Genomic DNA, 57,671 nt, shown 5'->3' on the forward strand with positions numbered 1-57,671 from the left:
GATTCTTACATCCCAGAGCCAGAGCGTGACATCGATAAGCCATTCATCATGCCTATCGAAGACGTTTTCTCAATCCAAGGCCGTGGTACTGTTGTAACTGGTCGTGTTGAAGCTGGTATCATCAACGTAAATGACGAAGTTGAAATCGTTGGTATCAGAGAGACTACTAAGTCTACTTGTACTGGTGTTGAAATGTTCCGTAAGCTTCTTGACGAAGGTCGTGCTGGTGAGAACATTGGTGCACTTCTACGTGGTACTAAGCGTGAAGACGTTGAACGTGGTCAAGTACTAGCTAAGCCTGGTTCAATCAACCCACATACTACATTCACTTCAGAAGTATACGTACTTTCTAAAGATGAAGGTGGTCGTCATACTCCATTCTTCAAAGGTTACCGTCCACAGTTCTACTTCCGTACAACTGACGTAACTGGTGACGTACAGTTACCAGATGGCGTAGAAATGGTAATGCCTGGTGATAACATCAAGATGACAGTAACTCTAATCGCACCAATCGCGATGGATGAAGGTCTTCGTTTTGCTATCCGTGAAGGTGGTCGTACTGTAGGTGCTGGTGTTGTAGCAACTATCGTAGAGTAATAGTTAACTTTTAAGTTAATTATTAGAAAAAGGTCACTCAGGTGGCCTTTTTTAATGTCTGAAGAAAAGGTGGTGCTCTTACCTTAGGCGTAGGTACTTTGTAGCAACAGTCAAAGAGTAATAATTAACTTTTAAGTTAATTGTTAGAAAAAGGTCACTCAGGTGGCCTTTTTGAATGCCTGAAGAAAAGTGATTTGCTCCTAGGTATAGAATTATTGCCGTAGCTTGGGTTGAGTTTTACGAAACCCGAGGGGGAAATAGTACCGAAGTTATCTATGCTGTTAAATATAAAAAAGCACGGCTAGGCCGCGCTTATATTGAGTTGGCTCTAGGTCTTTTAGCCAATTACTAATATATGATAAAAGCTTTAGTGTTTCTTCGCATACTCTTGCGCTTGTTTTAAAACTCTTAATAAATTGCCACTTAAAATCTTTTTAATATCTTTGTCGCTATAATCTCTATCCATTAAACCTTGGACAAGATTTGGGTAGCTAGATACATCTTTTAAGCCGATAGGTAATGAATCGCCAACTCCATCATAATCAGAGCCAATACCTACATAATCAATACCAATTAGCTCAACTACGTGATCAATATGGTCAAGTACTTGCTCAAGACTTGCAAATGGATACGGATTTTTAGCACGGTACGCAGCATCAAAATCTTTACTTAACTTAGTGCCTTCTTTTTTAGCTGACTCTTTTGTACTTTTTAATTGCTTGCCCCAACTACCTGCTTTAGCGGTAACAAAGCTTGATCCAAAGTTGATTTGAATAACGCCGCCATTTTCTTTAAGTGCTAATAACATATCGTCATTCATATTACGCTCAAAGCCAGGCGTGTATTTACGAAGTGATGAATGAGAGGCAATTACTGGTGTTTTAGAAAGCTCCATAACCTGATAAAACGCATCATCAGAAATATGCGATACGTCAATTAGCATGCCTATATTATTCATTTCAGTGACAAGCTTTTTACCAAATGGGCTTAAGCCTTTCCATTTACGGCGTATATCGTAAGACGAATCCGAAATATGGTTGCTTTGAGAGTGCGCTAGCGTGATGTAACGAATGCCACGGTCGTAGAAGTGCTGAAGGTTTTTCAGATCCCCTTCGATTGGAGAGCCATTTTCCATACCCATGGCTATAGACAGCTTACCTTGTTTAAATTGCTCTTCAATATCAGAGCTTGAGCTCGCAATAGCAAACTTATCGGGTGCGCGCTGGACTATGGCTTCCATACTATCAATCATTTGATTGGCTAGCTGGTAGCTTTTTCCTTTACCTTCAAACTCTAAATGCGCAGGAATATAAATCGACATAAACGGTGCGTTTAAACCGCCTTTTACAGCGCGAGGATAGTCAAAATCGCCATCACTAGTTGCTTTGGTTACATCAACCCAGCTTTCGTGAATTCGATAAGGTACGTCAATATGGGTATCAATTAAAATGGTATCTTTAGCGAGTTTAATTGCCTTATCAGATGCTGTTATTGTTTGTTCTGCTTGGGCTTGGCTAGTTAAAGCTAGTGATATGGCTACCACTAGAGTGCTGAGTTTTATCATGTTTTGGCTCTTTGGGTAAAAAGCCATTGTGTACGTTCAATTCAAAAGTTACAAGTACTACACCTTAATCAAACGCCTCTGCTTGATGCTCTTCACTTTGCAGCGCTTTAAATTCGCCCTTAGAAATAATAGTAACTGACTCATGCAATTCAGAGAAAAACACCATCGCTTCGCCATTTTTAAGCTGCAGCTTTACTTGGCTTACTTTAGATTCGATGCTTGCTTCTACTTCACCATAATCGGTACCTTCGCGTAATACGTAGCTTTCGATTAAGTTATAAAGAGTGTCTTGATCGAGTTGTTCAAAAGGGATAATCATTACTACTTGTTACTCGCTTTATTTGATACGTGCTGGCTAAAATAATGAGGGACGGCTTTTTCTAACCAAAATATAGGTTTAAACGGATTTTTACCGCTAATAAAACCAACATGCCCGCCCTTGTCAGAGATGCGCAGCGTAACATGCTCACTTACGTCTTGCCTACTCGGTACGGCTTTAATTGAGAGCATAGGGTCGTCTTTGGAATGAATAATAAGTGTGGGCACAGCGATATCTTTCAAGTACGGCATAGCACTGGCTTTACGGTAGTAATCGTGTGCGTTTTCAAAACCATGTAGAGGGGCTGTTAACTGATTATCAAACTCTAATAAATCGTCAATTTTCATTAACTGTTTTGGCGTTAATGAAATTTGCTGCTTAATTTGTGGCAGCTTTCGCTGCATTGATTTTTTCATCCGATCGAGCAGATATTTTTGGTAAATTTTACCTAAGCTTTTACGAATAACATCGCTCGATGACGACAAATCATAAGGAGCAGATACCACCGCTGCTGCACTTAATGGGCATTTTTCGCGTTCTTCACCTAAGTATTTGGCAAGTACGTTACCGCCCAATGAAAAACCAACAGCTACCATAGTGCGCTTAGGAAATTGTAGCTTTAAGTGATTTATAAAAAAAGCTAAATCGGCGGTGTCACCGCTGTGATAAGCACGTGGTAGGCGATTTACTTCAGTTGAGCAATTTCTAAAGTGCATAAGCACAACTGCATAACCTTGTTTTTTTAATGCCTTCATCATGCCTTTGGCGTAAAAGCTATTTATATTGCCTTCGAGTCCGTGCAAAACAACAGCAAGTGGTGCGGTTTCATTATGTGGAAGTGACCATGCAAGCTCAATAAAGTCACCATCAGGTGTATCAAGTTGCTCAAGTTCGTAGGACGTATTGTGAAATGGGCGGAAAAAACGCGGCATTATGGTCTGAACGTGACGATTGGTCATCCACCATGCTGGTTTGAACTGAGAGATCATGTTTGTACTACGCACTTTGTATTAAACGAAAAGCTAGTGTATCAAATTTTTCGCTTCAGAAAATAAAAAGCGCCTAACTAGTAAACTAATAAGGCGCTTTAGTGCGTCGTGCTTAATTTTGTTCGGGAATTTCTGCGTCATGTATTTTTTTCAAAAAGAAAAAAGCAAAAAAGATACACAAAGAAACAACGATGGTTAAAAACCCAAAAGACATAAATAAAACTGGATCTGTAAAAAAGTCTCTAAAGAATACGTTCATGAGTTGCTCCCCTCGTTGTTGATGGGTTAATCATAGGCTGTGTTTGCAGGTCGCAACGTGATCGAGATCAAGTAATTTTTCTAAGCAGGTGTAGGAGTGAAGCTAAGTTGATTTAGATCATGTTTTAAGGGTTGGTAAGTTATTACCACTGAGAGCTAAGAGAGTTTTTCACTTTACCTAAAAGCGTAGCGCTTTAAACTTTTTTGAGTAAACCACTTAAAGATTTTTTGCACAAAGAGAAAAGAATGAGAAGTAAATGAGGGTAGAGCTATAAACTACTTGAGCCAAATAACTGCTCAATATTTATATTCTTTACCTGGATAATCTAGTTTGTTTTCCTCTAAAAGCGAAGCGCCTCTTAACCTCTTTGTGAGTAAATTACTTGAAGGTTTTTTGCACAAAGAAAATAAGAAGTGGAGGAGGGTATAAAAACTAATACCCTAAGTGGCTTTCACATATAGCTCAATGTTGTTTGGCTCTGAAAGTTTGACTAATTCAAGCTCATTTACTGTTTCAATCAACATATGTTGCTGTTGTTTTTCAAGCTTCAGCTCAGCGCTTAGCAACTCTGCACGTATTGTGGCGTAATCACTTATCGCATTCTGGTTAGCTTTTAAATAGCTACGAGCGGCGCGCAGAGGTTGTAATGCGTGAGTATCAAAGTCACTAACTACTTGCGTTAACTCATTTAGCTGTTGGGTATTAATACTTAAATTTAATGAATCTAAATAAAGCAGTAATAAGCATAAATTAACGTTTTTTCCTTGTTGGTTTTGTAGTGCTAGCAAGGTTGTTTGTTGCTCAGGCTTTGCGTACAAAGTGCACGCAAATTGCCAAAAATGGTCGCTATTGAGCAAGTTCATCGGCGAATGCCTGCTCTTTTTCTTCCATTTCTTCAAGTGCCATAAGTAACTCTTCTTCAACGTCGTTAAGTTTAGGCGTAAGGGTTGCTTGCTTGGCTAATAACTCTTTAAGCTTGGCTTTGTTGTCGTCGTTGTAGAGTTCGTTATCACCTAAGGTCACTTCCACTTCACTTAATTCCGCGGTGAATTTATCGAGTTGCTTTTCAAGCTTTTCAATTTGCTTTTTAAGTGGCTGAGTGGCCTTTCTAAACTCAGCCTCTAAGCGTTTTTGCTCTTTGCGGTTAACACCCGGGTTTGCTTTAGGCTCGTCGCTTTGCTGCGCTTTAACCGCTTCTTTATTGGCATTGAGTAACCATTGGTAATACGCATCTAAGTCGTAACCAAACTGGGTTACTTTGCCGTCATCGACTAGGTAAAACTCATCGGCGGTATTTTTAAGCATATGGCGATCATGCGATACGGTAACCATAGCGCCTTCAAAGCCTTGTAGTGCCATCACAAGTGCATGGCGCATTTCTAAATCAAGGTGGTTAGTTGGCTCATCGAGAAGCAGTAGGTTTGGCTTTTGGTATACCAACATGGCAAGTACTAAACGTGCTTTTTCGCCGCCCGAAAACGGGGCTACAGGCTCAAGTGCTTTATCGCCAATAAAGGCAAAGCCACCTAAAAAGTCACGTAGTGATTGCTCAGTGGCTTTTGGGTCGAGGCGTTGTAAGTGCATTATTGCACTGGCTTTTAAATCAAGAGATTCAAGCTGATGCTGCGCAAAGTAACCAATATTTAATCCGTGATGCTGAATAACTTCGCCAGTTTGCGGCTCTAAATCACCAGAAAGTAGTTTAATTAACGTTGATTTGCCCGCGCCATTTCGACCAAGTAAAGCAATTCGGCTACCTGGTACAAGGTTTAGCTCTATATTATTTAAAATGGTGACGTCACCATAACCCGCTTTGGCTTTATCTATCGTCATTAGTGGGTTTGGCAATGCTTTTGGCTCTGCAAACTCAAAGTTAAACGGCGAGTCGGCATGTGCCGGCGCCAGTTTTTCCATGCGTTCAAGCGCTTTCACACGGCTTTGTGCTTGTTTAGCTTTACTGGCTTTTGCTTTAAAGCGCGTTATAAACTGCTCAAGGTGAGCAATTTGATCTTGTTGCTTATCAAACATTGCTTGTTGTTGTAGTAAGCGCTCAGCTTTTTGGCGCTCAAACTGCGAGTAGTTACCTTTGTACACGTTAATAAGTTGCTTATCTACATGCCAAATTTGATCAACCACCGCATCTAAAAACTCACGGTCATGCGATATAAGTACAAGGGTGCCGGTATAAGCACGCAAAAAGCGTTCAAGCCAATAAACGGCATCTAAATCAAGGTGGTTTGTTGGCTCATCGAGTAATAGTAAATCGGCGTCGCGTATTAATGCTTGGGCAAGGTTTAAACGCATACGCCAACCACCAGAGAATGAGCTGACTGGATTTTCTATAAGGTTATTGGCAAAACCTAAGCCGTGTAATAGCTCACCTGCGGTTGATTCAATGCTATAGCCTTTAATGTTTTCAAGCTGAATATGTACTTTAGCTTGTGTGTCGCCATCGTTGTTTTTCTCGGCCTCACGCAGTGCTATACGCATTGCGTAGTATTCTGGGTGGCCTTGAAGTACATAATCAATCGCGCTTATTTCAAGTGCAGGTGTCTCTTGCTTAACAGAGGCGATAGACCAATCTTTTGGAATGCTGCAGTTACCGGCATCTAGTTGTAGTTCTGATTTTAGTAAACCAAATAACGTTGATTTTCCACAGCCATTAGCGCCAACAAGGCCTACTTTGTGTTCTGGAAATAACGTAGCTGATGCGTTTTTTAATAAGGCTTTACCGCCACGAAGTAGTTCTATTTCTGAGATTTGGATCATGAATGCGTTACTTTGCTATGCCCTTGTTAAGTTGGCGCTATCATAACATAGAACTTAATGCTCTTATCAAGCGTATCAACAAGTGAAGTTATACGATAAAATGACAGCAGTTCAAACCACAGGAAAAATGTTGTGAGACAAAAGAAGCGATTTATTGCTGGTGCATCGTGCCCTGACTGCAAAGCCATGGATACTATGATGCTATACAGAGAACATGATGTTGAAAAAGTAGAGTGTGTTGAGTGTGGTCATAAAATGGCGCAACCCGATAACGCTGTTCAGGCGTCTACTCGCCAATTTGAACAAGTAATTGGTGTGTTTAAACCGGGCGACTAACCCGGTTTTTTATTGCCTAATTTTTACCGGTTTTAGTAATGCGGTGGAGGTGGCTCAGGTACTTCAGACATCATAGACGATGATGACTGCGACTCTTTAATTTTTTCTGCTAGCAGCTCGGTTTGGCGTTTCATTTTTGCTAACAGCTGTTGGTGCACTTTTATTTCATCATTTAAGACTTCAATCGTTTCGTCTTGAAAAGCCACTTTGGCTTCAAGTTCCATTAAGCGATGTTCAATTGTGTTCATTATTCTCTCGTATAATAAATCGCTCTGCGATCCCGCTGGAGCTTTCGGTTAACAACGACTTACCGTTATCTGTAAATGTCACATCTAGCACCACCGCCGATTTAGGCTTACTGCCTTCGCGCGGGGTAACCTGCCAAGTTTGAATTTTTTCACCGCTTGGTATTTGCCACAAATCTACGCGCTTATTTGGCGAGCCGGTTGCAAGCAAAGTGCCTTGTTCGTTAAAACGCACAGCAGTAAAAATTTTCTGACGCGCAATATACTTCAGTTTACTCACAAGATCACCTGTAGTCAGCTTCCATACATTTGCTTGTGCCATACTATCGGCCGTAAACGCATAGCGACCTTGTGGATCGAGCGTTACTTGGGTAACACGCGTTGGGTGATTAAAACGATGAATTACTTGGCCTGTACGTGTATCCCAAAAGTAAGCAACATAATCGTTAGAGCCACTTAAGGCAAAGCGTCCGTTAGGTGAAAGGTCAACGGTGTTAACTTTATCTTGATGACCTAAAAACTCAATACGACGTCCGGTTTCTAGGTTTACAAATACGACAACGCCGTCGCTACGGCCGTATAAAACACTACGACCTTGATTGCTAATGGCAATATCGCGAATACTGGCTTTTTGTATTTTGTAATAACCTTTATTTTTGCCTGTGGTTATATCCCACACAGCAAATGTGGTTTTTTCGGCGGTAACTGCCACGCTGTTATCAAAAGCAATGGCAACAGCGTACACTAGGCTGTCTTGTGACTGCTGCTGAAACCATTGGTATTTTAGCACCTGCTGTTGATTATCCCACAGAGCGACCCCATGGTTGATAGAGGAGATCAAACTGTATTTACCATCGTTTGAAACTGTTGATGAAAACGCACCTTGTGCAGCATGTTCGTAACTTGCTACAGCGTGTTGTTTTTTATCGGTACAGGCGATGGCTAAAAAACAGCTAAATACGATTAAAAAAGTACGAAATATCGACATATTACAGGTATTTCCCCTTAACTCTTAGTGACTGAGAGGTTAGACTAGGACGCGTTAAATGCCTAGGTTGTTTGTCTAATCACTGGATATGTTTTTAGTTTAGCTAACAATATGGAATTTAGTCATTAAACAAGCAGCCTATCATGTGGGCCGTTAATCTTTCACTAGTAATAATACATTAAAATGACAACTGCAAAGTGTGTCGGAGATTTAAAATGAAAAAGACGATTAGATTGTCATTGATTGCAGCGTCAGTTTTAGCGCTTACAGCTTGTAATCAAGAAGCAAAAAAAGAACAAGCTGAAGTTAAATTAGACACTGTAGAACAGCAACAAGCATACGGTATTGGTGCATCTGTAGGTAACTTTTTAAATAAAGACCTAGCAGACAAAACAGAAATTGGTATTGAACTAGACCAAGCACTTTTAATTCGTGGTTTTGAAGATGCGCTTGCTGGCAATGCAAAAATTGACGAAGAAAAAATTCGCGAAGTATTAACTGCACTAGATACATCAGTACGTACTAAGCAAGAAGAAAAAGCTAAAGTAGAGTCTGAAAAAAGTAAAGAAGCAGGCGCTAAATACCTAGCTGACAACGCTAAAAAAGAAGGCGTTACAGTAACTGAGTCTGGTCTACAGTACGAAGTACTTAGCGAAGGCGATGGCGAAAAGCCAGTGGCAACTGATGTAGTTAAAGTACACTACAAAGGGACTTTATTAGACGGTACTGAGTTTGATAGCTCATATGCACGTAACGAACCGACAACTTTCCCTCTTAACCGCGTAATTGCGGGTTGGACTGAAGGTTTACAACTTATGTCAGTGGGTTCTAAGTACAAGTTCACTATACCTTCAGAACTTGCTTACGGCGACCGTGACTTAGGTAAGATTCCAGCTAATTCAACACTTGTATTTGAAGTTGAATTACTTGAAATTCAAAATGAAGAAGCACCAGCACAATAATAAGCTTATTGTGTAAATGCAAAAAGGGACCTTAGGTCCCTTTTTTAATATGCGTAAGTAGCGTATTAATTTGCATGATTAGAAAACAAGTTATCAATAAGCTCATCTTCAAGTGCAAAACGAGCTTCTAATGCCTCACCAATAACAGATAAGTCATTATCAAAGTCTTTCAATAAGTCTTCTTTGTCTACTTCAGCGTACTTATCATTAAAATCTAACGCCACATCGGTTGTGCTAGAAATACGCGGGTAAATAGAGTTTGCAAGCTCTTGGCTTTGTAAGCCCTTTTTTTCGCATGCTTTTGCTATATCGTCATATACTTCAAAATGGCCTGCAGATAGGTAATCCATTAAAAGCTGGCAAAATGATTCAATTAGTTTTGGCTCTGGCAATGCTTGATCTTGCTTTTCGTACGGCGTAAAGCCTGCAATTTTGCAGTAAAGTACAATAAGTTCTTGGCGTTCGTTTAGCCATTTATCAATTACTGTGTGGCTACCACCCCATTTCTGTTGAGCTTTTTCTACACGCGTCAGCATAACTGTTCTCCTAGCTGGGTTGGTTTTTAATTTAAATATAATAAGTTTATGTACATCAAGATATATTTAATTTGCGCGTATATCAACAAGTAAAGTTGAGCTACTTTGAGGGTTGTACCTTTTTATATAAACCGAGGTGAGGGATTTTATTTTAGGCAAGAAAAAACCACCAGTTACGGTGGTCTAATTTCTTTCAGTGACTTGTTATAACAAGCTTTCTTATTTTTATGAGATGATTTTTATTGTTATTATTTTAAAACATTTATTTTTATTGTTTTAAGATTTTTATTATTGTTTTTGTTAACGCGGGACAAACAATAACAAGGATTTTGTAATGTTGCAAACATATTAATAAAAAGTTTTAAATGTTATTCCTTTTTGTTTGTTTTATAGTCAAAAGGGATTAAAAAACTCTATTCTATTGATCTACCTCTAGGTAAAGCTGTTTTCGTCCCTAAGCAATAGAGGGTCGGAGAATATGGTGGTACAATCTTGCACAATTTATACAAGTCTTAGGATCATTTACGCCATGAGCGAATTAAAAAACGACCGTTATTTACGTGCACTTGCAAAACAACCTGTTGATGTAACTCCGGTATGGATGATGCGCCAAGCAGGACGCTATTTACCAGAGTATCGCGCTACACGTGCACAAGCGGGCGATTTTATGAGCCTGTGCCGTAATGCTGAGCTTGCATGTGAAGTAACACTGCAGCCACTACGTCGCTACCCGTTAGATGCCGCTATATTATTTAGTGATATTTTAACGATTCCAGATGCGATGGGTTTAGGTCTTTACTTTGAAACTGGCGAAGGCCCTAAGTTTGAACGTCCTATTTCATCTCTTGCTGATGTTAAAAAAATTCCAAAGTTAGACCCTACAGACGAGCTTGGCTACGTAATGAACGCAGTAAGCACTATTCGTCGTGAGCTTAAAGGCGAAGTACCACTCATTGGTTTTTCTGGTTCACCTTGGACGCTAGCAACGTATATGGTTGAAGGCGGTAGCAGCAAAGTATTTGGTAAAATCAAAAAAATGGCGTTTGCAGAGCCGCAAACACTTCATTTATTACTCGATAAGTTAGCTGATTCAGTTATTGATTACTTAAATGCTCAAATTAAAGCTGGCGCGCAATCGCTAATGGTATTTGACTCATGGGGCGGTGTATTAAGCCCGCGCGATTACAACGAATTTTCACTACAATACATGCATAAAATTGTAGATGGCTTAATTCGTGAGTACGACGGTCGTAAAGTACCGGTTACTTTGTTCACTAAAAATGGTGGTCAATGGATTGAAGCTATTGCAGCAACAGGCTGTGATGCAATCGGTCTTGATTGGACTATTAATATCAGCGACGCTAAGCGCCGCGTGGGTGATAAAGTAGCTCTACAAGGTAATATGGACCCATCTATGTTACACGGTACACCAGAGCGTATTCGCCAAGAAGTAGGCACTATTTTAGAAGACTTTGGTACAGGCAATGGCCACGTGTTTAACTTAGGCCACGGTATTACACCAGATGTAGACCCTGAAAATGCTGGTGTATTCATTAATGCAGTACATGAGCTAAGTGCTAAGTACCATAAGTAATAGTCACTTAAACAAGCTTTAAAACTGTTTAAAAGTAAAAAACCCGCTAAGTTGCGGGTTTTTTGTTACCTATTTATAAAGGCTTTTAAAACTACTTATTTAAGCGGTTATTTAAATAAGCGATTTAAGCCATTTAATGCCGCAACACGGTAGGCTTCAGCCATGGTTGGGTAGTTAAATGTGGTATTTACAAAGTAGTCGATATTATTGCCACCATTTTTTTGTTCCATAATAGCTTGGCCAATGTGAACAATTTCAGAGGCACGTTCGCCAAAACAATGTACGCCAAGTACTTCTTTGGTTTCGGTGTGGAATAATATTTTTAAACTACCTACTTCAGTACCAGCAATTTGCGCGCGAGCCAAATGCTTAAATTGAGCACGGCCAACTTCATACGGTACTTTAGCAGCTGTAAGCTCTTGCTCGGTTTTACCTACTGAGCTCATTTCTGGGATGGTATAAATACCGGCCGGAATATCAACAATCAGCCTGTCATCGCAGTTACCACATGCAATTGCATCAGCAGCTATACGACCTTGGTCAAACGCAGCACTTGCAAGGCTTGGATAGCCTATTACATCACCTACAGCGTAAACGTTATCAATTTCTGTTTGGTATGTTTCGTTAACTTTTAATTGGCCACGGCTATCGGCTTTTAAGCCAATGGCTTCAAGATTTAGTGTATCAGTGTTACCAGTACGACCATTAGCAAATAAAATACAGTCAGCTTTTACGCGTTTACCTGATTTTAGATGCATTATAACGCAGTCGTCACGCGTCTCAATTCGGTCAAACTCTTCGTTGTGACGTATAACAATACCGCTGTTCCAAAAGTGGTAGCTAAGTGCGTCAGATATTTCTGCATCCATAAAAGCAAGTAGTCGGTCGCGTGTATTAACTAAATCAACTTTAGCGCCTAAACCTTTAAATATTGACGCGTACTCACAACCAATTACACCTGCACCATAAATCAGTACACGATGAGGGTCATGCTCAAGGCCAAGTATTGTGTCACTTTCGTAAATACGAGAATGCGTAAAATCTACCTCTGGTGGGCGATAAGGGCGTGAACCCGTTGCTATAACAATCGTTTTAGCAGTCAGTCGCTCAGTTGAACCATCATTTCGTTTTACTTCAATTGTGTGCTTATCTACAAAGCTCGCATCACCTTGAAACATATGAATGCGGTTACGATCGTAAAAGCTACTACGTAAATTAGATTGCTTAGAAATAACAGAACTTGCGTGACGTAAAATATCAGGAAATGTTAAGCGGCTAGGGCGCTCACCAACATTGAATAACGGATTTGCTTTGTATTCAATATAGCGGCTAACAGAGTGGCGAAGCGCTTTTGAAGGAATTGTTCCCCAATGTACACAACCGCCACCAACTGATTCTTGGCGTTCAATAACCGCTACTTTTTTGTCATTTTTTGAAAGGTTCATGGCGGTACCTTCACCGCCAGGACCCGTGCCAATAATTATTGCATCATATTGGTATGTCACGGGTACTTTTTTTTGTTCTGGTTGTTTGGCCACAGCCACTCCTAAATTAATTAAAAGAGGCTTTTAATAACCTCGCATTAAGTGCTAGCCATGCCTGTTTTTGATTTTCCCAGGCGGCTTCCAACTCATGGTATTGTGCCATTAATGCTGAGCGTTCACACTGCTTTGCCATGTTATTTTTTTTAACTTCTAACACTTGTTTTTGTAGTGAACAATAATTTTGCAGTTTTTTCAGCAGTAAATCGTACTCTTGTTGTAATAATGTAATCTTATCTTGTGCTAAAGGCAATTTTGCAAGGCGCGTTTGCGTTTTGCTCATGAGCGTTTCGGCCTTTGCTTTTTCGATACGTTCAACAGGAGTTCGCTTTAACTTATTGGCTAAACCAACAGCTGCTAAAGAGCGGATCATCCATTTTGTTGGGTCGTAATGAAACCATTTAATACCGTTACGGTAGTCGCTTGCAAAAATATGGTGGAAGTTGTGATACCCCTCACCGTATGTAAATAACGCTAGAAAGCCGTTATCACGTGCCGTATTTTTTTCGGTGTATGGGCGAGAGCCCCAAATATGTGCAACTGAGTTTATAAAAAAGGTAAAGTGTTGACTCAGTACTAAGCGTAGTAAACCTGCAAGAATTAACATCCCCCAAACATCACCAACCAATAAACCAAGTGCTAGAGGCAAGCCTACGTTCATAGCAATCACAAGCTTTAAGTAATGTTTGTGTTGCCACATAACAATTTTATTGCGCTGTAAGTCACGACAATTACTATAATCACCGTAGCTATCGCCTTGGTAGTCACGTAACATCCATCCGATATGGCTATACCAAAAACCATTGGTCGCCGCGTAAGGGTCTTTTATTGGGTCGTCAACTTGACCGTGGTGTATACGGTGATCGCTACTCCAATGCAATGCACTGTTTTGCAGTGCAAAAGCACCGCCAAGCGCAAAAATAAATTCAACTGCAGGGTGTGCGTTATAGGTTTTATGTGCCCATAATCGATGGTAGCCGGCAGTAATTGATAAGCCCGCATAAAACATGCAGCCTACAAAAGCAATCCAATGCGCGCTGGTAAATCCGTAGCTAATGGCGTACCAAGGTACAAGTGTGGCAGCCGCCAAAAAGGTTAGGCTAAAAAATAGGACGTTTGTCCAAATAATCGGTGGTTTATTCATAATTCTCAATCTCAGCGTACAACTGTAAGCTAAAATAGTATTTCAAACTCTTGTCGTCAAGTATTAGACTGGACAATTGAGCTAATATCACTAAATATTCATATAAAATAATTCAGGGAGCTGTTGATGTCGGGTGTTAGAGCGCAACAGAAACAAAAAACACGACAGGCGTTAATTCAAGCGGCATTTAATCAGCTGAGTGCTGATCATAGTTTTTCGAATTTAAGTTTACGCGAAGTAGCACGAGAAGCCGGTATTGCCCCAACGTCTTTTTATCGTCATTTTAAAGACATGGATGAGCTAGGTTTAACCATGGTAGACGAAGCCGGTTTAACCCTTCGCCAACTAATGCGTCAAGCTCGCAGACGAATAGCAAACGATGGCGGCAGTGTTATAAATACCTCAGTGGTTACTTTTATGGAGTTTATTGATAACTCAAGTAACCAATTTAGGTTGTTGCTGCGAGAACGATCTGGGACTTCTAAAGCATTTAGAGCCGCAGTAGCGCGCGAGGTAAAGCATTTTATTTTAGAGTTGGCTCACTATCTAGAAAGCGAAACTAAGTGCAACGCTATGCATGCCTATATTCAGGCGGAATCTATGGTAACGCTCGTATTTAATGCGGGTGCAGAAGCGCTCGATATAGAAGGATTGCAACGCGACGAATTGATTGAGCGCGTTATTTGGCAGCTGCGTTATATTACTCGTGGAGCCGGACATTACGTAAGAGAAACGAGTAAAGAAGCATAGCTTAAAAAAATTGTAAAAAGTTAATATAAGCACGGTATATTGCAGTGCTTATTAATTTAAGCGTCACTAGTCATGTATTTGTTATTTTAATTCTTAATAGGTGTCTTGGTTGAATTAAAAAACCCAATTGAATCGTTTTTAAATCTGTTTTGTGGAATTTTTATGCTTGCTTCCGTCGCTTTGTAATGTTAAAAATAGGCTTCACTGAACACACACACAAGAAAACAAGATGCATATTATTCGTTTAATTACACTAAAACTTAACCTCTTACTGCTATGGTCAGTGAGCGGGGATTAGTGTGTTTGCATCGAGTTGAACACTAAAAACCCCGCAATTGCGGGGTTTTTTTTATCTCGCGGCTGGGATTAATTGAAATTTGGGTAACATAGGAATGAGGGGCAGTTATGCAAGAGCAAGATAAAGTATGGATTTTTGATACCACCTTACGTGATGGCGAACAGGCGCTTAAAGCAAGCCTTACTGAAGATGATAAAATTCAATTAGCACATACAATTAGCCGCTTGAATGTGGATGTGATGGAAGTGGGTTTTCCGGTTTCGAGCCCTGCTGATTTTCGCTCGGTGCAACGTATTGCAACCGAAGTAAAAGGCCCGATTATTTGTGGTTTAGCACGCTCAGTTGCTAAAGACATTGAAGCCTGTGGCGAAGCACTTCGCACAGCACAACAAAGCCGTATTCATACTTTTATTGCTACAAGCCCTTTGCACCTTGAACATAAATTGCGTATGAGCTTAGACGATGCAACAGCAATGGCTGTTAAATCAATTAAATTGGCACGTAACTATACTGATGATGTTGAGTTTTCGTGTGAAGATGCCGGTCGTACGCCGCATTGGGATTTATGTAAAATTGTTGAGCAGGCAATTAATGCCGGAGCTTCAACTATTAACTTGCCAGATACCGTTGGTTTTGTAACGCCAGACGAATACGCCGCGATGATCCGCCATTTAATGAATAACGTGCCAAATATTGATAAAGCGCGTTTAAGTGTGCATTGCCACAACGATTTAGGTTTAGCCGTAGCAAACTCGGTGGCTGCAGTGCAAGCCGGCGCACGCCAAATTGAGTGTACTATTAATGGTATTGGTGAGCGTGCTGGTAACTGCTCGCTTGAAGAAGTGGCGATGATCATGAAAATGCGCCACGACCACTTAAAAGTATACACAGATATTAAAAGTGAAGAAATTTATCGCGCCTCTCGTCAAGTGGCTAAAATTTGTAATATGCCAGTACAACCAAATAAAGCGATTGTTGGCGAAAACGCCTTTGCCCACAGCTCAGGCATTCACCAAGACGGTGTGTTAAAAGCGCAAAATACTTATGAGATTATGTCGCCAGAAAGCGTGGGTGTGCCAAGCAACCAATTAAATATGACTTCGCGTTCGGGCCGTCATGTTATTGAGCATCGCTTAGAAGAGTTAGGCTATCAAAAATCTGATTACGATATGGATGGCTTATACAAAAGCTTTATTGAATTGGCTGACCAAAAAGGTACCGTATACGATTACGACCTTGAGGCGATGATTTACTTTAATCAAATTAACGACAAAGACGAAAAATACCAATTAGAATTTGTTAACTCAGCCTCTAACTCACAATCGGTAGCAAGTTCTACGATTGGAATGCGCATTGATGGCGAAGCTAAACAAGAAGCCGCGACAGGTAATGGCCCAGTTGAAGCTTCGTTTGCAGCTATTGAGCGCTTAACCGGTATGAGCGTTGAAATGATTGAATATAACTTAGAAGCGACAGGCCAAGGTGCAAGCTCATTAGGCCAAGTAAATATTATAGCTAAATACGATGGCCGACCTTACCACGGTGCGGGCATTGCAGCGGATGTGGTTGAAGCGTCGGTACGCGCCATGATCCGTGTTTATAACTTAATTTATCGTGCACAAAAAGTGTCTGATTTAAAACAACAAAGGAAAGCAGGATGAGTAAAACAAACTACAGCGTTGCGGTATTAGCTGGCGACGGTATTGGTCCAGAAGTAATGGCAGCAGCAGAGCAAGTACTTGATGCTGTGAGCAATAAGTTTGGTTTTACCCTAAACCGCGAGCATTATGCAATTGGCGGCGCAGCCATTGACGAATTTGGTAAAGCATTACCAGAGAGTACACTTACTGCGTGCGAAAACTCAGACGCTATTTTATTTGGTTCGGTAGGCGGTCCTAAATGGGAAAACTTACCACCAAACGAGCAGCCTGAGCGCGCATCGTTATTGCCGCTTCGTAAGCACTTTGGTTTGTTTTGTAATTTACGCCCTGCACAGTTATTACCTGCATTAAGTGCAGCGTCGCCACTTCGCGCTGATATTAGTGAAAAAGGTTTTGATATTTTATGTGTGCGCGAACTAACTGGCGGCATTTACTTTGGTGAAAAAGGCCGCAGTGGTGAAGGCGCAGAAGAGTTTGCATTTGATACGCAAACATATTCACGAAAAGAAATTGAACGTATTGCACGCTTTGCTTTTGAAGCTGCAAAACTACGTAGTAACCATGTTACCTCTGTTGATAAAGCCAATGTATTAGCATCAAGCGTATTATGGCGCGAAGTAGTCACCGAAGTAAGCAAAGACTACCCAGAAGTAAGCCTAGATTACATTTACGTAGATAACGCCGCTATGCAGTTAGTTAAGCAGCCTAGCCAATTTGATGTATTACTTTGTGATAACTTATTTGGCGATATTTTGTCAGATGAGTGCGCCATGATCACAGGCTCAATGGGCTTATTACCATCGGCAAGCTTGAATCAATCGGGTTTTGGATTGTACGAGCCAGCAGGCGGTTCAGCACCAGATATTGCAGGTAAAGGCGTTGCAAACCCAATAGCACAAATTTTAAGTGCCGCATTAATGCTACGTTACTCGCTAGGGCAAGACGAAGCTGCACGCACCATTGAAAAAGCAGTAGCAGAAGCCGTAGAAGCAGGCGTTGGCACACCAGATATATATCCAAATGCAGGTTACAGCACAAGCGATGTGGCAGCAGCCATCGTTTCACGCATTTAATAACATATTAAAGTTGCAGCACCGTTATGCTGCAACTCAAACAGATTAGGGAATTAGCAAGTGGCCCAAACGTTATACGACAAAATTTGGCAAGCACATACCGTTGCCAGCATAAACGAGCAAACCGACTTACTTTATATTGACCGCCATTTAGTGCATGAAGTTACTTCTCCGCAGGCTTTTGCAGGTCTACGTGAAAAAAACCGTACTGTACGTTGCCCAGGAAAAACCTTTGCAACGATGGATCATAACGTATCGACTAAAAGCCGATCACTTGATGCCGCAAGCGAAGTGTCTAAAAACCAATTAATGGCGCTTGATAAAAACTGTAAAGAGTTTGGTATTGTACTTTACGATTTAAACTCAATTAACCAAGGCATTGTGCACGTAATGGGCCCAGAGCAAGGTATTACTTTGCCAGGCACAACCATTGTATGTGGCGATAGCCATACTTCTACGCATGGTGCGTTTGGTGCATTAGCGCATGGTATTGGTACGTCTGAGGTTGAGCACGTATTAGCAACTCAAACCCTACAGCAAAAAAAGGCGAAATCGTTAAAAATTCAAATTAACGGTGTATTGCGTCCAACAGTTACGGCTAAAGATTTAATTATGGCGGTAATTGGCAAGTTAGGTACTGCTGGTGGCACAGGCTATGTAGCAGAGTTTTGTGGTGCAGGCATTGAAGCGCTTTCAATGGAAGCCCGTATGACGCTATGTAATATGAGCATAGAAATGGGTGCAAAAGCGGGTTTAATTGCATCTGACCAAATTACTTATGATTATTTAAAAGGTCGTCCGTTTGCACCTAAAGGCGCAGATTTTGATGCAGCCGTTGAATATTGGGAAACCTTAAAAACGGATGAAGGCGCACACTTTGATTTAGTTGTTGAGCTAAATGCTGACGACATTCAGCCACAAATTACCTGGGGCACAAGCCCAGAGCAAGTAATTGGTGTTGATGAGTGCATACCCGATCCAGATAAAGAGCCAGATTTAATTAAAGCCGATGCCATTCGCAGCGCACTTAAATACATGGGCTTAAAAGCGGGCGATAAATTATCAAGCGCAAAAGTAGACACGGTATTTATTGGCTCATGTACTAATAGCCGTATTGAAGACTTACGCGCAGCTGCAAAAATTGTTGAAGGCAAGCAAGTTGTAGCCGGCATAGAGGCGTTAATTGTACCGGGCTCTGGCTTAGTTAAAAAACAAGCTGAAGACGAAGGCTTAGCCGATATTTTTAAAGCCGCAGGCTTTGAATGGCGCGAACCAGGTTGTTCTATGTGTTTAGCGATGAACGATGACCGCCTAGAAGCAGGCAAGCGTTGTGCATCTACTTCTAATCGTAACTTTGAAGGTCGTCAAGGTCGTGGCGGGCGTACCCATTTAGTTAGCCCTGCAATGGCTGCAGCCGCTGCAATACATGGTCACTTTGTTGATATTAGAGGAGAAGCATAATGAGCGTATTTTTTAGTGGCTTAATGGCTCCACTTGATAAAAACAATGTAGATACTGACCAAATTATTCCTAAGCAGTTTTTAACATCAACTAGCCGCGAAGGTTTTGATGCTGCCTTGTTTTATGATTGGCGTTACCTAGATAACGGTGAGCCAAACCCTGACTTTATTTTAAATCGCCCATGCTACCAAGGCGCGCAAATATTATTAACGCGCGACAACTTTGGTTGTGGCTCATCTCGCGAGCACGCGCCATGGGCACTTAAGCAATATGGTTTTGAAGTTATTTTAGCTGAAAGCTTTGCAGATATTTTCTTTAATAACTGTGGTAACAACCAAATGTTAGCCATAGCGTTACCTGCCGACACGCTTGAGCAATTGTTTGTACTTAGCGAGCAGCACGACGATATTAACATTGAAATCGACCTTGAAAATCAAACACTAACAAGTAGTAAGTTTGCGCCAATTAGTTTTGATATTCGTAAAGACGTAAAAGAGCGCTTATTAAGTGGCTTAGATTTTATTGGTGTAACCGAAACACTAAACCCACAGATTGATGCGTTTGAAAAACAACTAGCAGCTGAGCGCCCTTGGCAGTAATTGTTTAACTTGTATATAGTAAATTCACGTATTGAAAAGCACGGCAATTGCCGTGCTTTTTTGTGGGTAAATATTAGGTTCAGTACCTAAGGCTTAATGTCTAAAGTCAGCCATTAACGCAGGTATACCAGGTAACATGCCTACAATTGCCATTACAGTAGTAAGTAACACAAACATAATAAGTGGAATCACCCAGCGGCTCATTTTAGTTAGCTCTGCGCTACGTTCTTTACAGCCAATAAGCCCTAAGTTATCAAGTAACATAGTAAGCGACCAACCAAAAGCCGGATTAACCAAGGTTGAGGCAAACACCACAATAGCGGCTGATTGCGTTGTTTTGCCTTCGCGCGTCATTTCCATGCCAGCTTCAAGTAGCGGAATAAACACACCCACAATAAGCGCAACACAAAGCACAGGCTGCCAAATGGCTAAATCCATAGGGTAACCCCATAAACCTGCAATAATACAAAATACGGCTGTTAAAATAGCGCCAGCCGGAATAGGGCGTTTAGCAATAGCAGCAGGTACAATGTAAGTTCCCCACGATGAGGTAAAGTTAGCACCACCGGCAAGTGAGCCAAATGTTTGTCTAACCGATGCGCTCAGCATGGTGTCGTCGATATTCATTTGTACTTTTTCAGTACGTTGCGGATAGCTTATTTTTTGAAATACTTGATGACCTAAAAAATCTGGTGACCACATAGCAACGGCGAGCACTGCAAATGGGAGTACAACCACAAAGCTTTCAAGCGTTGGCAGGCCAAGCATCCAACCCGTGTTTTCGCCCCACCAGTATGCAGGGTTCATATTTGGTAAACCCGGAGCAGTATGAAACTCAAACGGTGCACCTAAAGCAAAGGCAACCACGCCACCAATAAGGCAGCTTAACGGCACAGCTAACCAGCGCTTTTTAAAGTGCTCTAATAGCGCATACAATAAAATGGTGGCTAAAATAACAATAAACGCAATATGCGCCATATCAATGGCCTCAGCCCAGGCAAACAGCTTTTTAACCTGCGAAATAGTACCAATAAAGCCTAAATAAATGAGTAGCCCGCCACATACACCTTTACTGGTTAGGCGCGCGAGCATACTTCCTCCCTTGGTTATGGCCAAAATAAAACCAAAGGCACCAATGAGTAAGCCAAACGCCATAGGGTGGCCGCCAGCTGCAACTACAATAGGAATTAACGGTATAAGAGGGCCATGAGTACCAGCCAAGTTAGCTGTTGGTAAAATAAAGCCTGAGAATAAGATGATAAAAATAGAAACAATGAGTAATTCGTAGCGCACGTTTTCTAAAACAAACGCATCGCTTAAACCAAGAGGTGCTGCAAATGTTGCCGCAATAGCCCCCACCATAACGACTTTACCAATAGTGCCCGCCATTGCTGGAATGGTGTCTTCAAATTCAAATCGGTAATCTCTAAACGGTAAATTAGGACGCCAGCGCTTAGGCTGCATAATTTGTAATTCATGTTCGAGGTACTCGTCGCGAGTATTAAACTCTGAACTCGGCTTGTGAAGTTGCTCGTAGCTTTGAGCATTCTTGTGCGTGTTTGATGGTGCATCACCGGGTGGTGTGGTTTGCATGCGTTCTCCTGCAACATTGTTGCTTAATCAAATAAATACGGCTTTTGTTAAAGCAAATGAATATTGAACATGCAGGGTAAATCAGCTTTTAGGCTGGGATGTATAGGCAAAAGGTCGTGCATGGTTGTTTTTAATACAGTTAATCTGACAATCAGCTTTACGTTAAAAATTATAAAACCACAAAAAACGATTTAAAATTATTATAAATCAATGGTTTGTTTTTATTTTTAAAGAATTTGATCACTGTTTATAGCGGGAAATAGTGTTAATGGCAGGTTATTATCCTTTAGTCTTAGTGGTTGTAAAAGTCGCTTTGTTTGAAAAGCTTATTGGTAGCAGCCGTTAATTTCGTTTTATTTGTGGTGAAATAATACTTCTGTTACTTTCTGATTGTTAATAACAACAATAAAGAATAGAGATGCAACTCAACTCCCCTAAATCAATTGGTATTTTACTTGGTACGCTTTACGGCATATTTATGCGGCTGTTTGTAGAGCTAGTCAATGCTTATAATTTAGGTAGCTTAGTCTCTATATCATTTATGTTTTTAGTGCCTGTTGCTATTGGTTATATTCGTGTTCATTTTGAGTACAATGAGTCAAAAACATTAACTAAAAGGCAAATGATCACGATTGCTTGGCAGCCTATTTTTGTTTTTTTATTTGTAAGTGTAATTACTTTGCTTGAAGGGAGCATTTGCGTGGCAATGGCTTTGCCTGCTTTTATGTTTTTTGCCAGCATTGGTGGGTTACTTGCGGGCTTTGTTAGAAAACGTAAAATAAAAAAAGCGAATAGTTCTTTATTATCAATCGCGTTGTTACCTATATTGCTCTCACCTATTGAAGTTAACTTTTTACATTTATCAAAAACATACGAAGTAACAAATTCAATAGCTATTAACGCGCCCATCAATGTTGTGTGGCAGCAGTTAGCTAATGTGAGTGACATAAAACCACAGGAAGTGCCTTTTTCACTCACTCAATTAATTGGTGTACCAAAGCCATTAAAGGCAAGTATGAATGCTAGCGGTATAGGCGCTGTTCGCACAAGTACTTGGCAAAAAGGCGTTGTGTTTAAAGAAGTAATAACCGACTGGCAGCCAAACAAAAAAATGCTTTATAGATTTGACATAGACCCAGATGCTATTCCCGATGACGCACTCGATAAACACGTAAAACTTGGCGGTGAATACTTTTCTCCACTTTACGGTGGTTATCAGCTAAGTGAAGAAAAAAGCGGCAATACAATTTTAACGTTAAAAACGACCGTGCAAGACAATACAAATTTTGGTATTTATTCACGAATATGGGGAGAGATGATATTTCAAGATTTCCATCATTCACTTTTAACGTTGATGAAACACCGAGCTGAAAAGTCACTTATCGCAACTGTTTCTTATAATTAGCTTAAATCATCATATTTTTAAAAAATATCACACACTAAAAGATAAAGCCTTTGCATTTGCAAAGGCTTTTGTTTTAACTGCTAACTTTTACCAAATCATTTCTACAAATTCAGGGTGGTCGATATACGGGTTACGATTACCTTGAAATTCAAAGGCTGCTTGGTTACGGTCAAGTTCCATTTGGCTTACAGGATCGCTGTTATGCCAGTTAAGCAGCATGGCTACAACCCAGCTTTCAAACACTTGGTTGCTTGAACCATTAAGTACAGCATTACTTGAGGTCGTTTTGGTTTGCCAAGTGCCTATTACATTTTCGTAGCGCGTTGCCATGTAAAAATAAGCACGTGCAAAGTCACCTTTAAATTCGTCAATTGGCTCAAATACAGTACCTGAGTAATTTAATGAACTTGCGGCAGAACCTAATTTACTTCCGTTGGTTGATGTAAATGAAGCGCTTGCTACTTCACCAAATGGGAAATTACTACGCTTTGAGTTTACATAACCGTCGGTTGCGTAAATATGATGCACATCTGAGTTCATTGGCTCAATAGTGCCGCCAAACCAGCTTTTAGGAAATGAATGCTCACGGTTGTAACAGCCGCCTTCTCCACTATAGTTACCACATTGATCGCTCACCGCAGTATAATTGTAGCTATCTGAGCCGTTTGGTTTCTCGCTATACATATCTAAAATGCTGTTATCGTTTTCAAAGTATTTATCACGTGCAGATGAGTCGTAAAAATTCCAAATAGCCGAGTAACCCTGTGCATTATGATCTTTAATAATATTATAAAGCTCAGTTTTTAGTGCATAACCCGATAACCCTTGAGCAGTAACATAGTAGCCAGTGGGTGTTGGGTTGGTCCCGCCGCCATCACCAGAGCCACTACCTAAAGTAAATGCCGTGCTGTCTGTATTATTAAAACTTGCACCGCTAGCAAGTGTGGTAGAGCCTTGCTTAAGCGCATAGTTGCCATTACCTGTTGAACAACACATGCCATCGCCGTAGCTGTCGCTAATAACAAGTGTGTAAGTACCATCAGTTAGGCATATTTGCTCATCATACTGAGTGTTTGATGCGTAACCACTGCCGTTAGCAACAGCGCTACCTTGATTGTTATTAACGGCCCAGCTAGTTTCGCTACCGTAATTATCGGTGTTAAGCGTTAAGGTAAGGCTATTGTCGGTGCAACTTGTTGATGCGTTGCCATCTGCATTTGGTAAAAAGTTATCTACGTATACGGTTTCGCTGCCATCAAATCCACTTACATCGTAAAACCTAAGCCCAACACTAATTGTTTTATCACTGCTTGCTGTATAGCTATGGCTGATTGTTTGCCATTGGTTAGTTTGTACTTGATTTGAATAGCCTTGATAGCCATCTACATATAAGCGCGCTTTAATTTTACCTTCGGTGTGGTAAACATCAGCCGAAAAGTTATAGGTTTTACCAGCTTCTACAGCAACCTGTTGTAGTAAATCAGTGTTACTTTGCGATCCTGTTGTTACATTGACAGCAGCAGAGCTACTACCGCTTTTAACTGTACTAGTTGAGCGCGTTAAACTGATTCCGCTATCAATAGTGCTCCAAGAGCTAGGTGTATTACCTGACCATTGTTCAAATCCGCCATTAGCTACATTGGCCATTACAGGTAATGAGCCAAGTAACAAAGCGGTACTAAGTAGATTATTTTTATATTTCCCGTGTAACATAGTTGTTCCTATTTTTATTTTGAATGAAGAATATACCCTACATTAGTTAGGTTACAAAATTGTTAATTTAAAGTGCAGTAAAAAGCAATAATAAGTCTTTAATCTGTTTTTGAAGGTATTTTTATAAATTAATAACTAAATGGAATATCAAAGCAGATTCTATTCTTTTTTTATCTATGCTGAGCCCGTTATCCTACTAACTTAGAAAACCTCAACAGATACGCTCTGGATGAGGTAAAACTCATTTTTAACAATACACAAAGTGTGTTGTGTTTAATTTTCAGGGTTATGGGGAATCGATTCATGTTGTTAGGTCAACTAAATGCTGCGGCAAGCCCGCTATCGCAAGATCAAGTACAAAAGCTGCAAGGTTTAGTGGCTGAACTTAATCCAATTCAACAAGCGTGGGTGAGTGGTTACTTAGCTGCAAATGCTAATTCGGCTGCGTTAGGTGCTCCTACGGCAGGCGTACCAGCTGCGGGTGATGCAGCAGCGCTAACTATTTTATATGGTTCGCAAACAGGTAACGCAAAAGGTGTAGCTACCAAAATGAAAGAGCAGGCTGAGTCGCGAGGCTTAGCAGTTAAGCTTGTTAGCATGTCAGATTACAAACCAACAGCCCTGAAAAAAGAAAAGTTTTTAACTATCGTTGTATCTACTTACGGCGAAGGTGAGCCACCAGAAGACGCAGAAACACTCCACGAATTTTTAGCCACTAAAAAAGCGCCAAAACTAGACGATGTAAAAATAGCGGTTATTGGCTTAGGTGATTCTAGCTATGAGTTTTTCTGCCAAACAGCAAAAGATTTTGAAGAGCGTTTAAATAAACTCGGCGCGCAAACCATATATCAACGTGCTGATTTAGATGTAGATTACGAAGATGAAGCTGCAACATGGATTGCCGGTGCAGTTGATGCATTTGAACCTGATTTAAAAGCGCAGCAAGAAGCCGCTGGTGGTCAAGTTGTATCAATGCCATTTGGCGCACCAACCTCTGCAGCAAGCCAATACACAAAACAAAATCCATTTGAAGCAGAGCTATTAACTGTTCAAAAAATTACCGGTCGCGACTCGACTAAAGATGTACGCCACGTTGAAATTTCGCTTGAAGGTTCTGACATTACTTACACGCCAGGTGATTCATTAGGTGTGTACTTTTTAAATGACGATGTATTAGTTGATGAAGTACTTACACTTACTCAAATAGATGCAACAAGCATTGTAAAAGTAGGTGATGAAGAGCTAAGCGTTCGCGATGCACTTATTGAAAAACTAGAGCTGACTCAGTCGTACCCAGGTTTTGTAGAAAAATACGCAACAGCAACAGGTACGCCTGAATTATTAAAGCTTGTAGAAGATAAAGCTGCAATGCGTGCGTATATTGAACCTCGCCAAATATTTGATGTGATTCGCCAAAATCCAGCAAAAATTGATGCGCAAACATTAGTAGATTGCCTACGTAAACTACAAGCTCGTTTGTACTCAATTGCATCTAGCCAAGCTGAGGTTGAAGACGAAGTACACTTAACACTAGGTCTAGTGCAGTTTGATGCATTTGATAGCGAGCATTTAGGTGGCTGTACTGGTTACTTAACTCGTCGTGCAGAAGAAGGTTGTAAAGTTAAAATATTTAGCGAACACAACGACAATTTCCGCCTACCAACTAACGATGATACACCGGTGATTATGGTTGGTCCTGGTACGGGTATTGCGCCGTTCCGTGCATTTTTACAAGAGCGTGATTCACGTCAAGCACAAGGCAAAAACTGGTTGTTCTTTGGTAACCCACATTTCACTCAAGACTTTTTATACCAAGTAGAAATACAGGGTTATTTAAAATCGGGTTTACTTAACAAAGTAGATGTTGCATTTAGCCGTGACCAAGCAGAAAAAGTATACGTACAAGACAAATTACGCAGTAACAGTAAAGACGTGTTTGAGTGGTTAGAAGCCGGCGCTCACTTTTATATTTGTGGCGATGCAAATCGCATGGCAAAAGATGTACACAACGCCTTGCTTGATATTGTTAAAGAAAACACAGGCAAGAGCAATGAAGACGCAGAGCAATATTTAAAAGATTTGCGTAGCGCAAACCGCTATCAGAAAGACGTGTATTAATCACGTTTCTTATTTTATTAACAGCTAGCAGCCGTCACTGTAACAAATTTAGGATTTAAAATGAGCGAACAAGATAAAAACGTAAAACTTTCTGATAACGAACGTTTGAAAAGAGAAAGCAACTTTTTACGTGGCACCATAGAGCAAGATTTAAAAGACGAAATTACCGGTGGTTTTACTGCCGATAACTTTCAGTTAATACGTTTTCATGGCATGTACCAACAAGATGACCGCGATATACGTGGTGAGCGCGCTAAGCAAAAGCTAGAGCCGCTACATAATGTAATGTTACGTGCACGTATGCCTGGCGGTATTATTAAGCCAGAGCAGTGGTTAGCAATCGACAAGTTTGCAGATGACAAAACAAGCTACGGCAGCATTCGTTTAACAACGCGTCAAACGTTTCAGTTTCATGGTGTATTAAAGCCTAATATTAAAGGCATGCACCAAATGCTTGATAGCGTAGGTATTGACTCTATTGCAACCGCTGGTGACGTTAACCGTAACGTGCTTTGTACTACTAACCCTGTTGAGTCTGAGTTACACCAAGAAGCTTACGACTGGGCTGCAAAAATTTCTGAACATTTATTACCAAAAACGAAAGCGTATGCTGAAATTTGGCTAAATGGCGAAAAAGCAGAAACCACAGAAGAGCCAATTTTAGGATCTAACTACTTACCGCGTAAGTTTAAAACAACGGTGACTATTCCACCTAACAACGAAGTTGATGTGCACGCTAACGATTTAAACTTTGTGGCAATTGCTGATAACGGCAAGCTAGTTGGTTTTAACGTATTAGTGGGCGGTGGCCTTGCCATGACGCATGGCGATACAGCAACTTATCCGCGCAAAGCCGATGACTTTGGCTTTATTACGCTAGAAGATACCTTAAAAATTGCAGAGCATGTTGTATCTGTGCAGCGCGATTGGGGTAATCGTTCAAACCGTAAAAATGCAAAAACTAAATACACATTAGACCGTGTTGGCGTTGATGTATTTAAAGCAGAAGTAGAAAAACGCTCAGGCGTTACATTTGCACCAAGCCGCCCATTTGAGTTTACTCATCGTGGCGATCGTATTGGTTGGGTTGAAGGCATTGATGGTAAGCACCACTTAACGCTATTTATTCAAAGTGGTCGTATTTTAGACTACCCAGGCAAGCCGCTTAAAACAGGTTGTCGTAAAATCGCAGAAGTTCACCAAGGTGACATGCGTATGACGGCAAACCAAAACCTAATTATTGCTGGCGTACCTGCAGATCAAAAAGCCGTGATTGAAGAGATTGCACGTAGCCATGGCCTGATTGACGACAAAGATTCGCAGCAGCGTAAAAACTCTATGGCGTGTGTTTCACTGCCAACGTGCCCACTTGCAATGGCCGAAGCAGAGCGTTACTTACCAAGCCTAGTAGAAAAAACTGAAGCATTACTTGCTAAGCACGGTATACCAGATGACAGCATTATTATGCGCGTTGTAGGTTGCCCTAACGGTTGTGGCCGCGCAATGCTTGCAGAAGCTGGTTTAGTGGGTAAAGGGCCAGGTAAGTACAACGTTTACCTAGGTGGTAATTTAGAAGGTACACGTATTCCTAAATTGTACCTTGAGAACGTAGGCGAAGACGTTTACCTAGAAGCATTCGATAAGCTCATTGGGCAATGGGCAAAAGAGCGCAATGACGGTGAGTGTTTTGGTGACTTTGTTATACGCAAAGGCATAGTTGCTGAAGTAAAAGTATCAGTAACCGATTTTCACGCTTAATTAAATACCAGCGCCAAAGCGCTGGTGAGGTTTGGAATTTACCATGAGTGAATTTAAAAACATTTTACAGCTAGATAAACAAAGCCAGGCGGCTATGTTAACTGATGCTAATGGTTTGCTAGCGAATATGAGCGCAGAACAGCGTGTTGCATGGGCGCTTGATAACTTGCCTAATACGGCTTTTTTATCATCTAGCTTTGGTATTCAAGCGGCAGTAATGCTGCATTTAATGACCTCACAACGTCCAGATATTCCCGTTGTATTAACAGATACAGGCTATTTATTTCCTGAAACGTATCAGTTTATTGAGCAAATGAGTGAGCGTTTATCACTTAACTTAAAGGTGTATAGAGCGCAGCTAAGCCCAGCATGGCAAGAAGCTAAGTTTGGCAAGTTGTGGGAGCAAGGTGAGGACGGTATTAAGCAATATAACCAGCTTAATAAAGTTGAGCCGATGACCCGCGCACTTAAAGAGATAGAAGCGGGCACGTGGTTTAGTGGTTTGCGTCGCGATCAATCATCTACACGTGCTGATAAACAGTTTGTAGAAATAAGCCGTGGTACCGTTAAAGTGTACCCGATTATTGAATGGTCTAACCGCGACGTGTATCAGTACCTGACTAAGCATGATTTACCTTACCACCCATTATGGGAACAAGGTTATGTGTCGATGGGTGACGTACATACAACACGTAAGTTAGAACCAGGAATGACAGAGGAAGAAACTCGCTTTTTTGGTTTAAATCGAGAGTGTGGACTACACATGGATGGTGACGGTATTTAACGTCACTACGGTGTAGTTAAATCGCAAATAAAAACGCAGCTTCGGCTGCGTTTTTATTTTCTTTTATTCGGGTACAAAAAATTGCCTAATTAAGTATTTTTTATTAGACTCAAGACATTAAAGGATTAATTAAAGCAGGAACGCTATGAAATACTTTACCTACTTAGCTATATCAATCATGGCTATTGCAGTCATCTCTTTGTTTTATTTAAAAAAGCCCGATGGTCAAACATGGCTTTCTGCATCATCAATTAGCAGTGAATCTGGGCAAATTAAAGAAAAAATGGTCGCGCTATCTAGCAATACTTTGGACCAAGCAGTGCTGGGTGTTAAGCAAGCTGGCGATAAAATTGCGAGCAGTATTTCTGATGAACCAATTGCTGCAAATGCTACCTCAAGTGGTAAAATTTATAAGTGGCAAGACGAAACAGGCCAATGGCACTTTTCTGATACACCTAACCCACATGCAAAAAGTATTGAAGTAAAACTCGATCCTAAAGATATTACTGTTATTGCTGCAGAAGACACGTCTATTTTAAATACCTCTTCAACTCCAAACACAATGTCGGCTGCACCAGAGGGGATCAGTATTTTGAACCCAGATTCGGTTAAAAAGCTATTTAATGACGCCGAAAATGTAAAAGACAAACTAGAAAAACGTAATAAAGAAATTAATAATTTAAGTGCACTTTAATTATTTAGAGTGAGTGCTTTTATTGTTTTTTAAATAACGTTTTTCGGCTTCCATCAATAATACTGTTAAATATATTTTAGTGGGAAGCGACAGTAGCACGCCTACAGCAATGCATGCCGCCGCTATAATTATTCCTTTAATACCATGCTCGACAGTAAAGTAGTTCGATACAATTAACGTATGGCCAGTCACGATAAGGCACAACCCAAGCACTATTGATGTTTTAAGCAGTCTAATTATCATTGTTTGCGACATAGTTACCTCACTAAGAGTAGCCCTAGGGCCTGTTTATCTTTCGAGGTTAAATTTGCAGCAGTGTGTTTGGTATTTAGGCAAGGCAGAGCCTATGTAGTGTGGTTATTCCCCATGAATAGGCGTTAACGTGGAATAAATGCCAAACATGCGCTGCCCGAAGGGTTCTGCCTAGGGGCTATTTACTCTTTGTTGCCTACATGGATGTAGGTAAGGGGCGTGAGCAGGACGCGGAAGCTTTGCTCGGTTTTTACTTAGCCCACTAGGTTACAAACCTCACGCCGCGATTAAATAGCCCTAGGCTGAACAAATTTTAATCCTGAAAGGTCAACAGGCCCTAGTGTAGGCACGCTTTAAATGCTTAGCATTGATTTAAGACAACAAACAGCACATATAAAAAAGCCCAGCTTATTACTAAGCTGGGCTTTTAGATGTATTAACTACTGTCTTTGTTAGTCGAGCATATTACGCAGTACATATTGTAAAATGCCGCCGTGTTTGTAGTAATCCCACTCTTTAGGGGTGTCAATACGTACGTCTGCACTCAAGGTTACTTTTTTACCTTCGGCATTTGTAGCAATAACGGTAACTTCATCGGTTTTATCGTACAGGCCATCAATATCAAATTGTTCTTGCCCTGTTAACCCGTGTGACTCGTAGCTTTCACCTTCTTTAAATTGCAGCGGTAATACACCCATACCAATTAAGTTAGAGCGATGAATACGTTCGTAGCTTTGTGCTACAACGGCTTTAACGCCTAATAGAAGTGAGCCTTTAGCAGCCCAGTCACGAGATGAACCCGTGCCATATTCTTTGCCCGCTAAAATAATGAGTGGAGTATTATTTTTTTGATACTCCATTGCTGCATCATAAATGCTCTCTAGCGTATCGCCAGGCTGAGTACGTGTTACTCCGCCTTCAGTACCAGGAGCTAGTAAGTTTTTAAGACGCACATTAGCGAACGTTCCACGCATCATTACTTCGTGATTACCACGGCGTGAGCCGTACGAGTTAAATTGCGCTTTATCTACACCTTTCTCTTGCAAGTATAAACCTGCTGGCGCTTCTGCTTTAATAGCACCCGCTGGAGAAATATGGTCAGTGGTTACTGAATCTCCAAGTTTAGCTAAACAACGTGCACCTTCAATAGAAGGAATGCCCGGTGGTTCTACTTTCATACCATCAAAAAAGGGTGCTTTTTTAATGTAGGTAGATGCATCATCCCAATCGTAAAGTTTGCCATCCGGTATTTTAATTTGCTGCCAACGGCTATCGCCTTCGTAAACGTTAGCGTAGCTTTTTTCAAACATTTCTTTAGTTACGGTTTCTTTAACTAAGTCACTTACTTCTTTAACGCTTGGCCAAATGTTTTTAAGGTAAATATCGTTACCGTTAGCATCTTGAGCAAGGGGTTCGTTGTATACGTCAATATCGGTTCTACCTGCAATGGCATAAGCTACAACAAGCGGAGGAGAGGCTAAAAAGTTCATTTTAACATCTTGGTGAATACGCCCTTCAAAGTTACGGTTACCCGATAAAATAGAGCTCACTACTAATTTATGTTTTTGAATCGCGTCTGATATTTCACTTGCAAGTGGCCCTGAATTACCAATACACGTAGTACAGCCGTAGCCAACTAAGTTAAAGCCTAGGCTTTCTAGGTCATCCATCAGGCCTGCTTTTTCTAGGTAGTCGGTAACTACTTTTGAGCCTGGAGCAAGTGATGTTTTAACCCAAGGTTTTACATTAATGCCTAACTGTTTCGCTTTTTTAGCAACCAAACCAGCAGCTAAAATAACACTTGGATTAGAGGTGTTGGTACAGCTGGTAATTGCGGCAATAACACAAGCGCCATCGTTTAGCTCAAACTCTTGGCCTTTAAATTTAACCTTAGCGGCACCCATAAACTGCGCTTCGTTAACTGGCTCATCTGGATTTGTTGTCGGCCCTTCACTCTCAATACGAGCTTGTTCTTCATCGCTTTTATCACGACGAGCCATACGTTCGTCTTGGAAGCCTTTTAAATGATCGCCAATAACTTTGCCAGCTTCGTTTAAGGCAATTCTATCTTGTGGGCGTTTAGGGCCTGCAAGGCTTGGTACAACGTCATCTAATTTAAGCTCAAGTGTATCGGTATAATTAGCTTCGTCGCCATCGTTACGCCATAAGCCTTGATGCTTAGCGTAATCTTCAATTACTTTTAAGTGTTTTTCGTCGCGGTTTGTTAAGCGAAGGTAGTTAATGGTCTCATCATCAATTGGGAAAATACCACACGTAGCGCCGTATTCTGGTGCCATATTGGCTATGGTTGCTCTATCGGCAAGTGGTAGGTCGGCAAGGCCGTCACCATAAAATTCTACAAATTTACCCACTACGCCATGATTACGCAGTATTTCGGTTACTGTTAACACTAAATCGGTTGCGGTAGTACCTTCAGGTAAACGTCCGCTTAGCTTCATACCTACTACTTGTGGAATGAGTAAGCTAATTGGCTGACCAAGCATGGCTGCTTCAGCTTCAATGCCGCCTACACCCCAACCAAGCACACCTAAGCCATTAATCATGGTGGTGTGAGAGTCAGTCCCTACAAGCGTATCTGGGTAAGCAAATTTTTTGCCGTCGCGCTCTTCATTAAAAACAACGCGCGCTAAGTATTCTAGGTTTACTTGGTGAACAATGCCGGTTGCTGGTGGCACTACTTTTAAATTATCAAAAGCGGTTTGTCCCCAACGTAAAAATTCATAACGTTCTTTATTTCGGTCGTACTCAAGTTTTGCATTTAAATCAAATGCACCATCATTTCCGTAGCCATCTACTTGTACCGAATGGTCAATCACAAGTTCAGCAGGCGATAACGGGTTTATTTTTGCAGGATCCCCACCTAGCTTTTCCATTGCATCACGCATCGCGGCTAAATCTACAATAGCGGGTACGCCGGTAAAATCTTGCATAACAACACGGGCGGGAGTAAAGGCAACTTCAGATGCAGGCTTTGCTTGAGGATCCCAATTAAGGAGGGCTTGAATGTCTTGTTCTTTTATATTTACGCCATCTTCGTTACGAAGAAGATTTTCAAGTAGTACTTTTAAGGAAAAGGGCAGTCGTTTCGCTTTGTCGCCAAGTCCTTTTAGAGAATGAATATGATATTGCTCACCATTTATTGTGAGCTGATGTTGGGTATCGAAACTATTATTCATTATTTGCCCCTTTATGAATTATAAAAATGTTTTGAAGAGTGACCTCTGTAGTGTTCGAGTTGCAAAGTACATACCAGTGTAAAAAATCGCGTTTAGAGAACGAATTTTATACAGTTATTATAGTAGAGATGATGCTGAAAAATTTAATTTCAAGAGATGATTTAAAAGAAGAGATAGGGTCAAAAGTTATTTCGACCCTTATTAATTACTGTAACCAACCTTGTTGCTTACCTTTAATACTCAAGCAAAGTAAAGCGATGGCAATAATGATTACAAAAATAGGCATAAATACCGCACTTGCGCCAAGTAGCTCAATACTATTTATGACCACAAAATTATAATATTGCTGAATTAAAATAGCGCCGAGCGATAGCGCAAAAATAGGTGTTGCCAGCGCGTTTTTAGCAAGTAAAAACAGACAACCCAAAGTGCTTCCAAATACAGCTACAGCAAATGCAATGGTTGACCAAAGAGGGATGTCAGAGTAGGCAGCTTGTTGATCTAACGGAAGTTTACCTATCATTTCGGGTGTCATCATCATGTGCATAGCAAATGCAATAACGCCAAGTAAGTTCCATACGAGTGCCGCCCATACAACGGGTTTAAACCAATTTTTAGGTGTGTTTACAGACATTTTATAACCTTGTTTTTATTATTATTAACGAGGTTATTAAAGAGTAAAAAGGCCAACTATACAAGTTGGCCTTTTTATATAAAAAGAGTGCTTTTAAATGCTTAACCAAATGAAATAGGACGACGACCTGTTTTATCATCTACTTTTGGTTTTTTAGTTCGCTTACGCTTACTTTTAGCTGGTTGATTTGTTGGTTGTGGTGCAGCTTGCTTTGACTCTGCTTGAGTTTGTACCGCAGGTTTTTCTGCAGGGATTGCATCTTCACTTAGTGAGAGTTTAAAAAATTCACCATCAAACTCTAGTACATCACCACTGTATAATTTTTTCCGTTTAATTGTACAAATTTCATGGTTAACACCCACATAGCCTTCAGTAATTAGGTTTTTAGCTTGGCCGCCACCTTCAACTAAGTTTAGTACTTTTAATAATTTACAGAGCTCAATCGGCTCTTCTTCTAATTCTATTTCTATGTATTCTTCGTTCATATTTGCTCTCGGTGGGGTAACGCACAAGCTGTAGTATAAAGGCTTGCAGCTACTTTTGCACCAAAGCAAGTAACTTTAGCTAATTGTAATAGGGAAATAACGACGAAAGTTTTTATGTATTTTATCTGTCTTTAAAAAAACTGAAGCAATTGAAGAGTAATCTTTGCAGCAGTTAATTTTACGTATGGCCTGCTAATTGCTAAAACTTTGGCGGAATAAATATTTTTCATTAAATGGAGTAGGAAATGGGCGTAAGATTAGCAATGAAAAAAGAGCTAATGGGATTAGATAATTCAGGTATGTTAACTGCTGACGATGTTAGAGAGCACCTTGCTAATTCTGTAAAAAAGCAAGCTGATCAAGATGAGCGCGGTTTTTCTGTAATTTCAAAATTCAATGATACCCATAGCCGTTTAGTTAGTGGTGATGCCACGAGAAAAACAAAACTTGAATTTGAACGTCATCGTTTGTTTAAAGAAGTTTTATATACTCGCAAAAGTGTTGATGCTTGGTTAGATAGCCAAATTAGCTGATTTGCTATTTATCAAAAATATAGTTTTAGTGTGCTTAGCCATTTTATTAAGTACGTGTCAGTAACCGACTGCGTATATTTATACATAAACGTTGAGTGCAACTCAAAGGTAGCAGCTAGAATCAACTTGGGGATATAAACAGTCTCTAACCGTGGATTTCTATATGCTCGCTAAGTTTTGCAATACGCAGGCTCATACCTTCAATAATTCGGTCTTTAATTTTTTCGCGGATAACATTAGGTAAGCGGGTGAGTGCTTCAGGGGTAATGGCAAGTACTATGGTGTCGGTTTTAGCGCGAGCACTGGTACTGCGCTCTCGGTTATTTATAAAGGCACCTTCACCTATAAATTCACCGGGCTCTATAGTGCCAAGTTCTAGCAAATGGTTATGCTTAAATACTAATAATGCGCCGCTAAGTACAATGTACAAGCGCTTGTCGTTATCGTATTGCTTAAATAAAAATTGATGCTGACTTACTAAATATAACAGGCCGAACGACTCCAATAAGACTTGGCGCTCGCTGAGCGTAAATTCTTTAAAAAAGTGCAGCCTGTTTATAATTTCCATTTGTTTGAATAATGGAATATGTTCGATTAGCTTCATCAATAACCAAATGTGTTAAAAGCGTTTAATCAGCTAATATTGCGCTCTTTTAATTTTCGGGTCAACGTGTTGCGTCCCCAACCAATTTTTATAGCAGCATCTTGCTTATGACCAGAGCAATTAGCGAGGGCTGTTTTTATTAAGCGAGTTTCTAGTTGAGCTTGAATGTCAGGCCAAATATTTTCTTTGCCTTTTTTTAGCTCTTGATTAAGCCATTGTTGAAACGCATCTAACCAATCACCTTCTTCTTGGGTTGGTGAAGCATCCAGAATCTCCGGCGGTAAGTCTTGCTCGCTTACAAGCTCACCCGGTGCCATAACTGTTAGCCAGCGACACGTGTTTTCTAATTGGCGTACATTACCTGGCCAGTTAAATAAACGTAGTTGCTCAGTAGCTTTAGGGCTCAGCACTTTGCTTTCTACTTGTAGCTCTTTAGCGCTTTTATGTAAAAAGTGTTGCGATAAGCTTTCTATATCTTCAGTACGCTCTCGAAGTGCAGGTAAACGTAGGCGCACAACATTAAGACGATGAAATAAATCATCCCTAAACTTGCCTTGTTTAACTAAATCTTCAAGGTTTTGGTGCGTAGCTGCAATAATGCGTACGTCCACTTTTATACTTTGATGGCCACCAACGCGATAAAACTCACCATCGGCAAGAACGCGTAATAAACGTGTTTGCACATCAAGTGGCATATCACCAATTTCATCTAAAAATAGTGTACCGCCATTGGCTTGCTCAAAGCGGCCTTTACGTACGCTATCGGCGCCCGTAAACGCGCCTTTTTCGTGGCCAAATAACTCTGACTCAACAAGCTCTTTTGGAATGGCCGCCATGTTAAGTGCAATAAATTGATTTTCTTTACGTGGACTATGATTGTGCAGGGCGCTGGCGACAAGTTCTTTACCTGTGCCAGATTCACCATTTATTAATACGCTCATGCTTGAGGCCGATAGTTTACCTATCGCTCTAAACACTTCTTGCATAGCGGGTGCTTCACCAATAATGTGGGCACTTTTTGGTGGAGCTTGCTTTCGCTTAGTTTTTTTAGTGGAGTTTGCTCTGCATGCGCTCTCGACTAGCGCCACTGCTTCGTTTAAATCAAACGGCTTAGCTAGGTATTCAAAAGCACCTTTTTGGAATGCATTAACTGCAGAGTCCAAATCAGAGTGGGCTGTCATTATAATAACCGGCAGCCCAGGGTTTTGCTCTGCTATAAGCTCAAGCAACGCCATGCCATCCATACCAGGCATTCGTACGTCCGAAACTAAAACAGTAGGTTGACTAAACTTTAATGCGCTTAATACATCTTGCGCATTAGCAAAGCTTTCTGCGTTAAACCCTGCACGGGTTAGTGCTTTTTCAAGTACAAATCGAATAGAAGCATCATCATCTACAAGCCAAACTGTTTTCATGCAAACTCCAAACATTAATCTGCAAAGGGCAGATAGATATTAAATTCAGTATGTCCAGGCCAGCTATCACATTCTATATAGCCATCATGTTGATCTATCAGCGTTTGCGCTATTGAGAGTCCTAACCCTGAGCCATCTTCTTTATTGGTGATCATAGGGTAGAACAGTGTTTCACGTACACTGGGATCAATACCTGGTCCGTTATCAGATATTTGGATCAACAAGGCTTTTTTAGGTGCTTTACCTGGGCGACGATGTTGATGATTAATGCGGGTTTTTATTGTTATTTCACCGCCATCTACAAGCGCCTGCTGAGCATTTCGAACAATGTTTAATACTACTTGCTGAATTTTGCCTTGATCAATGTATACATCAGGAATGCTTGGGTCGTAATCTTTAACCAAGCTAATGTTAGAACAATTATCTAACGTACTTAGTCGTGCAACTGATTCAAGTGATTGATGTATATTGCCATACGATTTTTGCGGAAGCTGATTTGGCCCTAAAAGCCTATCTACTAATTCGCGTAATCGGTCAGCTTGCTCAATGATAAGTTCAGCACATTGGTCTCTTTCTTGTTGATCAACCTCATACTGCAATAACTGCGCCGCTCCGCGAATTCCACCTAAAGGATTTTTAATTTCGTGAGCTAAGCCTCTAATTAGATTTCGGGCTGCTTGGTATTGATGCATTTGATTAGACGCTTGGTCGTGCTTAATTTCGTCATCAGTTTGGCGCCACTCAAATAAAATATAAAGTGAGCCATCAAACTTAATTTGTCGTGTACTTACGGCTACTTTTGCATGGCGAGAATCGCTAAAAACCACGTCAGCTCTGTGCTGCTGGCAATCTACACCTTCAACTAATGAGTATTGTTCTATACGCTGCAAATCGATTGAATGGTAATTAAAAAGACTGTCGAAAGGCTGATCTAATAGGCGCTTGTTACCAAGGCCAAGCAGTTCGCTAGTACTGGTATTGGCATAGACAACGGTAAAGTTTTTATCAAGCAACATGATAGCGGTTGTTTGATTTTGCCAAATAGCATCGAGTAGCTCAGGGCTAAAGTTTTTATTATTAATCATAGCTGCACCATTTTAGTGCGTTGATATTTACAAGCAAGTTATATAGTAAAATACACTGCTGCACGTTTAGTAATGCCCCAATTTAGTTACTTAGGTTTAGCCCTTTTCGGTGCATAAAAAATATGCAGGGCTCACTTATAGCAATAACTTGGTTTTTACTATTAAAAAGCTTTAATTGTAGTGTGTGCTCACCACGTTCTACATCTCTTATTGCAAAGGTTGAACTGTCACTGGCTGGGCCATGTGCTTTGCCATCAATAAAAAGTTGTATAGTAAAACCAGTTTCAAAGCGCGGTTTTATTCGGCTAGTAACATAAACAGTGCCGGTATTTTCACGAATAGTCTGGTTATGATCAGGTGAGGAAATGGCAATACTAAAGCCCGCTTGTTGAGGCTGGGGTTGCTCGTCAAAAATGTCAGTATTTGTTGCAGGCATATTAAGATCTTGGCTGGTAAGCTTTACCTCTTTAGCACCTTTATGAGGGGTGTCAGAGAACACTAATACGCCATTTTTATCTTTCCAAGCGTATATCTTTGTTTCACCAGCGTAACCATAATTGCTTAATCCTAAAGCAATTAATAGTAATAAAATCTTGTTGTTCACTCTGCAGCCCTGCATTTTTGTCGGTAACTTAACTTTAGTGGAGATTGATTAATTTTACCATTAAAAAAGCCCGCAAAGCGGGCTTGAGAACACACATATTTTATACAGCTAAATTAACAGCTGTAGTACATTTCAAACTCAACTGGGTGAGTTGTCATGTTAAGCTTTTCAACTTCTTTAGATTTAAGTTCGATGTAAGCATCGATTAAGTCATCAGTGAATACACCACCTTGAGTTAAGAATTCACGGTCTGCGCTAAGTGCAGATAGTGCTTCGTCAAGTGATGCTGCAACAGTTGGGATTTCTGCTGCTTCTTCAGCTGGTAAGTCGTATAAATCTTTATCCATAGCATCGCCAGGGTGGATCTTGTTTTTGATACCATCAAGGCCAGCCATAAGCATTGCTGAGAAAGCAAGGTATGGGTTAGCTGTTGGATCTGGGAAGCGTACTTCAATACGACGACCTTTTTCAGATGGAACCACTGGGATACGGATTGATGCAGAACGGTTACGTGCAGAGTATGCAAGCATAACTGGTGCTTCAAAACCTGGTACTAAACGTTTGTACGAGTTAGTAGAGGCATTTGCAAAAGCGTTAATTGCTTTAGCATGCTTGATGATACCGCCAATGTAGTAAAGCGCATCTTCAGAAAGGCCGCCGTACTTATCACCAGCAAAAAGGTTTACACCATCTTTAGCAAGTGACTGGTGACAATGCATACCAGAACCGTTATCACCAACAACAGGCTTAGGCATAAACGTTGCTGTTTTACCGTATAAGTGAGCCATGTTATGGATAACATATTTCATTTCTTGGATTTCATCCGCTTTTAATACCATTGTATTAAAGCGAGTAGCAATCTCGTTTTGACCTGCTGTTGCAACTTCGTGGTGATGTGCTTCTACTACTTGGCCCATTTCTTCTAGAACTAGACACGTAGCTGAACGCCAATCTTGGAAGTCATCAACAGGAGCAACTGGGAAGTAACCGCCTTTAATACCTGGACGGTGACCTGTGTTGCCATCTGCATATTCTTTATCTGAGTTCCAAGCAGCTTGCTTAGAATCAATTTTGTACATAGAACCAGACATATCTGATTTGTATTTAACGTCGTCAAATACGAAAAACTCTGGCTCAGGGCCAAATAAAACTGTATCTGCAATACCTGTAGAGCGCATGTAATCTTCAGCACGCTTAGCAACAGAACGCGGGTCGCGCTCATAACCTTGAAGCGTTGAAGGCTCTACTACGTCACAACGTACGATTAATGTTGATTCTTCAGTGAAAGGGTCTAGTTTGATTGATTCAGCAACTGGCATTAATACCATGTCTGATTCGTTTATGCCTTTCCAGCCTGCAATTGAAGAACCGTCAAACATTTTACCGTCTTCAAAAAAGTCTTCATCAACTTGGTGATGAGGAATAGATACATGTTGTTCTTTACCCTTAGTGTCAGTAAAGCGTAAATCAATGAACTTAACGTCATTTTCTTTAATAAAATCTAAAACCGATTGTGACATGTGTCCTCCAACTATTGGGTTTTGTTATTGCTGCATAATTGCTTTGGGATTTACTAAGCTGATTTTGTGCCATTTTTATAACTAGCTGTTTATAAATTAAAAAAATATCGTTGCATCAAAATGGAATGTACAAACGCACTATATTGGTGCGTAAATTTTCCTTTTTGGTGCAAAATTTACAGGGCACAATTTGCTGCTAATTTAATCGCTCGGAAATAGCATAACCTAAATGCAAAAGAGTACCAAAAAGATCAGCAAAATAGCCAAAAAGGCTGTTTTTCAAAAAAAATTTGAAATTTAATTCATATAATTGTCATATATAAAACAGATACTTAGTAAAAGTATTGAGAAAGTTTTGAAATTTATATTGGATAAACTTTCATCCATGTCATTAATGAGGGATAATATGCGCCCTTTTAAATCCTATGCTGGGACATCTCGCGAAAGCGTGGATGAGTGCGTAGATCTTGCAGGATCAATGAGAATTTAATTTCTCTGAGTAAATATATGAGCATCGAACAGTTAAGAAATATAGCGATTATCGCGCACGTTGACCATGGTAAAACAACACTGGTTGACAAACTACTTGAGCAATCAGGTACATTAGAAACACGCGGCGGTAACGAAGAGCGCGTGATGGACTCAAACGACATTGAGAAAGAACGTGGTATTACCATTTTGGCTAAAAACACAGCCATTTCTTGGAATGACTACCATATCAATATCGTAGATACCCCGGGACACGCCGATTTCGGTGGTGAAGTTGAACGCGTACTTTCGATGGCTGACTCAGTATTATTACTTGTTGATGCTCAAGAAGGTCCAATGCCGCAAACGCGTTTCGTTACGCAAAAAGCATTCGCGCAAGGCTTAAAGCCAATCGTCGTTATCAATAAAATTGATAAGCCAGGCGCTCGTCCAGATTGGGTTATGGATCAAATCTTTGATTTATTCGACAACCTTGGCGCGACTGACGAACAGTTAGACTTTAAAGTAATCTACGCTTCAGCAATCAACGGTTGGGCAACACTAGATTTAGACGAACCATCAGACAACATGGAACCTATGTTCAAGATGATCGTTGAAGAAGTATCACCACCGGATGCAGATCCTGAAGGTGACTTCCAAATGCAAATTTCTCAACTAGATTACAACTCTTATGTTGGTGTAGTTGGTATTGGTCGTATTAAACGTGGTTCTGTTGCTCCTAACCAACAAGTTACTATTATCAGTGCTGATGGCACTACACGTAATGGTAAAATTGGTGCAGTACAAAGCTACCTAGGTCTTGAGCGTATCGAAACTGATAGAGCTTACGCTGGTAACATCGTAACTGTAACAGGTATTGGTGAGCTTAAGATTTCTGACACAGTTTGTTTCCCAGGAAACGTTGAAGCATTACCACCACTAAGTGTTGATGAGCCAACTGTAACAATGACATTCTCTGTAAATAACTCACCTTTCTGTGGTAAAGAAGGTAAGTTTGTAACGTCACGTAATATCCGTGAGCGTTTAGACAAAGAATTAGTACACAACGTAGCACTTCGCGTTGAAGATACTGCTAGCCCAGATAGCTTCCGTGTTTCTGGTCGTGGTGAATTACACCTAGGTATCTTAATCGAAAACATGCGTCGTGAAGGTTACGAGCTTTCAGTTTCTCGTCCAGAAGTTATCTTACGTACAGTAGATGGCGTTCTAGAAGAACCGTTTGAAACAGTGACTATTGACTGTCAAGAAGAGCATCAAGGTTCTGTTATGGAACAAGTTGGCCTACGTAAAGGTGAACTTACTAACATGACTCCAGATGGCAAAGGCCGTATGCGTTTAGACTTCATGATCCCAAGCCGTGGTTTAATTGGTTTCCAAACTGATTTCATGACGCTTACTTCGGGTTCTGGTCTTATGTACCATACGTTCGATCATTATGGTCCTCATAAAGGTGGTGCTATCGGTGTTCGTAAGAACGGCGTAATGATTGCCAACGCAACTGGTAAAGCACTTACTAACGCATTATTCAACTTACAAGAGCGCGGCCGTTTATTCATCGGTCACGGTGTTGAAGTATACGAAGGTATGGTTATCGGTATTCATAACCGTGATAACGACCTTACAGTTAACGCCCTTAAAGGCAAGCAGTTAACTAACGTACGTGCATCTGGTACTGATGAAGCGCAAACGCTTTCTCCACACCTTAACTACTCACTTGAGCAAGCGCTTGAGTTCATCGATGATGACGAGCTAGTTGAAGTTACTCCACTAAACATTCGTATCCGTAAGAAACACCTTACAGAAAACGAACGTAAACGTGCGGGTCGTGCACCTAAGTCATAATCTATTAATTTAGAATAATGACTTTAAAAGCCGCTGTATTGCAAAATACAGCGGCTTTTTTGTGGATGAAAATAAGAGCTGTTAGCTATAGTTGTTAGTTGAAAGTATTTAGTTCAAAATTATATGACTACTGTTTTGAGATGAAATTTCCATAATATATCTACCTCTAAAAGCGCAGCGCCTCTTAACCTCTTTGTGAATAATTTACTTAAAGATCTTTTGCACAAGGAGAAGGGAATGAGAAGAGAAAGAGAGAGCGGAAACAGCTGATAATGCGAAGTATCAGTGTTTTTTTGTGGGGTATTTTTTCGTTGGGTTTAGCTTCGCTCAACCCAACATACGTGTTCAATTATTTTATTGGTAGCTACTTACTTTTTAGGGAGTAGGGTTATTTTGCCAAATACGTCGGCATCTATAAAACCACGGTTTCTGTCGCCATTTACTGGTTGTACTTCGTGTGAGCCCATAAAGTGCTCGCGCACGTCACTGCCATCGTTATCGCAATACGCTAGCATAAAGCCGATTACTTGCTTTTCGCTAAGTGTAAGTGGGGTGTTTTTAGCACCTTCTTTATAATCATTAGGGTAGAGTTTTATTGCTACTTCCCAGGTAATGTTAAAAGGCGCGGTGGTATTGCGCTTCCAGTTACTAACTAGGTGGTCGGTGTACAAATGAGCTTTTTTATCAGGTCCGTAATCGGCAGCTTGGTTATCAAGGCCAATATGGTACGCCAATGCGGTGTGATTAAATTGATGATTACCGCCCGATGCATCGCTATCAATAAATACTTCAAGCGCATCGTCATCCCAATATTTATAGGTTGGATCTGCGTGTGTATCTATTAAAACATCATCCACAATATTGGCTTGTAGGTATAAATAGTTTTGATCCCACAATAAACGATAACGCCCTTTAAAGTCGGCATCGTTTGATGGCAGTGTGCCATCCATTAGATAAGGCATGTCGTGCCAAGCGGCTTTATCCCATGCGCTTTCTGATACGCCATCAATAGTAATTGGAGTTGATGTATGTTCAACATCAATAGCCATTGCTGGTGTGCTTAACAAAAAGCTTAAGGCGAGTGCTAATTTCTTCATTAATCTCTCAATTTTATTGTCGATTTGTCTTAATGTAATAACAATCTTAAAACAGCTAAGTAAATAGTTACAGTGAAATACTTTCGCCTTCGTTTAAAATATACAGCGGCACTTTTGAATCCATTTTATTGTACATATGCAATAAGCGAAGTAAGGCTGAATGACCGCTGTGGTCGCCCATTTTCCAACTTGAGTTACCGTATCCCCACGGTATCATTACTTTACAATTAAGCTCTTGTGCTGCGTTGAGCGCGTCTTCTGGTGTGGTGTGAACGTAACGATAAAATTTACCACTTTCTTTACTGTAGTAAGAAGCGATTGGGATTAAGCATACATCTATATCGCCATATTTTTGCTGTATGTCTTTAAAGTGTTTTGAGTAGCCTGTATCGCCTGCAAAAAATAAGGTGCTACCGTTTTGTTCAAGCAGCCAGCCATTCCATAAGTCTTTATTGTTATCTTCGTAAATAAAGGGCACTAATACGCGAGCGCTAAAATGATGAGCTGGCACGGCGCTAATAACTAAGTCGTCAATGTTGGTTGTTGAGTACCACGGCATTTCGCTAATGTTAAAACCGCCGGTAGGGAAGTTGTCGGCCATCCCGAGTGGTGTTAAATAGCGAGGTTTATTGCCAATGCTTTGTATGTCGGCTTTATTAAAATGATCGTAATGAATATGCGAATACATTACCGCATCAATATTTTCCAGTTCTTGCTCACTAGGCCAAGCGCCTGCTTTACGATAAATACCACCGCCGAGTTTAAAGCCAAGTGCGACTGGAGAATCAAACTGATTTTTTACCGGATCAAACAGCACACTTTGAGCATTTGGAGTGTTAATAACAAAACTAGCGTGACCAAGCCAGCGTACGGTATAGCCAGTGCTAAGTTGTGGTTTAGTTTGCAGGCCTTGGTACTGGCAGTTTTCGCTGCCGGTTTTGCATAGTAAGTCTGGGTGAGCTGGGTAGCAGTTTTCAGTACAGGTAGTGGGATATGTTTTTTCACCTGTGTATAAATTTTTATAACGACCGTTCTTATCATTAATAACAACTGAGTCAGAGCTGGTAATACGATTAATATTATTAGGTGCACCGCAGGCAGTTAGTATACATAAGAGCATTGCTGCGATTAAAAAGCGTTTCATTGTAAATCCCTTTTAGTATTCCCTTTAACATAAAAAAGCCTGCAATTATGCAGGCTTGTTAAAGTAACAAATGATTAGCCAGCGCTATTCATTTGTTCAATAAATTTGTTTGAATCGGCAATCGATTTGTTCATGTCGTTCATCAACAATTGAATATCGCGCTTAAGGTTAGTGAATTCACCTTTAATAGCCGATACCGCTTGTGCATTTAAGTTATGCTTTAAGTATAAAACGTTATCATGAAGCGAGGTTAATACTGGCTCCATTTTACTCTCTGCGCTGCGCATTGAGCGTAATAGCTGATCAAATTGACGCTTAGTCGCGGTTAGCTTTTTGCTGCTTTCACGCTTAAGTGACGCGCTTTTGTATTGCTCTAGCTCATCGCTCCACTCATCAAACAGAGCTTCTGCCACGTCTTCTACTTTATTGATGTTAGTTGACACTTCGTTAGCGGCTTTTAAGCTCGACTCGTAATCGTCGTTTAATTGATTGTAAGTGTCTTGTAATTCGCCACCATTAAAATCGATTAGAGTCGTTAAGCGCTCTAGTGCCGATTTAAATTCTTCTTGTGACTCTTGCTGCGAGTCTTTGGTTTCTTCTACGCGGTCAATTAGAATATCGCGTTTGTGAACACCCACTTTTTCCATCGCAGAATAATAAGCTGATTGGCAGCCAGTTAAAGTAAGTGTTACTACAAGCATTGAAACACTGAGTAATGTTTGTTTTTTCATTTGAATTCCTGTTTACGAGCGTTAGTGCTGTAAATTATGGCGCTGATTGTTATTATAATCAAAACTATATAAGCACAAGTCAATTGTATGAATGATAAGCTCTCACATTACAAACAGCAAGTTAAGTCCTTTATACGCCAGCAGCCTGGTTGGTGGATGCAGTATTTTAATCGTTGTATAGACGATCAAATAACGGTTAATGCAGGTTACCTTGCTTACGTAACCCTTCTTTCTTTAGTGCCATTAATTGCGGTGGGTGTTGCTATATTTTCAGCTTTTCCGGGCTTTGAATCTACTCGCATGGAAATTGAGAGCTTTTTGTTTACCAACTTTGTCCCTACCTCTACCGATGTTATTAGAGAGCACATTAGCTCCTTTGCCGGTAACGCTAATCAAATGACGGCGGTAGGTATTGGCTTTTTAGCTGCAATAGCCTTGCTGTTAATACGTAATGTAGATGCCACACTAAATCGAATTTGGCGAATTAAGAAAAAACGCCCAATGATGATCTCATTTGCTGTGTACTGGATGGTTTTGAGCTTAGGGCCTGTATTACTCGGAGCGAGTATTGGTGTTACCTCTTATATTGTATCTTTGGTATCGTTTGCTGATCAGGGTATTCCTGGGTTTAGCGGGTTTTTGTTAAAGTTATTGCCGTATGGGATTTCGATGGTGGGCTTTATTATGCTCTACACCTTAGTGCCTAATACGCGTGTATCGTTCAGAGCGGCAATACCTGGCGCTTTTTTTGCGGCACTTTTATTTGAGCTGACTAAAAAAGGGTTTGCACTTTATATTAGCCATTTTCCTTCGTACGAAGTTATTTACGGCGCAGTAGCAACCATTCCTATTTTGTTTGTATGGGTGTATTTGTCGTGGGTCGTTGTTTTGCTTGGCGCTGAATTTACTGCGTGTATTAGCCCAAATGATATTCCAGAAACACCAGAACTTGAACTAGAAGATGATGAACCAGCAGTAAAGGACACAGTTTAAATGCAAGGTTTAATACAACGCGTAAAGCATGCCAAAGTAGAAATTAACAACCAAGTAGTAGGTGAAATTAGCCAAGGTATATTGTTGTTGCTGGGCGTTGAAAAGCACGACGATACGCAAACGGCCGATAAGCTTTTACACAAGGTAAGTAATTATCGTATTTTTACTGACGAAAACGACAAAATGAACTTAAGCCTTAAAGATATTAAAGGTGAGTTACTGGTGGTTTCGCAATTTACGCTAGCGGCTAATACTAAAAAGGGTATGCGCCCTAGCTTTTCATCTGCGGCAACGCCAAGCCAAGCTAATGAGCTTTACGAGTACTTTGTTGCTCAAGCTAAAGAGTTGGGGCTTACAATAGCCACCGGTGAGTTTGGTGCCGATATGCAAGTAAGCTTGTGTAACGATGGGCCCGTGACGTTTAACTTATCTGTTTAAACTTTTTTAGTAACCACGACAATATGATTTACATAGCCCGTAATTTTTTGCGGGCTAATGTTACAACCAAATACATCGAGTAATAGCTGTTGAAGTTGTTTTAATTGCGACTCATGCTGCGATAAAAAGTTAATAAATAGCACACCATTGTTATTTAAAGCCGAGTAAATTTTTTTATAAAATGCCTCTTCAAATAAAAATCGAGGTGCATCTATCTGGCTAAACAAATCTAAAATAATCCAATCAATATTTTTCGCACTTTTTAAAATCTGTTGCGCATCGGCGCAAAGCAGTTGCTCATTTTTATTTGACGAAAAAAATTGGGTATAGCAATCAATAATATCGGCGTTTTTTTCAACCGATGTTATTTGTGCTTTAGGGTATTTGTGTTGTAAATAATTACGAATTGCTCCGCCGCCGAGGCCGAGTTCTAACACTTTTTGTGGCGGCTTAAGAGCCTGCCAATGCTTACCTAGGCATAATAAATGCGGAAAAAGTAATAAATCCGGGTTATTTAAATCAATAACAGACTGAAGAGTGTCGTTAATAAGTAACCAGCGTAACTGCTCGTGCTCACGTACTTGAATGTGATCGCCACTGTATTTATGCCAATAGATTAACTGACCAACGCTGTGGCTATTTTCAATAAATTGATCGCCCAGCAAACCCGTCAGTGAATTTATATAATTGATTTTTTCAGTCATATTCTCAGCATAAACTAGCAACGTTAAAGCGCAATGGCCTTTGCCATTATTTTTTACGTTATTTTACAGCCATCACCAAAGTCGTATTTGCAGTTTTTTTAAGATGGAGTATGGTATTTGCCATAAATAATACCAACGGACTTAATTATTTAAGCTTTTTAGTTTGGTAGATAATCAATACTATTAGTATAGCGCCGTAGCCTTTTTTGACTTTTATTTACGGCTTATATAACAACAGGAGTATGTATGTTTCAGGTAAGCACCCCACAAAGTAGCGAAGATTGGCAAGCGTATTACCAATTGCGTTGGCAGGTATTACGCGCGCCTTGGGGCGAGCCACGTGGCTCTGAACAAGACGATATGGAACAAGACTCTGAGCACCGCTTTATAAAAAATAAAGAAGGCGAAGTACTAGGTGTAGCACGTTTGCACTTTAACAATCATGAGCAAGCACAAGTGCGCTACATGGCAGTTGCAGAGGGTAACCGTAATCAGCATATTGGTAGTCGTTTGCTTCATGAGCTTGAAAAAATAGCATGGGTTCAAAACGCAGGTGAGCTTGTATTGTTTGCACGCGAACGAGCGCTTGAGTTTTACAAACGCCACGGTTACGAATTAAAAGAAAAAGCGCACTTAGCGTATGGCGATGTACAACACTTTAAAATGGTAAAGCAAAAACCGTCTGAGCCAGGTTGGTTTCGTCACCCTAATTGGACGCAAGTACTACAAAATACGTGGCGTGAGTCTATTCCAATTAGTGACGCGATGGGGATTAAGGTAGAAAGCTATACCGATTGGCAATTTACAACCAGCGCCGACCTAGACGCTAACTTAAACCTACATAACACTATGTTTGCAGGTTCTATTTATAGCTTGGCCACGCTAACAGGTTGGGGCGCTACGTACTTAGCACTTAAAGAAGCTGGGCTTGAAGGTAATATTGTATTAGCCGATGCTAACATTAAGTACTTAAAACCGCTTACTACCGACCCACGTGGTTGTGTTGATATACAAACCTGTAAGGGCAAGTTAAGCGATTTAGAAACCGACGGTAAAGCAAGTTACGTCGTGCCAGTAACTATTTACGATGGTGATAACGTGGTTGCAGAATTTGAAGGGCAGTTTGTAGTAAAAAAATAACTGTTTAGCTGCTCTAAACACAAAAAAGCCAAGCAATGCTTGGCTTTTTTGTGCGTAAAACTTAGGGAAGTATCACAGCAGATCGGTTAATAATATACCGACACCAATACGTTCTACATCCGCATTGTAATCAATTAAGCTTTCGCCATAACCGTTAAAGTATTGTGCATAACCACGAACGCGACCCCATAAAGGAAACGACCAGTCGAGTTGAATTGCACCACGATTATCTGAATTTAAATTGTTACGTGTCATAAAGCTAAATTCATGGTCATGAAAACGATACGCGCCGCTAAATTCAAAGTAACCCATGTATTTGTATATGTCTGGGTTGTCGTCGCCATTGGCTTCTAAAATATCTTCTTTTTCGTCCTCAGCTATGCGATACCAAGGTTTAAAGCTAAAAACAAAGCCTCTATTTTCCCAAATAAAGTCTGCATAAATACGGTTCCACGAACGTGAATTTGGTTGGCTTCGACCATTTGATTGATGCGAAATACCTAATGCGATTGCCATTTCGTCGCCCCATAATACGTTTTCTGGGTCGAGGTAATTTATCCAAAATATCTCTGGTTCGTAGTTTGTTTCACGAAATGGAGACGAAATTTCTGAGTTATAAATTTGCCAATATGATTGCAGTGTAAAGCCAAAAAATATGGCTTGGTCTTTATCCGAAAAATCATCGTAAAGAGGCACTTTTATCGATAGCTGATATTTGGCTTCTAGGTTGTCGAGCGGTTCGCCGTCGTTATCATCTGTTAGTGCATCAAAACCATCAAAAGGGCGATCGTTTGGGTGTGATACGTACGAAAGCGGTAAAATATAGTTACGCTTATGTGGCGTAATTACATTTCTATTTTTTTTACCTACTTCTTCACGAGCTTGGCGTTTATCAAGCGCGGTAAGTTGTTTATTTTCTTCAAGAGCTGAACACTTTTTACGAAGATCATCTAATGTCTGTTTACCATCCCCGCCAATTACCTCATTTAAAATACACTGTTTTACAAGCTCGATGTCGTTATCTTGCTCGTTTGTAGCAACTTCTTCTTGTGCGAAGGTAGCGGTACTAATTAAAGCAGAAAGAGTTATCCAGTGGCGCCAGCTCATTGTAATTCCTTGTGAGTTTGGGTTGTTGTATGCGTTAATTTAATTATAACGTCTTTTTACATATGTAACGGTGAACTTTTACTGAATTTGCATTTATAACAAGGTCTATACGTATACAAAGTAAGTATAGATCAAAAGAAAAGCGGCCTAAGCCGCTTTTCTAATGCAAATTAACTATTTTAGTTAATTTATACCAATTTTATTAAAAACATGATCATTCTAGCGTATTAAATAACTCACTAACTACGTTAAAAATTATTTATATAGAACAACTATGTACCATAATATTAGCCTTGTTATTAAGCTATTTCCTTATCGCTATAATAGATCACTAATTTAATGCAATTGGTATTACTCTCACGCAATGAGAAGGGTGAGCTAAAGCTCAAATATGTTAGTAAAAAACTTATAAAGCTCGGTACCTTGATTAACACTCGCTGAGGCAAAGTGCAAAATAGCAATTGCATCGCAATCAAGAGTAAGTGTTTGCAGTGGTTGCTCACTTAAGTAGCGCTCCATGCGTAAAATATTGGCAATAGGCTCACCAGCTTTAATGTGCCCGCCAAGTGGGGCTAAGTATTCAACCATGCCGCCAATAGGGGCATAATAGGCAAAGTAGTCATCTAAGTTACATGCATAACGAGTGATATTAGCTGGCGTATGCGGTGCGTTTTGTAATACGCCTTTGTGATTTAAGTAACTTAAAATGCTGTTTGCATCGTTTAATGCTTCTTTTAAGTCTATTTTTTCTTGGCTGCCTAGCTCTACAGTAAATGCTTCTACAGGTATTGATAATTCGCGACCTTGTCCGCTAAGCGCATCACTTAAATGCCACCATGGGCAAAAGTTAGCTTCATCCATAGCGCCGTCAAAATCACTAGGAATAAGCAATACATGTTCAATATTAAAGTAACGTGCGCTGTCGGTTGCATAGGTTGGGCAGTACAGATGCTTGCTTGAAATAGGGCCTGTGTGTAAATCGAGTACTATATCAGCCTGATGAGCGAGCTTTTGTAAGTTAAGCGCAATGCGTTTACCCGTATTGAGTAAATAAGCAGGGCCGTTAAGTTTGCTGTCTACTTCGTCAATAAGTGCCTGTTTGAAGTTACTTTTTAATGTAGCGTCGTCATACTGAGTATGATTTTGTGCAAACTGTGCCACTAAATTTTTATTGTAGTGATACATGCGATTCCAATTAGTGCCCGTAATCGGATCGAACCTGCCAAGGGTAAACTCGCCAGATTTTTGATTACAACCAATCGGATTGGCATAAGGTACAAGGGTAATATCGCCACTAAGGTTAAGGTGTTTTAATTGCTCAAGCAGCTGAAAAATAACTGCGTTACCTTGCACTTCAGCGCCATGCATATTGGCCTGAATGTAAACACTTGGCCCTGTGCCATCGCCTTTTAAACGATACACAGGAATTGTAAGCGGTAAGCCGTTTGCAACTTCCCCTACTACAATGTTCTCTTGGCTAATGTGTGTTGTATTACTCATACTTGTTACCTTAAATAATGGCTGGCATTTTCGGCTTGGCGAACACAGGTAAGTGTACCGTTTTGCAAGGTGTACTCAGCAGCTAGCTCATGGCATAAAAAATACGGCATACTTTCGGTAAAGCCGTAAGCACCGCATTGGCTAAACACTAGCCAGTCGTGCTCATTTAAATCGCTTGGTAAGTTATGTTCACCAAAGCAATCAAGCGCTGTACAAAGTGGGCCGTATAAAGTGACCGCTTGAGTTTTAGCACTGGATTCACGCAGTAATGCAGCAGGAAAGTCTTGGCTGGTAACAGCAGGGCGTAATAAGTGATTTATACCGCCGCTTAAAATTACTTGTTCTTGATTGTAGTTTTGTTTGCGCTCTACTACTGGGTTTGCGTAATGACCGCATTCGCCAACGGCATAGCGACCAAGTTCCATCCATAATTCTTCTACACCCGCATCATTTTTAATTTTAGCGAGCGCAGCAATTAAGTCATCCCAATCAAGTGTTGCTTCGTTTTGTGTATAAGGAATACCTAAACCACCACCTAAATCTAAAATCTTAAGGCTAATATTTAAATCGCTGGCAAGTTGGCTAAGAGGTGCAATCATTTGTGACCACAAATCGCTTAGCTTTTGCGTGCTAAGCATGTTGCCCCACTGAAAAATATGCAGGCCGTCAAATTTAAGTGCAGGGTAGTCAGCTACATTGAGTGCTTGCCACTCATCACAACCCATACCAAACGGCGTAAGGCTATCGCCGCCCAGAGGGTTTTTTTCACCTTCAGGCCAACGTAATTGCACTCGCAGTAATACTTGTAACTGCGTGTTTTGTAGTTGTGCTTGTTGGTTTAACCAACGTACTTGATTGAGGCTTTCTGCTACGAATATACGCACGCCGCGCTCAATAAAGTGTTTAATTTGTTTAGGGCTTTTTGCAGGCCCTGTGTTGAGCACGCGCTGCGAGCTAATACCTTGTGCGAGTACTTGCTCAAGCTCACCTTTACTTGCTACGTCAAAATTAAAGCCAGCACTGTCTAAGCTTTGAATAATTTTAGACAGTGGGTTTGCTTTTACCGCGTACCACAGCTTTACATCGGTTTGCGCAACTAAACGCGCAAGATGCGTGTTTAGTTGATCTAAGTCGTAAACAAAAAAAGGTGTATCAAGTTGTTGTGTAATAGTATTTACAGCGGTTTTGATAGGCGTGCTCAAAAAGCTCATTATCGTAAAACCTCTTCAAGCAATAACGATGCATCGCTTTTCTCGTCGCGGTATTTAACTATTAACGCACACGACATGCTTAGGCCTTGCTCGCGCGCCCATTCGTTTGACGCAGGGCGAGAGCCCGGTATTACAATCGCGTACTCTGGGATTGGCTCGCCTTTATCTAGTTGGCGCTCGTTTACGCAGTCGTATACCGGAATAGTTGCTGATAAACGCACGCCTGGGGCAAGTACTGCGCCTTTTTTTATGACTACGCCTTCAACAATAATACAGCCAGCGCCAATAAAGGCGTCATCTTCAACCACTACTGGGCTTGCACCAATTGGCTCAAGTACACCACCAAGCTGAACTGCAGCACTTAAATGTACGTTTTTACCTACTTGTGCACACGAACCCACTAATGCGTGGCTATCTACCATTGTGCCTTCGTCGATATATGCACCAATGTTTACATACGCTGGTGGCATAATAATCGTGCCTTTAGCAACATAAGCACCACGGCGAACACTTGAGCCACCTGGCACCATACGAACGCCATCATCAGTACTAAATTCTTGCGGAGCTAAGTTATGTTTATCAACAAAGCCGCCTGCAAACTCAGTATTAGTGCCATTTTTAAAGGCTTCTAAAATGCCTTGCTTTACTTCTACGTTAGCTTGCCATTGGCCGCTTTCGTTTTGTGATGCTGCGCGTACTGCGCCCGATTCTAAATTATTTAATAGTTCTAACCAGCTCATTATAAAAACCTGTATTTAATGCCAAGATAAAATGGTGTTGTTTGCAGTTGCGATGCAATCGGTTTGAGTTAACTCAAGATGTGTTAAAGGTGGACGAAGTTGCGGGCTGCTTAAGCGGCCTTGCAAATGCATTAGTACCTTTACGGGAATAGGGTTTGCGACAGCAAATAGGCTATTAATAGCGCTTGACCACTGGGCAAATAAATTAGGGTGTTGACCACTTAAACTGCGCTTAACAAACTCGTGAGTTTGTTCAGGCCATGCGTTTGCAGCTACCGACACCAAACCTTTTGCGCCAGCTTGAGCAAAATAAGGCATTAGCGCATCGTCGCCACTAAAAATAGCTAAATTAGGCGCCGCTTGGCGGTAAGCTTCAAACTGAGCAATACTGCCGCTCGCTTCTTTTAACGCCCATAAATTTTTATTGTTTTGTAAGTTTTGAATTGTTGCCACTGGGATGCTAACAGCGCTTCGACCCGGTACGTTATAAAGCATACATGGGTGAGCGCTTGCATTTAGTAGGCTTTCAAACCAATGAGTTTGACCTATAGCACCAGGCTTTGCATAAAGCGGTGAGCCAAGTAAAAAGCTATGAATTGGTAGTGTATTACAGTAGTTAACCCACTCAATTTGTTGCTTTAAGTTACTACCGCCCACAGCAACCATGAGTGGTACTGTTGGTTTTAGCTGGCATACGTGTTCAACAATGGCTTGTTGCTCTTTTAGCGTTAGTGCTAAACCTTCGCCCGTACTGCCAAGTAGCAAAATACCGTTATGTGCCGCTTCTTGATCGCTAACCAGCTTAGTTAACGTGTTGTAGTCAACATCGCCGTGTTGATCAAATGGCGTAACGAGCGCGGTCCACAGTGAGTAGTCGTTTAAATTGAAGTTGTTGATCATCTCTCACGAACTTATAATTTGTACCAACTTTATTAAAAACGTGATCATTTAAGCGATAACTAATTTAATGCAATTGGTATTATTCGAAGAGTCAAAAAGCTTTATGGAAGGAGCCGCATTAACGTCGTTCGAACTAATAATTCGAAGAGCGAATGGGCTTAAAATAATAGGGCGCACGGCCTTAATATTTAAGACCAGAAGCTCTCCACCAAACTAACAAGCTGCTTTTTATAAGCAGCTATTGGTGACAGTCGCTAGGGTTCAACCTAGTCGCCCGAAATAAACACCTCGCAAAAGTGGTTACTTCTCGGCGTTAATTCCCCTCACGTATGCTTACTGGAGTTTGCGCTCCTAACATACGCTACCTGAATAACGCACCTCTTCTAGCCCTTTGCACCTGTTTGTAGGGTAAAACTTACAAACCTGTGCAATTTAAATAGGGTAATTACGGCGATTAAAGCATTTTAGCCGTCTAGGTGTCAAGCGACTAAATACAGATTAATTCATCGAAAAGAGGGGTGGTTACGTATTAGGTGCTTTTCTCGTACACTAGCAATATAAGTAGTGAGGTATTTAATTAGTATGGAAAAATTTAGCGATATTTATAAGCGAGCGGTAGAGCGAAAAGGCTCTGAAAAAATGCTTAAGTTATTACTTGCAAAACCGCTATCTAAAAAACAACTAAGCACGTTAAGTGACGACGATTGGCTTGAAGAATTTACTCGAAAAGTATTTCAAAGCGGCTTTTATTGGTCAGTCATAAATAATAAGTGGGCAGGCTTTAGAGAGGTTTTTTGGGATTTTAGCGTTGATAAGTTATTAATGATGCCACCCGATATGCTGGAACAAAAAGCAACGGATGAGCGCATTGTTCGTAACTATAAAAAAGTAAAAACAATTACCGAAAATGCTTACATGATCCACGAAATAGCAGGGGAACATGGCAGTTTTAGTCAGTTTATCGCTAATTGGCCAACAGACGATATTATTGGTTTGTGGGCGTATTTAAAAAAACATGGTTCGCGTTTAGGCGGAAATACAGGGCCTTACGCGTTGCGAGCACTTGGTAAAGATACATTTTTACTATCACGCGATGTAGAGAATTATTTGCGTGCCCATAAAATTATAGACGGCGGCTTACAAACTAAAAAGTCACTAAATGCAGCCCAAGCTTTTTTTAACGAAATGCAAAAGCAAAGCGGCTTAAGTATGCAAGAGTTAAGCTTAATTGTTGCTTATGGCGTAGGTGACAACCGTGTTGGTATAAGTCAGCAACAATAGGAATTACCATGAAATTAGTGCCAAGATACACAGATGTTGCGGAAAACTTCGCGATAGAAGATTTCCCTGCAAGTGTCGCCTCTCCTCAGTTATTGCTGTGGAACGAGAGTTTAGCAAAACAATTTAATATTAACGTTGCGGCTGATTTGCGTGCCAGCACTTTTAGCGGTAACGAAAAACAGGCGATTCCTGCAGTAGCACTTGGTTACTCTGGGCACCAATTTGGACATTTTTCACCACGCTTAGGCGATGGACGAGCGCACTTACTGGGCGCTATTAGTGATGATGAAAACCAGTTATGGGATATTCAATTAAAAGGCTCTGGTGCTACTCCTTACTCAAGAGGTGGGGATGGACGTTGCGCACTTGGCCCTGCTATTCGTGAATACGTAATGAGCGAGGCAATGCATGCACTGGGAGTTAAAACCACACGCTGCTTAGCGGTTGTTGGTAGTGGTGAAACGGTTTATCGTAATCCGCCACAAGCTGGGGCTATCGTTACGCGTGTAGCAACTAGCCATATTCGTGTTGGCTCGTTTCAATATTTAGCGACGCAAGGCGATGTTGAAGGGCTTAAAAATTTAGCCGATTTAGCTATAGAGCGTCACTACCCAGAAATAACCGATACAGGTTCGCAGCGATATTTAGCATTTTTAGGCGCTGTGATTAAAAACCAAGTTAAGCTAGTTGTGAGCTGGATGCGTGTTGGCTTTATTCACGGAGTAATGAATACAGATAATACGCTAGTTAGCGGAGAGACCATTGATTACGGCCCGTGTGCCATGATGAATAGCTTTGATTTTGATACCGTATTTAGCTCTATAGACAAACAAGGCCGCTATGCATTCGGTAATCAACCTAATATAGCTAACTGGAACTGCGCACGCTTAGCTGAGAGCTTAATACCGCTTATTAGCGATGATGACGAGCAAGCGGTTTCATTAATGACGCCATTTATTAATAGTTTTGCTGAGCAGTTTAATACTGAGTTTACGGCTATGTGGGCACAAAAACTGGGTTTAAATGAATCTAGCGATAGTAGTGGCGAGTTAATAGCAGAGTTGTTAACGCTATTAAAAGATAATCAGCTCGATTACACCAATACCTTTGATGCGCTTACTGAATCCTTAAAAGGAGAAAAAAGCGTACCTGAGTCGCTAATTGAATGGAGAGCTAGGTGGGTAAGTTTAACTGACGATAATAGTTATGAAGTAATGAGAGCGGCAAATCCTCGTGTTATACCGCGTAATCATGTGATCGAAGAAATAATTGCACAATATAACGCTACAGGATCTAGCGAGTTACTACAGCGCTTTATAAAAATAGCTGGGAATCCATATTCTAACAGTGAAGAGTTATCAGAGTTTTGCTCTCCACCGACGAATGATAATGACTACCAGACTTTTTGTGGTACTTAATACTTAACTTTAAATATAACCACATGATTAAAAAGAGTCATTTTTTAATCAAACATGCGCATATACCTAGGGGAATGCTAATTCTGGTGGTATTATGCGCACAATTAAAACTAAGCAATATTTCTTTGCATTTATAAGTGCATTCAATTTAATTGCTCTTACATTCCTTGCTAAGTACTAATTTACAAAAACTACTATATTTATTTTTCAATAAAGTTTTAATTTCGCCTATAGTAAGTGGATGTGTGTTGTGACAAGGCATAGAAAAAAAGTTATAAACTTTATTTTTCGTTAAGTATTGATTAACAAAGGCTCAGTTAGTCTATATAAAACTGATTGAGCTAGTATCGATTAGCTACAATTTAAAATTGTTCAAATGGGAAGAAAACAATGAAATTAAAAACACTTACAATTGCAATCGCGTTGGCTGCAACTAGCGCATCTACATTCGCTGCTGATAAAGAAGAAGGTTTCTACATTGGCGCATTTGGTGACTACTATGACGCATCTTGGAAAAACATGCGTGATCAAGCCGGTCTTGACGTAAACGAATCAACTGGCTGGGGTGTTGAAGCTGGTTACCGTTTCAGTGATTACTGGAGCGCACGTCTTGAATATGCAGACATGGATTTTAATGCTTTTGATAAAGTTGCTGGCAACCGTAACAATATTGATGGCGAGCGTTACGGTATTGATGCTCTTTACCATTTAGACGGCGGTCCTTTCTATGGTCTTTTCGGTATTAAAGAAATTGACGTAGTTGATGACAACACATTCTTAAATGCAGGTGTTGGTTACCAGCATTTCATTACAGATGGCTTATTTGTAAATGCTGAAACAGCTGTATATCAAGGTCT

At 40.6% G+C, this 57,671-nt stretch carries 52 protein-coding genes and 1 riboswitch (1 of these 53 running past the window's edge); of the genes, 22 read left to right on the forward strand and 30 right to left on the reverse strand.

Annotated features, from left to right (window positions below):
* On the forward strand, positions 1–597 hold a 597-nt coding region (locus I6E69_RS11740; protein ID WP_269435722.1), incomplete at its 5' end, for an EF-Tu/IF-2/RF-3 family GTPase.
* Between the two features lie 367 nt (positions 598–964).
* On the opposite strand, the gene I6E69_RS11745 is transcribed toward I6E69_RS11740, so the two are convergent.
* From I6E69_RS11745 to I6E69_RS11765, 5 genes are all read right to left on the reverse strand, one after another.
* The gene (locus tag I6E69_RS11745; RefSeq protein WP_197121306.1) at positions 965–2,161 is read right to left on the reverse strand and encodes a dipeptidase; all 1,197 of its coding nucleotides are present in this window, start codon (positions 2,159–2,161) and stop codon (positions 965–967) included.
* Positions 2,162–2,225: 64 nt separating this feature from the next.
* Positions 2,226–2,480 carry a YheU family protein gene (locus I6E69_RS11750; protein ID WP_197121307.1) on the reverse strand — a complete coding sequence of 85 codons (255 nt, stop codon included), beginning with the start codon at positions 2,478–2,480 and terminating at the stop codon, positions 2,226–2,228.
* A gap of 2 nt (positions 2,481–2,482) precedes the next feature.
* Entirely contained in the window at positions 2,483–3,469 is a 987-nt protein-coding gene (locus tag I6E69_RS11755) for a hydrolase (protein WP_024606596.1), read from the reverse strand.
* Positions 3,470–4,168: 699 nt separating this feature from the next.
* Entirely contained in the window at positions 4,169–4,591 is a 423-nt protein-coding gene (locus I6E69_RS11760) for a TIGR02444 family protein (protein ID WP_197121308.1), read from the reverse strand.
* Positions 4,575–6,497, reverse strand: a complete 1,923-nt coding sequence (locus I6E69_RS11765) for an ATP-binding cassette domain-containing protein (protein ID WP_197121309.1) — start codon at positions 6,495–6,497, stop codon at positions 4,575–4,577. Before I6E69_RS11765 ends, I6E69_RS11760 begins: the two co-directional genes overlap by 17 nt.
* 132 nt (positions 6,498–6,629) lie before the next feature.
* Between I6E69_RS11765 and I6E69_RS11770 the strand changes: the two genes are divergently transcribed.
* Positions 6,630–6,833, forward strand: coding sequence for a YheV family putative zinc ribbon protein (locus tag I6E69_RS11770; protein ID WP_007378899.1), 204 nt, complete (start codon positions 6,630–6,632; stop codon positions 6,831–6,833).
* Between the two features lie 32 nt (positions 6,834–6,865).
* On the opposite strand, the gene I6E69_RS11775 is transcribed toward I6E69_RS11770, so the two are convergent.
* Positions 6,866–7,081: a SlyX family protein gene (locus I6E69_RS11775; RefSeq protein WP_004335946.1), complete on the reverse strand. Its 216-nt coding sequence runs from the start codon at positions 7,079–7,081 to the stop codon at positions 6,866–6,868.
* A complete protein-coding gene (locus I6E69_RS11780; protein ID WP_138489926.1) occupies positions 7,068–8,066 on the reverse strand; it encodes a WD40 repeat domain-containing protein in 999 nt (332 codons plus the stop codon). Before I6E69_RS11780 ends, I6E69_RS11775 begins: the two co-directional genes overlap by 14 nt.
* Before the next feature lie 215 nt (positions 8,067–8,281).
* Here I6E69_RS11780 and fkpA point away from each other — a divergent pair, with 215 nt between their 5' ends.
* A complete protein-coding gene (fkpA, locus tag I6E69_RS11785; protein WP_004335950.1) occupies positions 8,282–9,028 on the forward strand; it encodes an FKBP-type peptidyl-prolyl cis-trans isomerase in 747 nt (248 codons plus the stop codon).
* Positions 9,029–9,093: 65 nt separating this feature from the next.
* Here fkpA and I6E69_RS11790 read toward each other — a convergent pair whose 3' ends face one another.
* Positions 9,094–9,564, reverse strand: a complete 471-nt coding sequence (locus tag I6E69_RS11790; protein WP_002961083.1) for an Rsd/AlgQ family anti-sigma factor — start codon at positions 9,562–9,564, stop codon at positions 9,094–9,096.
* Between the two features lie 529 nt (positions 9,565–10,093).
* Between I6E69_RS11790 and hemE the strand changes: the two genes are divergently transcribed.
* Entirely contained in the window at positions 10,094–11,158 is a 1,065-nt protein-coding gene (gene hemE / locus I6E69_RS11795) for a uroporphyrinogen decarboxylase (RefSeq protein ID WP_002961084.1), read from the forward strand.
* A 107-nt stretch (positions 11,159–11,265) separates the two neighbouring features.
* On the opposite strand, the gene sthA is transcribed toward hemE, so the two are convergent.
* Both sthA and I6E69_RS11805 read right to left on the reverse strand, forming a co-directional pair.
* The gene (sthA, locus tag I6E69_RS11800; RefSeq protein WP_007378904.1) at positions 11,266–12,696 is read right to left on the reverse strand and encodes a Si-specific NAD(P)(+) transhydrogenase; all 1,431 of its coding nucleotides are present in this window, start codon (positions 12,694–12,696) and stop codon (positions 11,266–11,268) included.
* A 13-nt stretch (positions 12,697–12,709) separates the two neighbouring features.
* Entirely contained in the window at positions 12,710–13,843 is a 1,134-nt protein-coding gene (locus tag I6E69_RS11805) for a fatty acid desaturase (RefSeq protein WP_008138662.1), read from the reverse strand.
* A 126-nt stretch (positions 13,844–13,969) separates the two neighbouring features.
* Between I6E69_RS11805 and fabR the strand changes: the two genes are divergently transcribed.
* The 5 genes from fabR to leuD all read left to right on the forward strand — a co-directional run bounded on the left by fabR (position 13,970) and on the right by leuD (position 19,685).
* On the forward strand, positions 13,970–14,593 hold the full coding sequence (fabR, locus tag I6E69_RS11810; protein ID WP_002961087.1) for an HTH-type transcriptional repressor FabR: 624 nt from the start codon (positions 13,970–13,972) through the stop codon (positions 14,591–14,593).
* A gap of 405 nt (positions 14,594–14,998) precedes the next feature.
* Positions 14,999–16,552, forward strand: coding sequence for a 2-isopropylmalate synthase (leuA, locus tag I6E69_RS11815; protein WP_008171909.1), 1,554 nt, complete (start codon positions 14,999–15,001; stop codon positions 16,550–16,552).
* Positions 16,549–17,625 (forward strand): 3-isopropylmalate dehydrogenase, encoded by a 1,077-nt coding sequence (leuB, locus tag I6E69_RS11820; RefSeq protein WP_007582207.1) that lies wholly within the window; start codon positions 16,549–16,551, stop codon positions 17,623–17,625. Before leuA ends, leuB begins: the two co-directional genes overlap by 4 nt.
* Before the next feature lie 60 nt (positions 17,626–17,685).
* Positions 17,686–19,086 carry a 3-isopropylmalate dehydratase large subunit gene (gene leuC / locus I6E69_RS11825; RefSeq protein ID WP_197121310.1) on the forward strand — a complete coding sequence of 467 codons (1,401 nt, stop codon included), beginning with the start codon at positions 17,686–17,688 and terminating at the stop codon, positions 19,084–19,086.
* Positions 19,086–19,685, forward strand: a complete 600-nt coding sequence (gene leuD, locus I6E69_RS11830; RefSeq protein ID WP_002961095.1) for a 3-isopropylmalate dehydratase small subunit — start codon at positions 19,086–19,088, stop codon at positions 19,683–19,685. Before leuC ends, leuD begins: the two co-directional genes overlap by 1 nt.
* Before the next feature lie 93 nt (positions 19,686–19,778).
* Here leuD and I6E69_RS11835 read toward each other — a convergent pair whose 3' ends face one another.
* Positions 19,779–21,278 carry a DUF3360 family protein gene (locus tag I6E69_RS11835; protein ID WP_039488646.1) on the reverse strand — a complete coding sequence of 500 codons (1,500 nt, stop codon included), beginning with the start codon at positions 21,276–21,278 and terminating at the stop codon, positions 19,779–19,781.
* Positions 21,279–21,696: 418 nt separating this feature from the next.
* Between I6E69_RS11835 and I6E69_RS11840 the strand changes: the two genes are divergently transcribed.
* Entirely contained in the window at positions 21,697–22,683 is a 987-nt protein-coding gene (locus tag I6E69_RS11840) for a hypothetical protein (protein ID WP_197121311.1), read from the forward strand.
* A gap of 87 nt (positions 22,684–22,770) precedes the next feature.
* Here I6E69_RS11840 and I6E69_RS11845 read toward each other — a convergent pair whose 3' ends face one another.
* Positions 22,771–24,396: an endonuclease gene (locus I6E69_RS11845; protein ID WP_197121312.1), complete on the reverse strand. Its 1,626-nt coding sequence runs from the start codon at positions 24,394–24,396 to the stop codon at positions 22,771–22,773.
* A gap of 303 nt (positions 24,397–24,699) precedes the next feature.
* Between I6E69_RS11845 and I6E69_RS11850 the strand changes: the two genes are divergently transcribed.
* From I6E69_RS11850 to I6E69_RS11865, 4 genes are all read left to right on the forward strand, one after another.
* Positions 24,700–26,514: an assimilatory sulfite reductase (NADPH) flavoprotein subunit gene (locus I6E69_RS11850; RefSeq protein ID WP_197121313.1), complete on the forward strand. Its 1,815-nt coding sequence runs from the start codon at positions 24,700–24,702 to the stop codon at positions 26,512–26,514.
* A 60-nt stretch (positions 26,515–26,574) separates the two neighbouring features.
* Positions 26,575–28,272 (forward strand): assimilatory sulfite reductase (NADPH) hemoprotein subunit, encoded by a 1,698-nt coding sequence (gene cysI / locus I6E69_RS11855; protein ID WP_197121314.1) that lies wholly within the window; start codon positions 26,575–26,577, stop codon positions 28,270–28,272.
* 43 nt (positions 28,273–28,315) lie between these two features.
* On the forward strand, positions 28,316–29,056 hold the full coding sequence (locus tag I6E69_RS11860) for a phosphoadenylyl-sulfate reductase (RefSeq protein WP_197121315.1): 741 nt from the start codon (positions 28,316–28,318) through the stop codon (positions 29,054–29,056).
* A 145-nt stretch (positions 29,057–29,201) separates the two neighbouring features.
* Positions 29,202–29,750, forward strand: a complete 549-nt coding sequence (locus tag I6E69_RS11865; RefSeq protein ID WP_197121316.1) for a DUF4124 domain-containing protein — start codon at positions 29,202–29,204, stop codon at positions 29,748–29,750.
* Here I6E69_RS11865 and I6E69_RS11870 read toward each other — a convergent pair whose 3' ends face one another.
* The 4 genes from I6E69_RS11870 to I6E69_RS11885 all read right to left on the reverse strand — a co-directional run bounded on the left by I6E69_RS11870 (position 29,751) and on the right by I6E69_RS11885 (position 34,318).
* A complete protein-coding gene (locus tag I6E69_RS11870; RefSeq protein WP_197121317.1) occupies positions 29,751–30,005 on the reverse strand; it encodes a hypothetical protein in 255 nt (84 codons plus the stop codon).
* Positions 30,006–30,454: 449 nt separating this feature from the next.
* Positions 30,455–33,199: an aconitate hydratase AcnA gene (gene acnA, locus I6E69_RS11875; protein ID WP_197121318.1), complete on the reverse strand. Its 2,745-nt coding sequence runs from the start codon at positions 33,197–33,199 to the stop codon at positions 30,455–30,457.
* 205 nt (positions 33,200–33,404) lie between these two features.
* Positions 33,405–33,833, reverse strand: coding sequence for a hypothetical protein (locus tag I6E69_RS11880; protein WP_197121319.1), 429 nt, complete (start codon positions 33,831–33,833; stop codon positions 33,405–33,407).
* A 101-nt stretch (positions 33,834–33,934) separates the two neighbouring features.
* Entirely contained in the window at positions 33,935–34,318 is a 384-nt protein-coding gene (locus tag I6E69_RS11885) for an RNA-binding S4 domain-containing protein (protein WP_002961114.1), read from the reverse strand.
* A 245-nt stretch (positions 34,319–34,563) separates the two neighbouring features.
* Between I6E69_RS11885 and I6E69_RS11890 the strand changes: the two genes are divergently transcribed.
* Positions 34,564–34,851, forward strand: coding sequence for a hypothetical protein (locus tag I6E69_RS11890; protein WP_033021452.1), 288 nt, complete (start codon positions 34,564–34,566; stop codon positions 34,849–34,851).
* Between the two features lie 145 nt (positions 34,852–34,996).
* Here the strand turns inward: I6E69_RS11890 and I6E69_RS11895 are convergent, their stop codons facing one another.
* From I6E69_RS11895 to glnA, 5 genes are all read right to left on the reverse strand, one after another.
* Entirely contained in the window at positions 34,997–35,455 is a 459-nt protein-coding gene (locus I6E69_RS11895) for a cyclic nucleotide-binding domain-containing protein (RefSeq protein ID WP_182674046.1), read from the reverse strand.
* A 29-nt stretch (positions 35,456–35,484) separates the two neighbouring features.
* A complete protein-coding gene (gene ntrC / locus I6E69_RS11900; protein ID WP_002961117.1) occupies positions 35,485–36,870 on the reverse strand; it encodes a nitrogen regulation protein NR(I) in 1,386 nt (461 codons plus the stop codon).
* A gap of 14 nt (positions 36,871–36,884) precedes the next feature.
* Complete coding sequence (gene glnL, locus I6E69_RS11905; protein ID WP_002961118.1) at positions 36,885–37,955, reverse strand: nitrogen regulation protein NR(II); 1,071 nt, start codon at positions 37,953–37,955, stop codon at positions 36,885–36,887.
* 82 nt (positions 37,956–38,037) lie between these two features.
* Positions 38,038–38,559, reverse strand: a complete 522-nt coding sequence (locus I6E69_RS11910) for a DUF4124 domain-containing protein (protein WP_138489940.1) — start codon at positions 38,557–38,559, stop codon at positions 38,038–38,040.
* A 113-nt stretch (positions 38,560–38,672) separates the two neighbouring features.
* Positions 38,673–40,079 carry a glutamate--ammonia ligase gene (gene glnA / locus I6E69_RS11915; protein ID WP_002961121.1) on the reverse strand — a complete coding sequence of 469 codons (1,407 nt, stop codon included), beginning with the start codon at positions 40,077–40,079 and terminating at the stop codon, positions 38,673–38,675.
* A gap of 507 nt (positions 40,080–40,586) precedes the next feature.
* Between glnA and typA the strand changes: the two genes are divergently transcribed.
* Positions 40,587–42,410, forward strand: coding sequence for a translational GTPase TypA (typA, locus tag I6E69_RS11920; RefSeq protein WP_002961123.1), 1,824 nt, complete (start codon positions 40,587–40,589; stop codon positions 42,408–42,410).
* A gap of 368 nt (positions 42,411–42,778) precedes the next feature.
* On the opposite strand, the gene I6E69_RS11925 is transcribed toward typA, so the two are convergent.
* The 3 genes from I6E69_RS11925 to I6E69_RS11935 form a co-directional block, all read right to left on the reverse strand.
* Complete coding sequence (locus tag I6E69_RS11925; RefSeq protein ID WP_197121320.1) at positions 42,779–43,507, reverse strand: CBM9 family sugar-binding protein; 729 nt, start codon at positions 43,505–43,507, stop codon at positions 42,779–42,781.
* Positions 43,508–43,574: 67 nt separating this feature from the next.
* A complete protein-coding gene (locus I6E69_RS11930; protein WP_197121321.1) occupies positions 43,575–44,651 on the reverse strand; it encodes an MBL fold metallo-hydrolase in 1,077 nt (358 codons plus the stop codon).
* A gap of 74 nt (positions 44,652–44,725) precedes the next feature.
* Positions 44,726–45,382: a DUF2959 domain-containing protein gene (locus I6E69_RS11935; protein ID WP_039488632.1), complete on the reverse strand. Its 657-nt coding sequence runs from the start codon at positions 45,380–45,382 to the stop codon at positions 44,726–44,728.
* Between the two features lie 87 nt (positions 45,383–45,469).
* Here I6E69_RS11935 and I6E69_RS11940 point away from each other — a divergent pair, with 87 nt between their 5' ends.
* Both I6E69_RS11940 and dtd read left to right on the forward strand, forming a co-directional pair.
* Complete coding sequence (locus I6E69_RS11940) at positions 45,470–46,375, forward strand: virulence factor BrkB family protein (protein ID WP_002961130.1); 906 nt, start codon at positions 45,470–45,472, stop codon at positions 46,373–46,375.
* Positions 46,376–46,813 carry a D-aminoacyl-tRNA deacylase gene (gene dtd, locus I6E69_RS11945; RefSeq protein WP_197121322.1) on the forward strand — a complete coding sequence of 146 codons (438 nt, stop codon included), beginning with the start codon at positions 46,376–46,378 and terminating at the stop codon, positions 46,811–46,813.
* Here dtd and I6E69_RS11950 read toward each other — a convergent pair.
* Positions 46,810–47,517, reverse strand: a complete 708-nt coding sequence (locus I6E69_RS11950; protein ID WP_197121323.1) for a spermidine synthase — start codon at positions 47,515–47,517, stop codon at positions 46,810–46,812. The genes dtd and I6E69_RS11950 overlap by 4 nt on opposite strands.
* Positions 47,518–47,763: 246 nt before the next feature.
* Between I6E69_RS11950 and I6E69_RS11955 the strand changes: the two genes are divergently transcribed.
* A complete protein-coding gene (locus I6E69_RS11955; RefSeq protein ID WP_002961136.1) occupies positions 47,764–48,657 on the forward strand; it encodes a bifunctional GNAT family N-acetyltransferase/hotdog fold thioesterase in 894 nt (297 codons plus the stop codon).
* A 72-nt stretch (positions 48,658–48,729) separates the two neighbouring features.
* Here I6E69_RS11955 and I6E69_RS11960 read toward each other — a convergent pair whose 3' ends face one another.
* The 5 genes from I6E69_RS11960 to dapA form a co-directional block, all read right to left on the reverse strand.
* Positions 48,730–49,764, reverse strand: a complete 1,035-nt coding sequence (locus tag I6E69_RS11960) for a phospholipase A (protein ID WP_002958796.1) — start codon at positions 49,762–49,764, stop codon at positions 48,730–48,732.
* A 378-nt stretch (positions 49,765–50,142) separates the two neighbouring features.
* Positions 50,143–51,264: a succinylglutamate desuccinylase/aspartoacylase family protein gene (locus tag I6E69_RS11965; RefSeq protein ID WP_197121324.1), complete on the reverse strand. Its 1,122-nt coding sequence runs from the start codon at positions 51,262–51,264 to the stop codon at positions 50,143–50,145.
* A 5-nt stretch (positions 51,265–51,269) separates the two neighbouring features.
* Positions 51,270–52,475 (reverse strand): PLP-dependent decarboxylase, encoded by a 1,206-nt coding sequence (locus I6E69_RS11970; protein ID WP_197121325.1) that lies wholly within the window; start codon positions 52,473–52,475, stop codon positions 51,270–51,272.
* Positions 52,475–53,215, reverse strand: a complete 741-nt coding sequence (locus tag I6E69_RS11975; protein ID WP_002958799.1) for a 2,3,4,5-tetrahydropyridine-2,6-dicarboxylate N-succinyltransferase — start codon at positions 53,213–53,215, stop codon at positions 52,475–52,477. The genes I6E69_RS11970 and I6E69_RS11975 overlap by 1 nt, the downstream gene beginning before the upstream one ends.
* 15 nt (positions 53,216–53,230) lie before the next feature.
* A complete protein-coding gene (gene dapA / locus I6E69_RS11980; protein WP_197121326.1) occupies positions 53,231–54,115 on the reverse strand; it encodes a 4-hydroxy-tetrahydrodipicolinate synthase in 885 nt (294 codons plus the stop codon).
* A 190-nt stretch (positions 54,116–54,305) separates the two neighbouring features.
* A riboswitch (Lysine riboswitch) is annotated at positions 54,306–54,506 on the reverse strand.
* Between the two features lie 191 nt (positions 54,507–54,697).
* Between dapA and I6E69_RS11985 the strand changes: the two genes are divergently transcribed.
* From I6E69_RS11985 to I6E69_RS11995, 3 genes are all read left to right on the forward strand, one after another.
* Positions 54,698–55,396 carry a DNA-3-methyladenine glycosylase I gene (locus tag I6E69_RS11985; protein ID WP_138489945.1) on the forward strand — a complete coding sequence of 233 codons (699 nt, stop codon included), beginning with the start codon at positions 54,698–54,700 and terminating at the stop codon, positions 55,394–55,396.
* Between the two features lie 8 nt (positions 55,397–55,404).
* The gene (locus I6E69_RS11990) at positions 55,405–56,814 is read left to right on the forward strand and encodes a YdiU family protein (protein ID WP_197121327.1); all 1,410 of its coding nucleotides are present in this window, start codon (positions 55,405–55,407) and stop codon (positions 56,812–56,814) included.
* A 390-nt stretch (positions 56,815–57,204) separates the two neighbouring features.
* A protein-coding gene (locus tag I6E69_RS11995; protein ID WP_039488619.1) for an OmpA family protein crosses the window boundary here: on the forward strand, positions 57,205–57,671 show its start. Its footprint extends 589 nt past the window's final position; 467 of the gene's 1,056 nt are visible here — the first part of the coding sequence; it begins with the start codon at positions 57,205–57,207; the stop codon falls past the right edge of the window.

Origin of the sequence: Pseudoalteromonas sp. NZS100, assembly GCF_015864815.1 — a bacterium.
Classification (GTDB): domain Bacteria; phylum Pseudomonadota; class Gammaproteobacteria; order Enterobacterales; family Alteromonadaceae; genus Pseudoalteromonas; species Pseudoalteromonas distincta.

Bases quoted from the DNA above. Each gene is read 5' to 3' on its own strand.
- I6E69_RS11745 (WP_197121306.1), bottom strand. From the start codon at position 2,161: ATGATAAAACTCAGCACTCTAGTGGTAGCCATATCACTAGCTTTAACT.
- I6E69_RS11750 (WP_197121307.1), bottom strand. From the start codon at position 2,480: ATGATTATCCCTTTTGAACAACTCGATCAAGACACTCTTTATAACTTA.
- I6E69_RS11755 (WP_024606596.1), bottom strand. From the start codon at position 3,469: ATGATCTCTCAGTTCAAACCAGCATGGTGGATGACCAATCGTCACGTT.
- I6E69_RS11760 (WP_197121308.1), bottom strand. From the start codon at position 4,591: ATGAACTTGCTCAATAGCGACCATTTTTGGCAATTTGCGTGCACTTTG.
- I6E69_RS11765 (WP_197121309.1), bottom strand. From the start codon at position 6,497: ATGATCCAAATCTCAGAAATAGAACTACTTCGTGGCGGTAAAGCCTTA.
- I6E69_RS11775 (WP_004335946.1), bottom strand. From the start codon at position 7,081: ATGAACACAATTGAACATCGCTTAATGGAACTTGAAGCCAAAGTGGCT.
- I6E69_RS11780 (WP_138489926.1), bottom strand. From the start codon at position 8,066: ATGTCGATATTTCGTACTTTTTTAATCGTATTTAGCTGTTTTTTAGCC.
- fkpA (WP_004335950.1), top strand. From the start codon at position 8,282: ATGAAAAAGACGATTAGATTGTCATTGATTGCAGCGTCAGTTTTAGCG.
- I6E69_RS11790 (WP_002961083.1), bottom strand. From the start codon at position 9,564: ATGCTGACGCGTGTAGAAAAAGCTCAACAGAAATGGGGTGGTAGCCAC.
- hemE (WP_002961084.1), top strand. From the start codon at position 10,094: ATGAGCGAATTAAAAAACGACCGTTATTTACGTGCACTTGCAAAACAA.
- I6E69_RS11805 (WP_008138662.1), bottom strand. From the start codon at position 13,843: ATGAATAAACCACCGATTATTTGGACAAACGTCCTATTTTTTAGCCTA.
- fabR (WP_002961087.1), top strand. From the start codon at position 13,970: ATGTCGGGTGTTAGAGCGCAACAGAAACAAAAAACACGACAGGCGTTA.
- leuA (WP_008171909.1), top strand. From the start codon at position 14,999: ATGCAAGAGCAAGATAAAGTATGGATTTTTGATACCACCTTACGTGAT.
- leuB (WP_007582207.1), top strand. From the start codon at position 16,549: ATGAGTAAAACAAACTACAGCGTTGCGGTATTAGCTGGCGACGGTATT.
- leuD (WP_002961095.1), top strand. From the start codon at position 19,086: ATGAGCGTATTTTTTAGTGGCTTAATGGCTCCACTTGATAAAAACAAT.
- I6E69_RS11835 (WP_039488646.1), bottom strand. From the start codon at position 21,278: ATGCAAACCACACCACCCGGTGATGCACCATCAAACACGCACAAGAAT.
- I6E69_RS11840 (WP_197121311.1), top strand. From the start codon at position 21,697: ATGCAACTCAACTCCCCTAAATCAATTGGTATTTTACTTGGTACGCTT.
- I6E69_RS11845 (WP_197121312.1), bottom strand. From the start codon at position 24,396: ATGTTACACGGGAAATATAAAAATAATCTACTTAGTACCGCTTTGTTA.
- I6E69_RS11850 (WP_197121313.1), top strand. From the start codon at position 24,700: ATGTTGTTAGGTCAACTAAATGCTGCGGCAAGCCCGCTATCGCAAGAT.
- cysI (WP_197121314.1), top strand. From the start codon at position 26,575: ATGAGCGAACAAGATAAAAACGTAAAACTTTCTGATAACGAACGTTTG.
- I6E69_RS11860 (WP_197121315.1), top strand. From the start codon at position 28,316: ATGAGTGAATTTAAAAACATTTTACAGCTAGATAAACAAAGCCAGGCG.
- I6E69_RS11865 (WP_197121316.1), top strand. From the start codon at position 29,202: ATGAAATACTTTACCTACTTAGCTATATCAATCATGGCTATTGCAGTC.
- I6E69_RS11870 (WP_197121317.1), bottom strand. From the start codon at position 30,005: ATGTCGCAAACAATGATAATTAGACTGCTTAAAACATCAATAGTGCTT.
- acnA (WP_197121318.1), bottom strand. From the start codon at position 33,199: ATGAATAATAGTTTCGATACCCAACATCAGCTCACAATAAATGGTGAG.
- I6E69_RS11880 (WP_197121319.1), bottom strand. From the start codon at position 33,833: ATGTCTGTAAACACACCTAAAAATTGGTTTAAACCCGTTGTATGGGCG.
- I6E69_RS11885 (WP_002961114.1), bottom strand. From the start codon at position 34,318: ATGAACGAAGAATACATAGAAATAGAATTAGAAGAAGAGCCGATTGAG.
- I6E69_RS11890 (WP_033021452.1), top strand. From the start codon at position 34,564: ATGGGCGTAAGATTAGCAATGAAAAAAGAGCTAATGGGATTAGATAAT.
- I6E69_RS11895 (WP_182674046.1), bottom strand. From the start codon at position 35,455: ATGAAGCTAATCGAACATATTCCATTATTCAAACAAATGGAAATTATA.
- ntrC (WP_002961117.1), bottom strand. From the start codon at position 36,870: ATGAAAACAGTTTGGCTTGTAGATGATGATGCTTCTATTCGATTTGTA.
- glnL (WP_002961118.1), bottom strand. From the start codon at position 37,955: ATGATTAATAATAAAAACTTTAGCCCTGAGCTACTCGATGCTATTTGG.
- glnA (WP_002961121.1), bottom strand. From the start codon at position 40,079: ATGTCACAATCGGTTTTAGATTTTATTAAAGAAAATGACGTTAAGTTC.
- typA (WP_002961123.1), top strand. From the start codon at position 40,587: ATGAGCATCGAACAGTTAAGAAATATAGCGATTATCGCGCACGTTGAC.
- I6E69_RS11925 (WP_197121320.1), bottom strand. From the start codon at position 43,507: ATGAAGAAATTAGCACTCGCCTTAAGCTTTTTGTTAAGCACACCAGCA.
- I6E69_RS11930 (WP_197121321.1), bottom strand. From the start codon at position 44,651: ATGAAACGCTTTTTAATCGCAGCAATGCTCTTATGTATACTAACTGCC.
- I6E69_RS11935 (WP_039488632.1), bottom strand. From the start codon at position 45,382: ATGAAAAAACAAACATTACTCAGTGTTTCAATGCTTGTAGTAACACTT.
- I6E69_RS11940 (WP_002961130.1), top strand. From the start codon at position 45,470: ATGAATGATAAGCTCTCACATTACAAACAGCAAGTTAAGTCCTTTATA.
- dtd (WP_197121322.1), top strand. From the start codon at position 46,376: ATGCAAGGTTTAATACAACGCGTAAAGCATGCCAAAGTAGAAATTAAC.
- I6E69_RS11950 (WP_197121323.1), bottom strand. From the start codon at position 47,517: ATGACTGAAAAAATCAATTATATAAATTCACTGACGGGTTTGCTGGGC.
- I6E69_RS11955 (WP_002961136.1), top strand. From the start codon at position 47,764: ATGTTTCAGGTAAGCACCCCACAAAGTAGCGAAGATTGGCAAGCGTAT.
- I6E69_RS11960 (WP_002958796.1), bottom strand. From the start codon at position 49,764: ATGAGCTGGCGCCACTGGATAACTCTTTCTGCTTTAATTAGTACCGCT.
- I6E69_RS11965 (WP_197121324.1), bottom strand. From the start codon at position 51,264: ATGAGTAATACAACACACATTAGCCAAGAGAACATTGTAGTAGGGGAA.
- I6E69_RS11970 (WP_197121325.1), bottom strand. From the start codon at position 52,475: ATGAGCTTTTTGAGCACGCCTATCAAAACCGCTGTAAATACTATTACA.
- I6E69_RS11975 (WP_002958799.1), bottom strand. From the start codon at position 53,215: ATGAGCTGGTTAGAACTATTAAATAATTTAGAATCGGGCGCAGTACGC.
- dapA (WP_197121326.1), bottom strand. From the start codon at position 54,115: ATGATCAACAACTTCAATTTAAACGACTACTCACTGTGGACCGCGCTC.
- I6E69_RS11985 (WP_138489945.1), top strand. From the start codon at position 54,698: ATGGAAAAATTTAGCGATATTTATAAGCGAGCGGTAGAGCGAAAAGGC.
- I6E69_RS11990 (WP_197121327.1), top strand. From the start codon at position 55,405: ATGAAATTAGTGCCAAGATACACAGATGTTGCGGAAAACTTCGCGATA.